Source organism: Rhodococcus sp. LB1 (assembly GCF_001583455.1).
In the GTDB taxonomy this organism is placed as follows: domain Bacteria; phylum Actinomycetota; class Actinomycetes; order Mycobacteriales; family Mycobacteriaceae; genus Rhodococcus_F; species Rhodococcus_F opacus.
In genome coordinates this window covers 33,765-91,435 of sequence record NZ_LTCZ01000396.1, presented here as the reverse complement: position 1 = coordinate 91,435, position 57,671 = coordinate 33,765, and the positions used below count along the sequence as shown (strand labels likewise).

The following is a 57,671-nucleotide window of genomic DNA, read 5'->3' as shown; positions in this document are numbered from 1 at the left end:
CAACCGCTCGAGCAGGACGGCGAGCGCGGCGTGCACGACCATGAACAGGGTCGAGTTCGTTTCCCTGGCGAGCGCGAGCAGCCCGCGGTGGGTCTGCGCGTCGATCGTGAACCGTGCCGACGCACCGCGCAGCGACTGCACGGGCGGCCGGGGCCGGTCGGTCGGCAACTCGAGCACCTCGGGGAGCCCGCCGAGCGACTGCTGCCAGTAGCCGAGCTGGCGGGCGACCAGCGATTCCGGGTCGGACTCGTCACCGAGCGACTCACGCTGCCACAGCGCGTAATCGGCGTACTGGACGGGCAGCGGTTCCCAGCTGGGAGCAGTGCCGGCCGCACGCGCCGCGTAGGCGGTCATGATGTCGGCGAACAGGGGCGCCAGCGACGCACCGTCGGCCGAGATGTGGTGCACGACCATCATCAGGATGTGGTCGGTGGGGTTCACCTCGAAGCAGGCGACCCGCACCGGGACCGTCTCGGTGACGTCGAATCCGGTGGCGCCGAGTTCACGCATCCGTGCGTACAGGTCCTGCTCGTCCGCGACCGGGGTCGGGGTCAGGTCGGACACCACGTCGGCTGCGGGCAGCACGACCTGGTGCGCGTCCTCGTCGCCGACCGGGAAGACCGTCCGCAGCGACTCGTGCCGCTGCACCACGTCCGCCCACGCCGAATTCAGCGCCGCCGTATCGATCGAGCCGGTCAACCGCACTGCCAGCGGCAGGTTGTACGCCGGGGAGGACGGGTCGAACTGGTTGACGAACCACATCCGCTGCTGCGCCAGCGACAGCGGGATACGGTCGGGGCGGGGACGGGCGACGAGTGCGGGACGGTGTTCGGCGGTTCCCGCGGTCGCCTCGAGCAACGCCGCGAGTTCTGCGACGGTCGGGTGCTCGAAGCACTCCCGGACCGACAGCTGCGCGCCGAGCGCGGCGGTCAGCCTGGCGGTGAGCCTCGTTGCGCTGATGGAGTTTCCGCCGAGGTCGAAGAACGAGTCGGCGGCACCGACGCGTTCGACGCCGAGCACCTCGCCGAATACCCCGGCGACGATCTCCTCGACCGGGGTGCGGGGTGCGACGTATTCGGCCTCGGACGTGACGAAGTCCGGTTCGGGAAGTGCACCCCGGTCCAACTTGCCGGTGGCGCCGAGCGGGAAACTGTCCAGGACGAGGATCCGGGCGGGCACCATGTACGCGGGCAGCGTCTCCGCTGCCGCGTCCAGCACCGACGCGGTGTCGATCGCCGCATCGGCCACCGGGATCACGTAGCCCACCAGGTTCTCGCCGGTGGTCTCGCTGCGGTGCACGACGACCACGGCCTGCGCCACCGACGGGTGCGCGAGAAGCGCGGACTCGACCTCGCCGAGCTCGAGCCGCTGTCCGCGGAGCTTGACCTGGAAGTCGCGGCGCCCGATGTACTCGACGATGCCGTCGGCGCGCTTGCGGACGATGTCGCCGGTGCGATACATCCGCTGCCCGGCCGTGCCGAACGGGTTCGCCACGAACCGGTCCGACGTCAGGTCGCTGCGGCCGACATAGCCGCGGGCCAGCTGGATGCCGGCGAGGTACAGCTCGCCGTGCACGCCCGCGGGGACGGGACGCAGCCGGGAATCGAGGACGTACAGCTGCGTGTTCCACACGGGCGCGCCGATCGGCACCGTCGTGCGGTCCGCTTCGGTGCACTCCCAGTAGGTGACGTCGACCGCGGCCTCCGTCGGGCCGTACAGGTTGTGGAGCGCTGCGGAGGAGAAGTCCCGGAACGCGGCCGCGGAGGCAGGCGGAAGGGCTTCACCACTGCAGAACACCTGACGCAGCGAACCGCACAGCGCGGCGTCCGCACCTGCGGTGAAGACCGCCAGCATGGACGGCACGAAGTGCATCGTGGTCACGCTGTGCCCGGCGATGACCTCGGAGAGGTACACCGGGTCGCGGTGCCCGTCCGGGATCGCGACGACGAGCTTGGCTCCGACCTCGAGCGGCCAGAACAGTTCCCACACCGACACGTCGAACGTGACCGGAGTCTTCTGCAGGACGACGTCCGTGGAATCCATCGGGTAGGTGTCCTGCATCCACAGCAACCGGTTGACGATGGCCCGGTGACTGACGGCGACGCCCTTCGGCTTACCGGTCGATCCGGACGTGTAGATCACGTAGGCGGTCGAATCCGGACGGACCGGTGCCCCGCGCTCGTCATCGGTGATCGGACCGTCGGGGTGACCGGAGAGGTCGACGGTGTCCACCTCGATCCGCGGCGCGTCCTTCTCTGCATCCCGATCGGCCGACGAGGTCAGCACGCAGACCGGGGAGGCGCTGTCGATCACGTACGCGGTGCGCGCCGCCGGATGATCCGGGTCGAGCGGCACGTAGGCGGCGCCCGTCTTCTCGATCGCGTAGATCGCGATCATCATCTCGAGGGAGCGGCGCAGCGCGACCGCGACCCGGGACTCCGGGCCGACACCCCGTGTGAGCAGTTCCCGTGCCAGGCGGTTGGTCCTGGCGTCGAACTCGGCATACGTCAGCGCGTCGTCGCCGAACACCAGGGCAACCGCGTCCGGCGTCCGCGCCACCTGCTCGTCGAACAGGTCGACGAGGGTGCGCTCCTCCGCCGCAGTCGCGGAGGTCGCCGACGTCGCGTCGGCGATCACGCCGGCGAGGACACCCGCGAACGTGTCGGCGAAGCCCTCGCCCGACGACCCGTCGAGCAGTCCGGGCAGGAGAGTGGACAGGGCCACCGTGACCGCGGCCTCCGGGCCCACACCCACACCGGCGAGCGTGCGCGCGAGTTCCGCGGACTTGTCCCGCAACTGTACATACGTGACATCGGTGCCGTTGTGCGACAGCGCGATTCCGTCCGGGTTGATCGACGCCGCACCGTCGAGGAGTTCGGGCAGCGACTTGGTGGCCGCCAGCTCCTCCGAGATCGAGTGCGACATCAGGGACTGCGCCCCCTCGTCCGGCACGGCCATACCGGCCTTCTCGTCCTCGGTCAGGATGTCGATGTCACCGACGACGGCGTCCGCGTCGGCCGTGACGGCCTCGAGCACGCGAACGAAGCGATCGGCGAAACCGCGGACCGTCGACTCGTCGAAGAGATCGGTGGCGTAGGAGAACCAGCCCCGCATGCCGGTCGCGACGGAGCCCTCGTCGAACCGTTCCTCGACTGCGACACCGAGATCGGTCTTGCTCGTGGTAAGTCCGCTCTCGAGGACCTCGACGGTCAGCCCGGCGAGCTCGAGCTTCGGCCGTTCGAGGTTCTGGAAGCTCAGCATCACCTGCGCGAGCGGCGCGTACGCGGCGGTGCGCGACGGACGGAGCACCTCGACGATCTGCTCGAACGGCACATCCGCGTTGCCGAATGCATTCAGATCGACCTCGCGTGCCTGCGTGAGCAGCGTGCTGAAGCGGGCGTTCGGGTCGACATCGGTGCGCAGCACGAGCGTGTTGACGAACATCCCGACGAGGTCGTCGAGCGCGCGGTCACCGCGGCCCGCGACGGGGGTGCTGACGGAGATGTCGCTGGTGTTGCTCAGTCGTCCCAGGAGCACGGCGAGTGCGGTGTGCACCACCATGAACAGCGACGCCTGGTGGGTCTGTGCGAGTTCGTTCAGCGACCGGTGCACGTCCTGCCCGATCTCGAACTCGATCAGGCCACCCTGCGGGTTGCGGACGGCCGGGCGCGGCCGGTCGGCCGGGAGGTCGAGGACCTCCGGTGCATCGCCGAGCGCGTGCGTCCAGTACGCGATCTGCTTGCCCGCGAGCGACTCCGAGTCGTCCTCGGAGCCGAGGAGATTCCGCTGCCACAGGGCGAAGTCCGGGTACTGCACGGGCAGCGGTGAGAAGCTGGGCTCCTCCCCCTGCACGCGAGCGCCATAGGCGCCGAACAGGTCCCGCGCGAGCGGGGCCATCGACGAACCGTCCGCCGAGATGTGGTGGACCACGACCACGAGGACGTGGTCGCGTTCCCCGAGCTCGAACAGGGCGGCGCGAACCGGCACGTCGGCGGTGACGTCGAAGCCTGCCGACGCCAGCGCGACGACCCGTTCCCGCAATTCCTGCTCGTCGGCCACGCGGACGACGTCGAGCTCGGACTTCGTGTCGGAAGCGGACAGGACGACCTGGTAGGGGCCGTCGACGGAATCCGGGTACACCGTGCGCAGCGATTCGTGCCGGGCAACGACGTCCGCGATCGCCGAGCGCAGCGCGTCGACGTCCAGTGCGCCGGTGAGCCGCAGCGCCAACGGGATGTTGTACTCGGCCGATTCGGGATCGAACCTGTTGGCGTACCACATCCGCTGCTGTGCCAGCGACAGCGGCAGCCGGTCCGGACGCGGTCCGGCGGTGACGGGCGGACGCGCGCCGCCGTCCACACCGAGCTCTTCCAGCCTGCGGGCCAGCTGCGCCACCGTGGGAGCCTCGAAAATCTCCCGCACCGGAGCGTCGACGCCGACGGCCTCGTTGATCCGCGCCATCACGCGGGTGGCGGCGAGCGAGTTTCCGCCGAGCGTGAAGAAGGAGTCGTCGGCACCGACCACGTCGACACCGAGCACCTCCGCGAACACCGCGGCGACCCGCTGTTCGAGAGCGGTTCCCGCGGCACGGAACTCACGGTCCTCCGCCAGGAACTCGGGCTCGGGCAGGGCGCGGCGGTCGAGCTTGCCCACCGGGGTGAGCGGGATGGCGTCGAGGGTCACGATCGTCGACGGCACCATGTGCGTGGGCACGAACTCGCCCACGAAGTCCAGCATCCCGGTGACGTCCACCTCGGCGCCCGGCACCGGGAGCACGTACGACACGAGGACCGAATCCCCGGACGGTCCGGGCAGCACGGACGTCGTGGCGAAGTCGACGGCGGGGTGCTTGGCGAGCACCGCGTCGATCTCGCCGAGTTCGATGCGGAATCCGCGGACCTTCACCTGCTGGTCCGAGCGGCCGACGTAGTCGACGGTCAGCGCGCCGTCCGCGTCCTTCGTCCAGCGCACGACGTCGCCGGTGCGGTACATCCGGTCGCCCGGCTCACCGTACGGGTTCGCGACGAAGCGTCCCGCGGTCAGCGGCGGGCGCCGGTGGTAGCCACGGGCGAGTCCGAGACCCGACAGATAGAGGTCACCTGCGATACCGACCGGAACGGGGCGGAGCCGATCGTCGAGGACCAGCGCGCTGGTGCCGCGGATCGGACCACCGATCGTGACCGGGCCGTCGGCGGCCATCGGGTCGCTGATGTTGGTCATGATCGTAGTCTCGGTGGGACCGTATCCGTTGAACAGCGAACGCCCGGGTGCCCAGCGGGCCGCGAGTTCCGCCGGGACGGCCTCGCCGCCGGCGACGACGAACTGGAAGTCGTCGAGCCCGGACGGATCCACGGACGCCAGCGCCGAAGGCGTGACGAAGCCGTGCGTGACGCGGTGCTCACGAAGGAACTGCGCGAACTCGGGTCCGCCGTACACGTCGGTGGGAGCGATCACCATGGTGGCGCCGGCGCCGACCGCGAGCAGCAGCTCGAGGACGGACGCGTCGAAACTCGGCGACGCGAAGTGCAGCGTCCGGGAGTCCGTCGTCACCTGGTATCGCTCACGCTGTTCGGCCGCGAAGTTGGCAAGACCCCGGTGGGTCACGACGACGCCCTTGGGCTGCCCGGTGGTGCCGGACGTGTAGATCACGTAGGCGCTGTTGGCCGGTGTCACCGCCGTGCGACGCTCCGCCTCCGTGACGGGGGCCGTGGAGTACCGCGCGGCGGCGTTCTCGAAGTCGTCGCTGTCGAGGACCAGCCAGTCGACGTCCGCCGGAAGCCGGCCGACCTCGGAGCTCACGGAAAGCCCGAGCGACACACCGGAATCGGTGACCATGTGAGTGATGCGCTCGTCCGGGTACCGGGGGTCGATCGGCACGTAGGCGCCGCCGCTCTTGGCGACGGCCCAGATGCCGACGATCGACGCGATCGAGCGGGTGATGCCGAGCCCGACGAACGTCTCCGCGCCGACTCCGCGCTCGATCAGGATGCGCGCCAGACGGTTCGAGCGCTCGTCCAGCTCGCGGTAGGTGATGCTCTCGCCGCCCGAGACGACCGCGTCACCGTCGGGATTCGCGGCGACGGCCGCGGACAGCAGTTCGACGAGAGTCGTGGGCGGGGTGCCCTCGATACCGCGGACCGGTGTCAGTTCCTGGGTCTCCTCGGCGTCGAGGATGGGGATGTCCCCTACCGCGACGTCCGTTCCGCCGCCTGCGACGGCGGCGAGGATCCGCACGAAACGGTTTGCGAAGCCCTGCACGGTCTCCGCGTCGAAGATCTCGGTGGCGAACCCGAGGACGCCGGTGATCCCGGTGGGCGCGCCCTCGTCCGACCACAGTTCGCGCAGGTCGACGGTGAGGTCGAACTTGCTGAACTCGACGTCCACGGCACCGGGTGTCGCCTCGAGTCCGGCGAACTCGAGGGACGGGATGCCGTTGACCTGATGGGTCAGCACGACCTGGAACAGCGGCGAGTACGCCGTCGACCGGGTCGGCTTCAGGGCGTCCACCAACTGCTCGAAGGGGACGTCCTGATTACTGAACGCGGCGAGGTCCTGGGTGCGGACCTGCTCGAGCAGTTCGGCGAAGGACGTGCCGGGCTCGACCTCGGTCCGCAGCACCAGTGTGTTGACGAACATGCCGACGAGGTTCTCGAGCGCCTGGTCACCGCGACCCGCCACAGCGGTTCCGATGGCGATGTCGGTGCTCGAACTGAGCCGGGCCAGAAGCACGGACAGCGACGCGTGCAGCACCATGAACAGCGACACGTTGTGTGCGCGCGCGACCTCACCGAGACGACGGTGGATGTCCTCGTCGACGGAGAAGCCGACGGAAGCACCTGCCATCGACCGCACCGTCGGGCGGGGCCGGTCGGTGGGGAGGGCCAGGACGTCGGGCACACCCGCGAGGGTCTTCGACCAGAAGTCGATCTGCGCCGCGGCCAGGGAATCGGGGTCGTCCTCGGAGCCGAGCACGTCCCGCTGCCACAGCGCGTAGTCCGCGTACTGGACGGGCAGCGCCGGCCACGCGGGCTGCGTCCCGTCCAGATGGGCCGCGTAGGCCGTCATGACGTCGCGGGCCAGCGGCAGCGTGGACGCGCCGTCGGACGCGATGTGGTGCATGACCAGCACCAGGACGTGGTCGGTCGCGCCGAGCCGGAACAGGCGGGCCCGAACCGGGATCGTGTCGGTGACGTCGAAGCCGGTGGAACCGAATTCGAACATCCGGTTCCGCAGGTCCTCCTCGCGGACGTCGACCGGCTCGAGACCGAGGTCGATGCCGGCGGCGGGCAGGATCACCTGGTGCGCGCCGGAATCGGAGTCCGGGAACACGGTCCGCAGCACCTCGTGCCGCGCGACGACGTCGGAGAGCGCCGCAGCCAGGGCGGCGACGTCCAACTCGCCGCGCAGTCGCACGGTGAGCGGAACGTTGTACGCCGGCGACGACGGATCGAAACGGTTGAGGAACCACATCCGCTGCTGCGCGAGCGACAGCGGCAACTCCCGGGGACGCTCGCCCGCGACCAGTGCGGGCCGGGTGGAGCCGTGATGGGCCCGGTCCTCGACGAGCTTCGCGAGGGTGGCGACGGTCGGAGCGTCGAACAGATCACGGATCCCGACCTCGGTGCCGGTCGCGGACGTGACGCGGGCAGCGACGCGGGTGGCGCTGAGCGAGTTGCCGCCCAGGTCGAAGAACGACTCGTCGACACTCACCCGCGTCGCGGAGATCACGTCACCGAAGATGCCGGCGACGACCTCCTCGAGCGGGGTGCGCGGTGCGACGAATTCGACCGTGCTCGTCGCGAAGACCGGCTGCGGGAGGGCTTTGCGGTCGACTTTGAGATTCGCGTTGAGCGGCATCTCGTCGAGCACCATCACCGTGTCCGGGATCATGTGCGACGGAAGGACGTGCCGCAGTCCGTCGAGCGTCGCATCGACGTCGAGTTCGGCGCCTGCGGTCGCGGTGACGTACGCGACGAGCCGGGGACCCTGCTCGCTGTCGTGGACGACCACCACCGACTTCTGCACCGCGTCGGTCGCGTTGAGTGCGGATTCGATCTCGCCGAGTTCGATCCGGAGACCGCGGATCTTCACCTGGAAGTCGCTGCGTCCCACGAACACGAGCCCGCCGTCGGCACGCTCGCGGACGAGGTCACCGGTCCGGTACATGCGGGCGCCGGGCCCCTCGAACGGATTCGCCACGAATCGTGACGCGGTGGTGCCGAACATGTTGCCGTACCCGCGGGCCAGGACCTGGCCGCCGATGTAGAGGTCACCGGTCACTCCCGGCGGCACGGGGCGCATCCGGCCGTCGAGCACGTGGTACCGGACACCGCGGAACGCGGCGCCGAACGGGACCGGCCACGACTCGGCATCCTCGGTGGACAGGTCCAGTTCGTACGAGGAACAGGTGACCGATGCCTCGGTCGGGCCGTAGTTGTTGAGCAGGCGCGAGTCCGTGCCGATCAGCGCCGTGCAGGCTGCCGGCCGCAGCATCTCGCCGCCGAGGAGGACGACCTTCAGATTGGGCAGGACGCCCTCGGTGTCCAGTTCGGTGAGGACTTCGAACGCACTGGGTGCGAGGTTCGTGATCTGGACTTCGTCCGTGCCGATCATGCGGAGAATCGGTCCCGGGTCGAAGCCGTCGTCGGCGAGGTGGAGCACACCGCCGTACGCGAGACCCACCCAGATGTTCTTCTGGGTCTGGTCGAACAGCGGGGAGTTCGCGATCAGCAGTCCGGTGCCGTCCTTCACCCGGAGGTCGCACTGGTACGACTGATAGTTGTTGGACAGGCCCAGCATCGGCACCATCGTGGGCTTGGGCCGGCCGGTCGAGCCCGATGTCGAGATGACGTGCCCGAGGCGCGTGCCTGCGTGCTCGTCCGACCACGGGTCGTGCGGGAAGTCGGTGTCGTCGAGCGATTCGAGGTGGCGCGCCGTCTCGGGGTCGTCGAGCACGATCGGGTCGTCGAGGGCCGCGTTCCCGGTGGGTGCCTCGGTGAGCCCGCTCCAGGACCGGGTGGCCACCACGGTTCGCGTGCCGCTGTCTTCGACGAGGCCCGTGATCCGCTCGATTCCCCACTTCTGGTCGAACGGGGAGTACGCCGCGCCGACCTTCCAGGTGGCGAGCATCCCGATCACCCATTCGACCGAACGGGGGGTGAGGAGTGCGACGACGTCGTCCGGACGGACACCACGGGACAGCAGTTCGCGTGCGAGTTGGTTGGCCCGGCGGTTCAGTTCACCGCGGGTGGTCTCGACACCTCCCGCCACGACGGCGCGGGCCTGCGGGTCGCGCTCGACCCACTCCTGCCAGCGCGTGACGAAGAGTTCGAGCGGCCATCCCGACGTTTCGGCGACCTCCAGCTCCGGCGTCGCAACGATTTCCGGTGCGGGCGCGGCGATCTCGATGTCGCCGACCAGGGTGTGCGCGTCTGCGATGACCTGGTCGAGGATCGTGCCGAAGCCGTCCTGCCCGTCCTCGGACGGCGGGGCCATCATGATCGTGGGAACCAGACCGGACAGCACCACGGAGACGATCGCGTCCGGACCCATCCCCCGCTCCGACAGCGGCGCGGACATCAAGCGCAGCCGCTCGTCGAACTCGCGGTACGTCACCTGCATGCCGTCGTGGGCGACCGCGACGGCGTCGGGAGCGACCTCGACCGCAGCAGCCAGAAGCTGCGGCAGCTCGCGAACTGTCATCGTGCGGGCAGGTCGCGCTTGGCTCAACTTTGCTCTCTCGTGTCGGGTGAGAATGTCGATGTCGCCCACAGCGACACCGGGATCGGTGACGACGGCCTCGAGGATCCGGACGAACCGTTCGGAGATCCGTTCCGCGGTGCTCCGCTCGAACAGGTCGGTGGCGAACGTGAACCGGCCGCCGAGGCCCGCCGGTTCACCCGACTCGTCGGCCTTCTCGGTGATCGTCAACGTGAGGTCGTACTTGGCGCCCTGCGCCATGTCCTCGATGACGCTCACGGTCAGCCCGGGCAGTTCGAGCGCGTCCATCCGGTTGTTCTGGAACGACAGCATCACCTGGAACAGCGGCGAGTACGCCGCCGAGCGCCGGATCCGCAGTGCCTCCACGATCTTCTCGAACGGCACGTCGGAATTGCCGAACGCGGCCAGGTCGCCTTCGCGGACCCGTTCGACGAGACCGGCGAACGAATCCCCCGGCCGCACCTGGGTGCGCAGGACCAGGGTGTTGACGAACATGCCCACCAGGTCGTCGAGCGCCTGATCGCTGCGTGCGGCGAGCGGGGTGCCGACGGTGATGTCGTCGCTGTTGCTCAGCCGCGACAGCAGCGTCGTCAACGCCGCGTGCGTCACCATGAACAGCGAAGCACCGTGTTCCTTGCCGACCGCCTCGAGACCGCGCCGCAACTCGGGGGTGATCGCGAAGTCGATCGAATCGCCCCGCATCGACTGCCTGGCCGGGCGTGCGTGGTCCAGCGGAAGGTCGATCAGCTCGGGTGCCCCGGCGAGGGTGTCGGCCCAGTGAGCGATCTGCTTGCCCGCGAGCGACTGGGTGTCGGCTGGGTCGCCGAGGACTTCGCGCTGCCACAGCGCGAAGTCCGGGTACTGCACCGGCAGCGGCTGCCACAGCGGAGCGGCACCGGCGGTGCGCGCGCTGTACGCGACCATGACGTCGCGCGCGAGCGGCGACATCGACGCACCGTCGGCGCAGATGTGGTGCACGACGAGGACGAGCAGGAACTCGCTCTCGCTCGTGGCGAACAACCGGATACGCAGCGGGGGCGCGACCGTGACGTCGAATCCCTCGGTGGCGAATTCGGTGAGGGCCGTGTGGAGTTCGGCCTCGGTCACCGGGACGGGCGTCAGGTCGACGGGAATCTGCTCGGTGTCGACGACCTGCTGGTACGGGCCGTCGCCGGAGTCGGGGAAGACGGTCCGCAGAGACTCGTGCCGCGCGAGCACATCCGACACGGCCGACGACATCGCGTCGAAATCGAGCGAACCGGACAGACGCACGGCGAGCGGGATGTTGTACGCCGAGGACGCCGTGTCGAACCGGTTCATCAGCCACATGCTCTGCTGAGCCATCGACAGCGGAACACGCTCGGGGCGCGGTCCCGCGACGAGGACCGGCCGGTCGGAGCCGGTGCCGGCCTGCTCGGCCACCTTGACCGCGAGCCGTTCCACGGTCGGCGCCTCGAACAACTCGCGCACACCCAGACGGGTGCCCGCGGCAGCGTTGAGCCGGGCGACCGCCTTCGTCGCCACGAGCGAGTTGCCGCCGAGGTCGAAGAACGACTCGGCGACACTGATCTTCGCGAGCCCGAGCACGTCGGCGAGCACACCGGCGACCAGTTCCTCGGTGGGCGTGCGCGGCTCGATCATCTCGCCCTGCAGGGCGTCGAAGTCGGGCTCGGGCAGAGCCCTCCGGTCGAGTTTGCCTGCGGTCGTGAGCGGGATCTCGTCGAGGACGACGACCGCGCTCGGCACCATGTGCGCCGGAAGTATGTCGCCGACGAAATGCGTCACCTCGGTCACGTCCACCGCGGCGCCCGCGGTCGGCAGCACATACGAGACGAGGGCGGTCGAACCCGACGGCATCGACGTGCCGAGGGTGGCCGCGAATTCGAGATCCGGGTGCTTGACCAGCGCCGCGTCGATCTCGCCGAGTTCGATCCGGAAACCACGGACCTTCACCTGGAAGTCGCTGCGGCCCACGTACTCCACGCCGTAACCGGCGCGGTGCCCGTGGTCGACGACGAACCGGACGATGTCGCCCGTGCGGTACATCCGGCTGCCGTTCTCGCCGAACGGGTTCGCGACGAAACGTTCGGCGGTGAGGCCGAGACGGTCGTGGTATCCACGGGCGAGACCGGGGCCTGCGACATACAACTCCCCCGCCACGCCGACGGGCACCGGGCGCAGCAGTTCGTCGAGAACGTAGACGGTGACACCGCAGACGGGACCGCCGATCTCGATCCGGCTCCCGGGCACCAGCAGGTTGCTGACGTTGCTCATGACGGTGGCCTCGGTGGGTCCGTAGCCGTTGAACATCCGGCGCCCCGGCGCCCAGCGTTCCACCAGTTCCGGCGGGCACGCCTCGCCGCCGACCACGACGACCTCGAGCCGGTCGAGTCCGGCCGGCTCCACCGATGCGAGTGCGGCGGGTGTGACGAAGGCGTGGGTGATTTCGTTGTCCGCGAGGAAGTTTCGGAGTTCCTCACCGCCGTACAGGTCGGCGGGGGCAACGACCATCGTTGCGCCGCAACCGAAGGCGAGCAGCAGCTCGAGGACGGACGCGTCGAAGCTCGGGGACGCGAAGTGCAGGGTCCGTGCCGACGGGCTCACCCCGTAATGGGTGCGCTGCTCGGCGGAGAAGTTGGCCAGCCCGGTGTGAGTGACGACGACACCCTTGGGCAGACCGGTGGTACCGGACGTGTAGATCATGTACGCCGGGTGGTCGAGCCGTACCGGCGCGGTCCGCTCGGAATCCGTCACCGGCTCCGCCGACTTCGGGGCGCACAGCGCGTCGCACTCGGACGAGTCCAGGGCGAGCCATTCGACGCCCGAGGGAAGGGTGTCCCGCTGAGCGGCCACGGTCAGGCCGAGGATCGCGCCGGAGTCGGCGACCATGTGTGCGATGCGCTCGGACGGGTAGCGGGGGTCGACGGGCACGAAGGTGCCGCCGGCCTTGGCCACTGCCCACGTTCCGATCACCGAGTGCATCGAGCGCGTCATCCCGAGCGCCACAGACGTTTCCGGCCCCACACCGCGATCGACGAGAACCCGGGCCAGTCGACTCGAGCGCGCGTCGAGTTCCGCGTAGGTGAGCGATTCGCCGTCCGCGACGAGAGCCGTGCGCTCGCCGTTCTCCGCCGCAGTCGCGGCGAGGATCTCCGGCAGCGACAGCGGTGCGGCGGCGTCGGTGCCGTGCGCCGCCAGCAGGGACGCGCGCTCGCCGGGAGCGAGGATGTCGATGTCCGCGACGACCGTGTCGACATCCCCGGACAGCGCACCGAGCACGCGGACGACCCGCTCCATGATCTCCTCGACCTCGGCGGCGTCGAAGATCTCGGGAAGGAACTTGGCTGTCAGGTGCAGCCGCGGGTCGGTCATCGCGACGATCGCCAGCGGGTAGTGCGTGGCGTCGTTGGACGTCACGTCGAGAACTCGGAGACCCTCGATGTCGCTGTTCTTCGTGAGCGCCTCACGATCGAGCGGGTAGGACTCGTAGACCATCAGGGTGTCGAACAGCGCGCCGAGGCCGAGTCCCTGCTGGATGTCGGTGAGCCCGACGTGATGGTGATCGAGCAGCTCGGTCTGCTCGTGCTGGATGCGGTCGAGCAGGGTGCGGACGGCGTCGCCGGCCCGGACGCGGACCCGCACCGGCAGAGTGTTGATGAAGAGCCCGAGCATGGACTCGATGCCGGGCACCTGCGGCGGACGGCCCGAGACGGTGGTGCCGAACACCACGTCGTCCCGCCCGGTCAGCCTGCCCAGCACGATTCCCCACGCGGCCTGCACGAGAGTGTTCATGGTGACGCCGAGTTCGCGCGAGCGCGCGGTCATGTCGGCGAGCAGGTCGTCCGGCAGATCGATCACGAGCTCACCGGGCGTGAGCGTCGGGGCGGTCTCCGCGTGCGCGGGTGCGAGGAGGGTGGGCTCCTCGACACCGTGCAGGGCCTTCGTCCATGCGGCCACGGGCACCTGCGGGTCCTGCGCGGACAGCCACTCGAGGTAGCTGCGGTACGGACGGGGCTGCGGCAGTGCCAGCGCGTCGCCGTCCACCGCGTACAGGGTCAGCAGATCCTGGATGAGGATCGGCAGCGACCAGCCGTCGAGGAGGATGTGGTGGTTGGTGACGGCGAACCGGTAGCGGTCCTCGCCCGTCTCGACCAGCAGAAATCGCACGAGAGGCGGTGCGGTCATGTCGAACCGATCGGTTCGGTTCGCGAGCATCAGCGCATCGAGTTCCGCCTCACGGTCGGCGTCGGACGCGGCCGAGAGGTCGACGTGCGTCCACGGCACGTCGACTCGGTCGACGACTACCTGCATGCCGGTGCCGTCGTCGCCCGCGACGAACGCGGTGCGCAGGTTGGGGTGCCTCGCGACGAGCGACTCCGCGGCACGGCGGAGACGGTCGGTGTCGACGGATCCGCCCAGGTCCATGACGAGCTGGGTGGTGTACACGTCGGTGGCGGTACCGGCCAGCGACGCGTGGAACAGCAAGCCCACCTGCAGCGGGGCCAGCGACCAGACGTCGGCGAGCGCGGGATAGTCGCTCTCGAGGGTGTCGATCCGGCTCTGACTCAGCGAAACGAGGTCGAGGTCCGACGGCGTCCGGCCACCGGCTCCGGGCCGCCTCGTGTGCTCGACGAGCCCTTCGAGCGCGCGCGTCCACAGGCCGGTGAGCTCGCCGACCTCGGACTCGGTGAGAACACCCTGGGGGAAGTCGACGGTGGCCGAAAGTCGCTGTTCTCCTTCGACATCCACGATCATCGCGTTGATGTCGAGGGCGAAGTGCACCGGCATCTCGCTGTTGCGGGTACCGGTCAGCTCCATCGTGTCGGTGTCCGGCACCCAGCCCGCCGCCCGGAACCCGTCGGGGATCTCGCCCACCGACACGCGGCCGAGGTAGTTGAAACTGATCTGCGGGCTCGGCAACGCCGCGAGAACCGCGCGGGTCTCGGCGTTGAGGAATCGCAGCATTCCGTAACCGATGCCGTGCTCGGGTACCCGTGCGAGTTGTTCCTTCACCGATTTGACGGCGTGACCTGCGGCCGCACCGCCGGCGATGGCATCGCGCACGTCGACGCCGGGCGCCGACAACCGGACCGGGAACATGCTGGTGAACCAGCCGACCGTGCGGGAGAGATCGGCGCCGGGCAGCACCGTCTCCTCGCGGCCGTGACCTTCGAGGTGCACGAGGGTCGAGGTCTCGGTGACGCCGCGTTCCGCGCGCCATGCAGCGACGGCCAGGGCGAGTGCGGTGAGGAGACCGTCGTTGACGCCGCCGTGGAAGGCGCGCGGCACGTCGGTCAGCAGACCGTCGGTGACGTCGGCCGAGACCTCGAGGCGGACCCGGCCGGTGGTCGAGACCGTGTCGCGGCCGTCGAGGGCCCGCGAACCGATCAGCGGGTCCGCACCGTCGAGGGTGGTGCGCCAGTAATCGAGTTCGGCCACGCGGCGGGCGCTCCGGGCGTTGTCGGCGAGGCCGTGCGCCCAGCGGCGGACCGAGGTGCCGACCGCCGGGAGCAGTGGGTCCGCCCCGGCGGCGATCTGCGCCCACGCGGACGCGAAGTCGGGCACCAGCACTCGCCAGGACACCCCGTCCACGGCGAGGTGGTGGATCACGACGAGCAGTCGTCCCGACTGCGGGGCGCTCTCACCCTCCCCGCTGTCGCCGTCCTCGCCGTCCCGCGGTGCGATATCTCCGGAGTCCTCAGCGGGCGCGAACCAGACGAAACGCACCACGCTGCCGGTCGCCGGGTCCAACGTGTCCACCGTGCGCTCGAGGGCGTGCGCGGCCAGCGCCTCGAACGAGTCGGTGCCGGGTCCCTCGCTGAACTCGACTCGATCCACGAGCCGGTCGACGTCGACGGAGCCGATCGGTGCGACCTCCAGCGACCATCCGGCCGGAGAGTCGGTGCGGCGCAGCGACGAACGCAGAGCGTCGTGGCGATCGACGACGGCCGCCAGCGTGCGCACCAGGCGGTCGCGCTCCACCTTCGGCGGCAGGGCCAGGAGGATGGACTGGGAGAAGCGGTGGAAGTCGCCGCCCAGCTCCGTCATCCAGTGCACGACCGGTGTCAGCGGCATCGTGCCGATACCGGCGCCCGGCAGTTCCTCGAGGACGTGCACGGTCGCCGATTCGGATGCCGACTTCGCGACCTCGGCGAGCGAGGCCACGGTCTTGCGCTCGAAGACGTCGCGGGCCGTGAACAGGACACCGGCTTCCTTCGCGCGGGACACCAGCTGGATCGAGACGATGCTGTCCCCACCGAGCGCGAAGAACGAGTCGCCGACACTGATCCGCGGCAGACCGAGAACCTCGGCGAACAGTCCTGCGATCGACTCCTCCATGGTGCTGCGAGGGGCCACGTACTCACTGGCCTCCGCCGCGAACGTGGGTTCGGGCAAGGCCTTCCGGTCGAGCTTGCCGCTCGCGCCGACCGGCATCTCGGCGATCACCACGACGGCGTCGGGAACCATGTACGAGGGCACCGCACGGCCGACGTGGACGGTCAGATCCTCGACGTCCAGCGCCGAATCGGGTTCGGGGACGACGTAACCGACGAGCCGCTGTCCCAGGGAACTGTCGTGGACGACCGCAACCGACTGCGCCACATGGGGATACGAGGACATCGCGGCCTCGATCTCGCCCAGTTCGATGCGCAGGCCGCGCACCTTCACCTGGAAGTCGGTGCGACCGAGGTACTCGATGCTGCCGTCGACGCGCCACTTGACGAGGTCGCCGGTGCGGTACAGACGAGTTGCCGCGGCGCCGAAGGGATTGGCCACGAAGCGTTCTGCCGTGAGCTCCGGCCGGCCCTCGTAGCCGCGCGCGACCTGGGCGCCCGCGAGATAGAGCTCTCCCGCGGATCCGATGGGAGCGGGCCGGAGGTGGCCGTCGAGCACGTACGCCTCGGTGTTCCACACCGGGGTGCCGATGGGAATCGTGTGGAGGGTCTCCCGATCCACCTCGCCTGCGGTGGCGTGCACGGTGAACTCGGTGGGGCCGTACAGGTTATGCAACCCGGCGTCGGACTTCTCGCGGAACGCTGCGGCGACGGCAGGCGGAAATGCCTCTCCCGCAACGAGAACGACGCGCAGGCTGACGAGTTGTTCGCGGTCCGCCTCGGCGACGAACACCGACAGCATCGACGGGACGAACGACGTCGCGGTGACGTTCTCGCGCGCGATCACGTCGGCGAGATAGGCGGGATCGCGATGCCCCTCGGGCGCGGCGATCACCAGACGCGACCCGGAGGCGAGTGCGGCGAACAATTCCCACACCGACACGTCGAACGTCGTCGGGGTCTTCTGCAGCACCACATCGTCCGCATCGAGCCCGTAGCGCGACGCGATCCACGTGACCTGGTTCAGGACCGAAGCGTGGCTCACCGCCACACCCTTCGGACGTCCGGTGGACCCGGACGTGTAGATGACGTAGGCCGGGTTGGCCGGCCGCAGGTCGGCGGTCCGTTCGTCGTCGCGGATCGGGTCCGCCGGGACGCCGCTCAGATCCAGGGCGTCGATCTCCACGACATCCTGACCGGCGGGGAAGGCGAGGCCGTCCCGCGCGACCGTGAGGATGCACAGCGGGCGGGCGCTTTCGAGCACGTACGCCGTGCGCTCGGCGGGGTGGTCGGGGTCGAGCGGCACGTACGCGCCGCCCGCCTTGACGACGGCGTACATCGCGACCATGGAGTCGAGCGAGCGGCGGATCGCGAGCGCGACCTTCGTCTCCGGACCCACTCCCCTGCCGATCAGCGTCCGGGCGAGACGGTTCACCCGCGCGTCGAACTCGGCGTACGTGAGCTCCTCGCCGTCGAAGACGAGTGCCGTCGCGTCGGGGGTGCGCCCGACCTGGGCGTCGAACAGGTCGACGACGGTTCCCGCCGGCGGCGACACGGCGTCGCCGTTCCACCCGGTCACGACCTGTCCGCGTTCCTCGTCGCTCATCGCGGCCAGGTCCGACACCGAAGCATCGTCGCCGGCGCCGAGGAAGCGCTCGAAGAAGTCGAAGAAGCGGCTGTGGTGACGGTCCAGCTCGTCCGCCGAGTACAGGTTGGGGTTGGCCTCGAAGTCGATGTGGATCTTGCTGCCCGCCACACCCTGGTAGATGTTCAGCGAAAGATCTTCGACCGGTCCGGTGGTGAGGACGTTCTGGTGTCCGGTGACCGTCCCCAGCTTGATCTCGCTGTGGAACATCATGATGTTGATCGAGGGACCGAAGAAGCCACGCTGCCCCTGGGGCGCTCCGGCGTCCCGGCGGATGTCCTCGTGCCGGTACCGCTGGCGGCGCAGGGCGCCGGTGAGCTCGATCTGGACGCTCTTGACCAGCTCGGGGACGGTCATCTCCGGGGTGATCTGGAGTCGGAGCGGAACGATGTTCGACACCATCCCGCCGGAGCGGCGCAACGTGGCGGTGGTGCGCGCCGAGACCGGGAGGCTGAGGACGACGTCCGTCCGGTCGGTCATGTGGGCCAGGTACGCGGCGAATGCGGCCACCACGATGGGTGCGGAACTGGCGTTGCTGCCGCCGAGAGCCTCGTCGAGAAGGGTGGCGGTGGACTCGGGCAGCGCCTCGGAGGAGAGCCGCGCGAACTTGCCCACCATGGCCGCACGACCGGCGAGGCTCGGGGCCTCGGGCAGGTGCGCGGTGCGTTCGGCCCAGTATTCGCGATCCTTCGCGAACCGCTCGGAGTTGCGGTACCGCTGCTCGTCCTCGACGATCCGGACCAGGTCCTCGGCGCGGCAGGCCGGCGGCTCGGTGCCTTCGACCAGCGCGGTGTAGATCTCGGCGATGCGTGCGATCAGCGCCATCGCGCCGAAACCGTCGAGCGCGATGTGATGGATGCGGCAGAACCAGAAGTAGTGATTCTCCCCGACGTGGAGCAGGTAGACCACGACGAGGCGGTCCTCGAGGAGGTCGACGGGGGCGCTGTAGTTGGCCCGCATCCACTTCTCGGCGGCGTCGACGGAATCGTCCTCGGCGCGGAGGTCGACGTAGGTGATGGCGTCGTCGAGGGACTTGTCGACGTACTGGTAGGGCATCCCCTCGATCTCGACGAGGCGGAGGAAGCCGGAGCCGAACTCCCGGCCGGTACGGACCGTGGCCTCGGTCAGCAGGTCGAGGTCGATGTCACCGCGAAGCTCGATGTACTGGGCGATGGTGAGGGGAACGTCGCCCATCGCGTGTTGCGCGAACCAGATGCCTCGCTGCGCAGCTGACAGCGGAAACGCCCCTTCCGGAGCACCGCTACTACCCGCTGCTTGTCCCGACCCCAAGGGTTACTCCGTTCTCGAACGCGTGGCGACTGCCGCCTGTGTCTTTGGTGATTCGTAGCTCTCGGTCCCACGGACTGCGTCGTGGGCCGGTCTTCCGATGAACGCCATCACATGAACAGGCCTTGCCGGTTCGAAGCATCTCGCGGAGCGGGGACGTGCCGGGCATGGGACGCCCTGCGCTGATCGAAGAGTTCCACCACACTCGGAGTCGATGTCAGACGATCGTCCGAAACCCGATTGCCTGCGACGCTGAACACTCCAAGGCCCTTACATCCCGAACTACTTACGGTGAGCGGGTTCATACGTGGCTCCGTTCTCTCATCGATCCAACAAGCGGCCACCCAATCGGTGCTCGTCATCCTCCGAGTCGAGAGCCGAGTCTACGGCGCTGGTGGAGGAGCGAAACATCGTCGCGATCATTGCTTCGGCCTCCCCTCGCTCGGTGGTGACGATTTCGGTTCGTACGGTTCTGCGGTAGCGCCGGGAATTACATCGGTGTCGGATCCGCTCCCGTTACCGGCGCCGGTGTGACGTACCCAACCCTCGATCCTTCCAGAACCAGGCCTGAATTCGATCTTCGACGCGCACATATTCAACAGGCCGAACCACATTCCAGGCGCTGCGTACAACCAGAACACGGATACCGTACCGAGAGTCGGAATTTCGCTAGGTGTACAACTGTCGTATCCAGTTTCATGTTCCGCCTCCCGACTGTTATCCCTGCACGGTGCAGCCGATCTGATGACCGACCGCGGCGTTGAACACTCACTGCCCCCCGTGACCGCAGTTTTTGCCAACCACCGTGTCTACCAAAGCCCCGCGCAGGTCTCAAAACGAAGAGCACCCGGAGTTGCGCACAGGGAATAACCGACCAGGTCCGTCACGGATCCGCATCGAACGAAAACTCGGACGTTCACGTGAGCACCCGGGCGCCGTCAGATCGCCCGCTGACCTGCCACGAGGACGCGAAAGCACGGCCCCGCCAAAGAGGTGCGAATCGACGGCACCCCGGCGGCATCCCAGCATCTGGAACACCCTCCTGCTGCGCGACACTGCCGATGTCCGATTAGTCGCGATTGCTGCGGTGCGACCGATCGCAGGCAGACGGGAGATTTCTCACATTCGCCGATGCGCGGACGTCAGATCGCGCGCCTCCACCAGCAAGTAACCAAAGTAAGACTAACCTAACCGTTGTCGCCCAACGACACTGACATCGACGGACACGCAGGCTCAGCGTCCGTGCCGCGCGAACCAGTCGAGCAGGTCGGGGTCGTCCACGGCGCTGCGGTCCACCGTGCGGCCCGCGTCCGCACCCTGGAATATGCGCTTGAGAGGCACCTCGAGTTTCTTGCCGGTCCGGGTGTGCGGGATGCCGGGAGCCTCGATGATGTCGTCGGGCACGTGCCGGGGAGAGGCCTGCTCACGAATCGCTCCGCGGATACGCTGCTTCAGCGCGTCGTCGAGTTCCGCCCCCTCCGACAGGACCACGAACAGTGGCATCCAGTATCCGCCGTCCGCCAGGTCGACACCGACGACAAGCGCCTCGGCAACCTCAGGGAGCTTCTCCACCACCTGATAGATGTCGGCGCTGCCCATCCGAATTCCGTTGCGGTTCAGGGTGGAATCGGACCTTCCATGCATCAGGACGGTCCCGCGATCGGTGATCGTGATCCAGTCGCCGTGCCGCCACACTCCGGGAAACACATCGAAATATGCTTCACGGTAACGCTTTCCGTCCGGATCGTTCCAGAACGACACCGGCATGGACGGCATCGGCGCCGTCACGACCAGTTCACCCACCTCGCCTCGCACCGGCCGACCCGACTCGTCGAACGCGTCGACGGCGACACCCAGACACGGGGCGGACAGCTCCCCCGGCCAGACCGGCACACTCCGCGCTCCTCCGACGAACGCCGACACCACGTCGGTCCCACCGGTGATCGACACGACGGGAACTCGGCGACCGACGTTCTCGGACAACCACAGTGACGACGCCGCAGGCAGCGTGGAGCCGGTCACCCCCACCGCGCGGAGCGCGCTCAGGTCGTGCTCTCGTACGGGGATCACCCCCGCCTTGTCGCACGCGAGAACATAGCCGGGACTGGTGCCGACCACGGTCACACCCAGACGTGACACCAAGGCCCACAACGAATCCGGCGTAGGAAAGGACGGACTTCCGTCGTAGCAGACGATGGTGGCCCCCACCAGCAGTCCCGCCGTCTGGAAGTTCCACATCATCCAACTGGGACTGGTGTACCAGAAGAGGGTGTCGTCGCGGCCGATGTCGAGTTGGAGCGCGAGCGACTTCACGTGTTCGAGGAGAACGCCGCCGTGACCGTGCACGATGCCCTTCGGCAGGCCCGTGGTTCCCGAGGAGAACACCACCCACAGCGGGTGGTCGAACGGGACGGCCACGGACTCGAGTGCGGCGTCCCGGCCGGCGGCCTCCGCCCAGGTGAGGGTGCCGTCGACGACGGCGTCCGGATCGAGATGCGGCACGACCACCGTGAGGGCCAGCGACGACAATCCGCCGCGCAGGTCGGCCGACGCCGCGAGCCGATCGTGTTCCTTGCCGCCGAACCGGTAGCCGTCCGCGGTGATCAGCGCTTTCGGTTCCAGTTGACCCAGGCGATCGAGCGCGGCCGGCGCGGAGTAGTCCTGTCCGCACGCGGCCCACACGGCGCCGAGCGACGCCGTGGCGAGGAACGCGACGACGGCCTCGGGAATGTTGGGGAGGTAGCCGACGACCCGGTCACCGACTCCGACTCCGTGCTCGCGGAGAGTCGCGGCGAGGCCCGCCACCGCGGACCGCAACTCGTCCCACCCGACGGAGATGCCGGTGGCTCCCTCACCCGCGTACAGGATCGCCGGTGTGCCGGGGCGGGCATTCCGGAAGACGTGGTCGACGTAGTTGAGGGTCGCCCCGGGGAACCAGACGGCACCCGGCATCGCGGCGTCCGCGAGGGCCGGTCCGTGGTCGGTGGCGGACCTGATCTCGAAGTAGTCCCACACGTCCTGCCAGAACGCCGCCGGATCGGCGACCGACCAGCGCCACAGCGCCCGGTAGTCGTCGACCCGGACGCCGTGACGCCGGGCGACGAACCGGGCGAAGTCGGTGACGACCGCGTCGCGCACGTCGGATTCGGTGGGCACCCATTGCGGATCGGCAGTCATGGGCACCATCTTCCCCGAGAGCGCGGCGGTCCCGCGCTCTTTCGCCGCCTACCGTGGGGACTCGGACGTGCTTTTCCCCTTCGACTCGACCTGGGAGCGGCGCAGGATCGCCTCGGCGTGACGCAGGACCGGCGCGTCCACCATCTTTCCCTCGAACGCGAAGACTCCTCGCTCGTCGGCGACGGCGGCGAGAACCCGCGTCGCCCAGTCGACGTCCTCGTCGGACGGCGCGTACGCCTCCCGGATCACCGCGACCTGGCTGGGATGGATGCCGACCTTGATGTCGAATCCGACGGCGACGGCGTCGACCGCCTCGGCGCGCAACCCGTCGAGGTCCTTGATGTCGAGATAGACGGAATCCAGGGCGAGCCGGTGATATGCCTTGGCGGCCAGCAGTGTCGATGACCGCACATGGGTGGCGACGTCCCGGTAGCTGCCGTCCTCGCGGCGACTGGAGTTACCGCCCATCGCCGCCACGAGATCTTCGGCGCCCCACATCACGCCGATCGTGCTCGCCGCCAGCGCGATCTCGCTCACCGCGAGCGCACCGAGCGGCGACTCGACGAGGGCGATCACCTCACGCGGCGCCAGCGACAGCACCTGATCGGCGGACTCGCACTTGGCCAGCATCAGCCTCGTGTAACGGGTGCCGTCGAGTGCCAGCAGATCGCGCTCGTGGTCCTCGGTCCCGACCGGATTGACCCGCACCACCGTGCGATCCGGATCCAGCGGGGTGTCGATCAGGGCGACCCGAGCCGCTTCCTTGTCCGCAGGCGCCACCCCGTCCTCGAGGTCGAGGATCACGACGTCGGCTGCCGCAGCCGCCTTCGCATACCGTTCGGGCCGGTCCGCCGGGCAGAACAGCCAGGCCGGCCCGGGCAGTTCCCAGCTCATGACGGCTTCTTCTGAACGAGGGTCTTGCGGACCGCGATCGCCACCACGTCGCCGTTCTGATTCCGGCCGGTGTGCTCGAGCGTGACGATGCCCTCGCCGGGCCTGCTCTTCGACTCGCGCTTGTCCGCGATCTTCGTCTCCGCGTACAGCGTGTCGCCGTGAAACAGCGGCTTCGGGAAACTGATCTCCGAGAACCCCAGGTTGGCGACGATGGTCCCCTGCGTCAGTTGCGCCACCGACAACCCGACCAGCGTCGAGAGGGTGAACATCGAGTTGACGAGGCGCTCACCGAACTGGGTGTTCTCGCTGTACGCGGCGTCCAGGTGCAGTGCCTGGGTGTTCATCGTCTGCGTCGTGAAGAGGACGTTGTCGGCCTCGGTGACGGTCCGGCCGGGACGGTGCTCGTACACCGCTCCCAGCTCGAACTCCTCGAACCACAGGCCCCGCTGAACGATTCGCTTCGGTTCGGTCGTGGCGGTCACAGGCCTGCCTCGCGCGCGATCAGCATCAGCTGCACCTCGGTGGTGCCCTCGCCGATCTCCAGGATCTTGCTGTCGCGGTAGTGCCGGGCCACGGTGTACTCGTTCATGAATCCGTAGCCGCCGTGGATCTGGGTGGCGTCGCGGGCGTTGTCCATCGCGGCCTCGGAGGCGACGAGCTTGGCGATGGCGGCCTGCTTCTTGAACGGCTTGCCGGACAACATCCGGGCGGCGGCGTCGTAGTACGCCGTGCGCGCGGTGTGGGCGCGCGCCTCCATGCGGGCGATCTTGAACGCGATGGCCTGGTTGTGTCCGATGGGCCGTCCGAACGCCTCCCGTTCCTTGGCGTACTTGACCGACTCGTCGACGCATCCCTGGGCGGCGCCGACGCTGAGCGCGGCGATGGCGATGCGTCCCTCGTCGAGGATCCGCAGGAAGTTCGCGTACCCGCGGCCGCGCTCGCCGAGCAGATTCTCCTCGGGAACGCGCACGTCCGAGAACGTGAGCGGGTGGGTGTCGGAGGCGTTCCAGCCGACCTTGTTGTACGCCGGCTCGGCAGTGAAGCCCGGCGTCGACGTCGGCACGAGGATGGTGGAAATCTCCTTCTTGCCGTCCTTCGTACCGGTCACCGCGGTGACGGTGACGAGCTTGGTGATGTCGGTGCCGGAGTTGGTGATGAACTGCTTGTTGCCGTTGATGATCCATTCACCGCTGTCGAACTTCGCGGTGGTCTTCGTCCCGCCGGCATCGCTTCCGGCGCCCGGCTCGGTGAGCCCGAACGCGGCCAGGCTCTTGCCGCTCGTCAGCTGCGGCAGCCACTCCTGCTTCTGCTCCTCGTTGCCGAACCGGTAGATCGGCATCGCACCCAGCGACACGCCGGCTTCCAGGGTGATCGCGACACTCTGGTCGACCTTGCCCAGTTCTTCGAGTGCCAGGCAGAGGGCGAAGTAGTCGCCGCCCATTCCGCCGTACTCCTCGGGGAACGGCAGGCCGAACAGGCCCATGTCGGCCATCCCCGACACCACCTCGTACGGGAACGTGTGGTTGGCGTCGTGTTCCGCCGCGACCGGTGCCACCACGTTCTTGGCAAAATCGGCGACGGTCTTCGCCAACTGCTGGTACTCGTCGGGAAGCTGGCCGGTGGCAAGGAATTCGGTCATGACGCGTCTTCTTTCGTGTCGGTGGTGTCGGTGTGCGGGGTGACTCGTGCGAGCAGCTGGTCGACCATCACCTGGTCACCGGGTGCGACGAGGATGTCGACGACGCCGTCGACGGGGGCGGTGAGCGAGTGCTCCATCTTCATCGCCTCGACCACGACGAGCGTTTGGCCTGCGGTGACGTGGGCGCCTGCCTCGGCGCCGACGGCGATGACGGATCCGGGCATGGGGCTGGTGATCTCGGCCTCGCCGGCGTGGACGTCGCCAGTGCGGACACTGAGTTCACGGACCTCACGCAGCATCGTCGTGCCGTCGGAACCGGCGAGCCAGATGTGCCCGTCGGTCTGGGCGACCCGGTAGGTTTCGCGCCTGCCGTCGATCACCACGGAGAGGGTGGTTCCGTCGAGCGCCGCCGTCAGGGACAGAGTGTCGCCGTCCTCGACCTGCGCGGTGGCCTCGGCCGGACTGCCCGTGATCCGGACGTGGTCGGTGCGGGTGGCAGAGGACAACCGGATGCTGGTGGGCGCGGGAACCCCGACCCGCCAGCCGCTCGGGACGTCCCAGGGATCGGCCTGTGCCCGCTCGGGCCAGCGCTGCAACCAGCGGAAAGCAGCAGCGGCGATCAGGGCGGCATCGGTGGCCTCCGCCGCGACGAAGTCCTCGAGCCGTCGGTCGAGCAGACCGGTGTCGAGATTGCCGGCCACCACGTCGGGATCGGCGAGCAGGAAGCGCGCGAACTCGATGTTGGTGACCACTCCCAGCACACCGGTGCCGGCCAGCGCCCGGTCCAGCTTCCGCAGCGCGCCGGCGCGGTCGTCGGCGTGGGCGATGACCTTCGCCAGCATCGGGTCGTAATCGCTGCCGACCACCGTGCCGGGCTGCAGCCCGGAGTCGACACGGACACCGGGGCCGGCGGGTTCGACCACGTCGGCCACGAGTCCACCGGTGGGGAGGAAGCCGCGACTCGGGTCCTCGGCGTAGACGCGGGCTTCGATGGCGTGGCCGGTGAGGGTGATGTCGTCCTGGGTGAAGCCGAGAGGCTCACCGGCGGCCACTCGCACCTGCCACTCGACGAGGTCCAGGCCCGTCACGAGTTCGGTGACCGGGTGCTCGACCTGCAGCCGGGTGTTCATCTCCATGAAGAAGAACTCGTCGGGCTTGTCGGCGGAGACGATGAACTCGACCGTTCCCGCTCCCGAGTAGTCGACGCTGCGCGCCGTGTTGCAGGCGGCCTCGCCGATCCGGGCGCGTGTTGCCTCGTCCAGCAGCGGCGACGGCGCTTCCTCGATGACCTTCTGATGGCGACGCTGCAGACTGCATTCGCGCTCGCCGAGGTGGACGACGTTCCCGTGTCCGTCCGCGAGGATCTGCACCTCGATGTGCCGGGGCCGCAGCACGAATCGCTCGAGGAAGAGTGTGTCGTCGCCGAACGCCGACGCCGCCTCCCGCCGCGCGCTGCGCAGTGCCTCGGCGAGTGCGCCCGGCTCCTCCACCAGCCGCATGCCCTTGCCGCCGCCGCCTGCCGACGGCTTGACGAGGACGGGGTATCCGATGTCGCCTGCGGCCGCGATCAGTTCGTCGTCGGACAGGCCGGGGCGGGCGATGCCGGGGACGACAGGGACGTCGAACTTCGCCACCGCGTTCTTGGCGGTGATCTTGTCGCCCATCACCTCGATGGCGTGAGCGGACGGACCGAGGAACGCGATCCCCGCGTCCGCGCAGGCCCCGGCGAACTTGGAGTTCTCCGAGAGGAACCCGTAACCGGGATGGATCGCCTGCGCGCCGGTGGCGCGGGCCGCCGCGATCACCTTCTCGATGACGAGGTAACTCTCCCGCGCCGCGGCGGGACCGAGCAGCACCGCGGTGTCGGCCTCGCGAACGTGCCGGGCGTCGCGGTCCGCCTCGCTGAACACGGCGACGGAGCGGATTCCCATGGCCCGCAGTGTGCGGATCACGCGCACCGCGATCTCGCCGCGGTTGGCTACCAGGACGGTATCTATCCGAGTCATTTCAGTCATTCCACTCACATCCGGAAAACGCCGTAGGAGACCGGCTCGACCGGCGCGTTCGCACACACCGAGAGCGCCAGTCCGAGAACAGTTCTGGTATCGGCGGGGTCGATGATGCCGTCGTCCCACAGCCTGGCCGTCGAGTAGTACGGATTGCCCTGCGCCTCGTACTGCTCGCGGATCGGCGCCTTGAACGCTTCTTCGTCCTCTGCCGACCACGGGTTGCCCGCGCTGTCGAGTTGCTCGCTGCGCACCGTCGAGAGCACCGACGCCGCCTGCTCTCCGCCCATCACGGAGATCCGGGCGTTCGGCCACATCCACAGGAACCGCGGCGAGTACGCCCGCCCGCACATCGAGTAGTTGCCCGCACCGTAGGAGCCGCCGATCACGACGGTCAGCTTGGGAACCCGGGCGCACGCCACCGCGGTCACCATCTTGGCGCCGTGCTTGGCGATGCCGCCGGCCTCGTAGTCGCGGCCGACCATGAAACCGGCGATGTTCTGCAGGAACAGAAGCGGAATCTTGCGCTTGTCGCACAGTTCGATGAAATGCGCGCCCTTCATCGCGGACTCGGCGAACAGCACGCCGTTGTTGGCGACGATGCCGACCGGGTGGCCCTCGACGTGCGCGAAACCGGTGACCAGGGTCTTGCCGTACTCCGCCTTGAACTCCTGGAACTCGCCGCCGTCCACGATCCGGTCGATGACCTCGTGGACGTCGTACGGGGTGCGCGGGTCGGTGGGGACCACGTCGTAGAGCTCGGTCTGCGGCGCCGACGCGGGGACGGCGCTGATCACGTCCCACGGCCGCTCGGCGCGCGGGCCGAGGGTCGCGACGATGTTCCGCACGATCCGCAGCGCGTCCTGGTCGTCCTCCGCGAGGTGGTCGGTGACGCCGGAGACCTTCGAGTGCAGGTCGCCGCCGCCGAGTTCCTCCGCTGTCACGACCTCACCGGTGGCAGCCTTCACCAGCGGCGGACCGCCCAGGAAGATGGTGCCCTGGTTGCGGACGATGACGGCCTCGTCGCTCATCGCGGGCACGTAGGCGCCGCCGGCGGTGCACGAGCCGAGGACCGCCGCGATCTGCGGGATGCCCTGCGCGCTCATCGTCGCCTGGTTGTAGAAGATGCGGCCGAAGTGCTCGCGGTCCGGGAACACCTCGTCCTGCCTCGGCAGGAACGCGCCGCCGGAGTCGACGAGGTAGATGCACGGCAGCTGGTTCTGCAGCGCGATCTCCTGCGCCCGCAGGTGCTTCTTCACCGTCATCGGGTAGTAGGTGCCGCCCTTGACGGTCGCGTCGTTGGCGACGATCACGCATTCCCGGCCGGACACCCGGCCGATGCCGGCGATCACGCCCGCTCCGGGGCACTCGTCGTCGTACAGGCCGTTCGCCGCGAGCGGGGAGATCTCGAGGAACGGGCTGCCGGGGTCGAGCAGGGTGTCCACTCGATCGCGGGGCAGGAGCTTGCCTCGGCTGACGTGCCGCTCGCGCGACTTCTCGCTGCCGCCGAGCGCGGCCACAGCCAGCCTCGACTTCAGCTCGTCCACCAATTTCGTGTGCTCTGCCCGGTAGCCCTCCCGTGCAGTGGTTCCGCTCAGTGCCATCCTGCCGCCCTCTCGTCTTGACGCCCGTGCCGAGTGAGTTAATACTCGATAACTGAATCTAAGATAACTGTGATTAACTGAGTTGTCCAGACCACATCCGAGAAAGAGCAAGGCGATGACCACAGACGTCGACGGCGCCGAAGCGCCGATCACGCGCCGGGAGCAGATGAAGGCGGATCGTCGCCGCCAACTGCTCGAGGCCGCCGCCCGCCTCATCGCCGAACGGGGCTTCCTCGGCGTCCGCCTCGAGGACCTCGGTTCCGCCGCGGGAATCAGCGGCCCGGCCGTGTACCGGCACTTCCCCAACAAGGACGCCGTGCTCGTCGAACTGCTCGTCGGAATCAGCACGCGACTGCTCGAAGGCGGGTCGCTCGTCGTCGCGGAGGCCGCCTCCCCGGAAGCGGCCCTGGAGGGTCTGATCGACTTCCACCTGGACTTCGCGCTCGGCGAACCCGACCTCATTCGCATCCAGGACCGGGACCTGGAGAGCCTGCCCGCCGAGGCCCGCCGGGAGGTCCGGCAGACGCAGCGGCGCTACGTGGAGATCTGGGTGAAGGTGCTGCTGCAGGTGGACACGTCACTGGACGAGACGGACGCCCGCACCAAGGCGCACGCCACGTTCGGGCTCATCAACTCGACCCCGCACAGCGCCGATCCCACCACCCCCTCGCGCACCCGGAAAGTGCTGCGCGACATGACGCTTCTCTGCCTGCGCCCGTGAGTAGTTGTCAACCACGGGCGGTTAACAAGTACTCACGGGCGGCGAAGCCGCAGAAGGGCCCCGCCCTGACCGGACGGGGCCCTTCTCTTGACGGTGCGATGTGGCGTCTACACCCTGTTCTTGCTCGTCATCGAGGTGTATCCGAGGGTCAGCACGGCCGCCACGGCGATGCTGATGATCCACCGGATCCAGTCGATCCCGCCGGTGTCCCCCTTGTCGAGGAGCCCCTCCCACACCCAGTACCCGATCAGCGCGCCGATGATGCCGAGGACGACGGTGATGACCCACCCCATCGCCTGCTTTCCCGGAATCACGAGACGCGCCAGAACGCCGATGACCGCACCGAAGATGATGGTGCCGATGATGTTGCCGACCATGGCCCTTGTCCTCTCAACACGCAATTCATGGTGCGAGCGGAAGGTCACCGCTCTTTTCGAACATAACCACCTGGACACCCGTTCGACAGGGCTTCGGCAAATCGTTGCCAAAAGGTTCATGCGGCGTACCGCTGTGAACCCCGCCGGTTCAGCGAATGCCCTGCCGTCGCAGGGCTACGGACACCGCTGCGGCCCGGGTGTCGACGCCGAGCTTCGCGTAGATGTGGGCGAGGTGGGTCTTGACCGTCGCCTCGCTGATGAAGAGGGCTTTGCCGAGCTCCTTGTTCGTCATGCCCATGGCCAGCAGAGTCAGCAGTTCGGCCTCCCGCGGCGTGAGAGCCTCCTCGGGGCGCTGCATCTGCTGCAGTAGTCGCGACGCGACGGGCGGCGACAGCACACTCTGGCCGGCGGCCGCGCCGCGCACGGCCGCGAAGATCTCCTGGGGTGTCGAATCCTTCAGGAGGTATCCGATGGCACCGGCATCGATGGCGCGCACCACGTCGGCATCCGTGTCGTACGTCGTGAACACCAGCACCGGCAGGTTCCGATCGACCTGCCGGATGCGGCGAATGGCCTCCACCCCGTCGATACCGGCGCCGAGGGCGAGATCCATCGTCACGAGCTGCGGCCGGAATGTGGTCACGGCGTCGACGGCCGCCTCCCCCGTGCCCGCCTCGGCGATCACCTCGATGTCCGGCTGCGAGTCGAGAAGCGCTCGCAGCCCGGCCCGAACGACCACGTGGTCGTCGACCAGCAGGACGGTCACGGTCGTCATGCCGCGGTCCCTCTCGCGCACGGTATCTGAGCGGCCACCACGGTGCCCTCGCCCGGTGCGCTCTCGACGGTGAACGTGCCGCCCAGTTGCTCGACGCGACTGCGCATCGCGCGTAGTCCGTATCCGCCGCGCGCCGAGGGAGATCCGGTGGGCGCGGGTTCGAAACCGGTGCCGTCGTCGAAGATGTCGAGTGCGACGGCATCCGGAAGATACGTCAACGTGACACCCACGGTCTCGGCGTGCGCGTGCCGGGCAATATTGGACACGGCGCTCTGGGTGATCCGCAGCAGCGCGTGCGTCACCTCCGCCGGAATCGCGATCGGACTACCCACGATCCGGAGCTCCGCCCGCGGATGGTGGGTACGCGCGGCAGCGAGCAGTGCCGCGTCGATCGGCTGGGATTCCAGGTTGGGCGCCGCGAGATGGTGCACGAGACTGCGCGTTTCCGCCAGGTTCTCGCGCAATGTTCCGGTCGCCACGCGGACGTCCTCGCGTGCTCGCGCCTCCGTCCGCGGATCTGCCTGCGCCCAGATCTGCTCGGCCGCCTCGAGCCGAAGCAGGCTGCTGGTCAGTCCCTGTGTCACGGTGTCGTGGATCTCGCGGGCCAGTCGTTCGCGTTCGGCGAGCATTCCCGCCTCCCGCTCGGTCTCCGCGAGCCGGGACCGGGTCTCCGCCACCTGGCGGAGCAGTCGCACCCGTTCCCGGCCGTCCCGCTCGATCTGGCTGTACGCCATGACGATCAGCGCTCCGGTGCACAGCGGTCCGACCAGCACCGCCCACTCGCTGCGGCCGGAGAAGGTGAAGAACGCCAGCGACGTGAGCACGGCGAGAACCCCGACGACCGGGTACGCGATCCGACTCGGGTAGGCCCTCGTGCACAGAAAGAACATGGGAAACGCGCACCAGGCGAAACTCGGCGCGAGCCAGACGAGCACTGCCCACGTCGTCAGGACCGGCCACACCCACGGTTCCCATACGCCTTCCCGCCGTGCGACCACGGCGGTGACCGTGTACAACGCGGCGAGCGCGGCAATCAACGCGACCACCACGACGAACTGCCCGCTCACTCCGTGGTAGGTCAGATACCGCGCCGTCGACGTCGCGAGGAGGACGTAGAACGACACATGGATGGCGGTAGCGAGCGGGCCGCGCAGACCCGCGCCGTCCGACCTGTCCACTCCGTCCACAGGTGTCGTCACGTCGATTGATCCTACGGATCTGCCGTGGGTCGCGGATCAACCGTTCGGATGATCTGCCGGGGCCGGACGGATGAGTTCGGGAGCGCCGTCGGCCCGATGCGGTCACCGGCACCGCCGGGCCAGGCTGGTCACGTCAGCTCGTCACTTCCCGAAAGGCCTTCCGATGCGCACCTTCCGCCGCCTGCCCCGCATTCTGGCGATCACCGTCCCGCTCGCCGCGATCGTCGCCACCTCGGCGTGCGGCACGTCCGCGTCCGACGAGGCGAGTCCGGCGTCCACTCCGGTCGCGACGGCCGCTGCACCGGCTCCGATCGACGGTGCGGACGGCGTGGTGAGCCAGAACCGTCTCGGTATCGGCACTGCGCAGGTCGCCGCGCAGGCGGCGCTCGCGAAGTGCCAGGCCGACGGGCTCGGCTTCGTCACCGTGTCGGTGGTCGATCGCGCCGGCAACGTGCAGGCCATGCTGCGCGGGGACAACGCGGCTCAGCACACCGTGGAGGCGGCCCGTCAGAAGGCGTACACCGCTGCCGCGTTCGGCGCGAACACCAGCGATCTGAGCGAACGGGCCAAGGGCGACGGCGCGACGGTTGCCGACCTTCCCGGCACGTTGTTCCTCGCCGGCGGCGTGAGCGTGAAGTCGGCCGGCGGGTCGATCGCGGGTATCGGCGTCGGCGGCGCTCCCGACGGAATACGGGATCAGGCGTGCGCGGCCGCCGGGCTCGACGCGATCGCCGGGGCGCTGGGTTGAAGAGCCGCCCCCGTGTCGACGCCCGAACTGGAACGCGCGCTGTTCGACGCCGTCGCCCGTGACGACGTCGCCACCGCGCGGGCACTGATCGACGCCGGAGCAGATGTCAACGCGAAAAACGCGCGCGAGGACTCGGCGTTCCTGTATGCCGGCGCGGAGGGACTGAACGAGATTCTCGCGCTCACCCTCGAGCGGGGAGCCGACGTCACCAGCACCAATCGGTTCGGCGGAACCGCGCTGATCCCGGCGGCCGAGCACGGCCACGTCGACACCGTGCGGATGCTGATCGAGGCGGGTGTGCCGGTAGACCACGTCAACGGGCCGGGCTGGACTGCCCTGCTCGAGGCCGTGGTCTACGGCGACGGCTCCGACCGCTATCAGGACGTCGTCCGCCTGCTGCTCGACGCGGGCGCCGATCCGTCCATCGCGGACGCGGACGGACGGACGGCCCTGCAGAATGCCGAGCGACGCGGGCAGGACGCCGTCGCGACGTTGCTGCGAGCCAGGTGACGAGGCGGGTCAGGTGCGCCCGATCAGGTCGAGGGACTGCTCGCGCATCTCGACCTTGCGCACCTTGCCCGTCACGGTCATCGGGAACTCGTCCACGACGTGCACGTACTTCGGGATCTTGTAGTGGGCGAGCTTGCCGGTGCAGAATTCGCGCACCTTGGCCGCGTCCAGGGGTTCGGCACCGTCCTTCATCCGCACCCATACCATCAGTTCCTCGCCGTACTTCGCGTCCGGCACCCCGATGACCTGGGCGTCGAGGATGTCCGGATGCGTGTACAGGAACTCCTCGATCTCGCGGGGATAGACGTTCTCGCCGCCGCGGATGACCATGTCCTTGATCCGCCCGGTGATCGCGACGTAGCCGTCGGAATCCATCACACCGATGTCACCGGTGTGCATCCACCGTCCGGCGTCGATCGCTTCGGCGGTCTTCTCCGGGTTGTTCCAGTACCCGAGCATCACCGAGTATCCCCGGGTGCAGAGTTCGCCCGGCGTGCCCCGCGGAACGGTCAGTCCCGTTGCCGGATCGACGATCTTGACCTCGAGATGCGGACCGACGCGGCCGACCGTCGACACGCGCTGATCGATCGTGTCGTCCGACCGGGTCTGCAGCGACACCGGGGACGTCTCGGTCATGCCGTAACAGATGGAGACCTCGGCCATCCCCATCTGTTCGATGACCTGCTTCATCACCTCCACCGGGCAGGGTGATCCGGCCATGATTCCGGTCCGCAGGCTCGACAGGTCGAACGATGCGAAGTCCGGTTCGGCGAGTTCGGCGATGAACATCGTCGGCACCCCGTACAGAGATGTGCACTTCTCCGCTTCGACGGCCTGCAGCGTGGCTTTCGGGTCGAAGGAGGGTCCGGGGATGACCATGGTCGCGCCGTGACTCGTGCACGCCAGGTTGCCCATCACCATGCCGAAGCAGTGGTAGAACGGCACCGGGATGCAGACGCGGTCGTTCTCCGTGTAGTGGCACAGCTCGCCGACGAAGTATCCGTTGTTCAGGATGTTGTGGTGGCTGAGCGTCGCACCCTTGGGGAATCCGGTTGTCCCCGAGGTGTATTGGATATTGATCGGGTCGTCCGAGGACAGGGCCGCCTGCGCGGCGGGCAGCAGGGAGGGGTCGGCGGCGTGCACAGCCTTTCCGTCCGACGCCAGCTTGCTCCACTCGGCACTGCCGAGGAGCACCACCATCTCGAGGTCGGGGCACTGCGGCCGAACCTCCTCGATCATGCCCGCGTAGTCGGAGGACTTGAACTCGGGCGCCGACACCAGCAGACGGATACCGGCCTGATCGAGCACGTACTTCAACTCGTGCGCCCGGTAGGCGGGGTTGATGTTGACGAGCACGGCGCCGATCTTGGCCGTCGCGAACTGGATCAGCGTCCACTCCGGGCAGTTCGGCGCCCAGATCCCGACCCGGTCGCCCTTCCCGATACCCCGCTTCAGCAACCCCACCGCCACGGCGTCGACGTCCCGCCTCAGCTCCGCGTATGTCCACCGCCGCCCCGAGGGCCGGTCGACCAGGGCGTCACGATCGGCGTGGGCTGCCACCGTCCGGTCGAAGTTGTCTCCGATCGTGTCGCCGAGCATCGGGGCGTCCCACACGCCGTTGGTGTAACTGGGAAGCGGGGTTGTCATCACTCTTCCTCTCCAGGAGCCCGTTCGGGCACCTACGGGACGGGCAGACCCGAAGGCCCTTCCGCGGTCGAACTTACTCTTGGTTGATGTGATCCAGGGCATACTGCACGGCGAGGGGCGCCGGTATCTGTGCGAAGTCCGGACACCCCTCGCCGGCCCTGTCAGAGCGCGTCGTCTTTCGTTTCCACCAGGGCCTTCGTGCACAGCAGGCTGACCACGCCGAGGACGGCGAGCAGCACGCCGATCGCGGCGCTGCCGTACGCGGACGCCAGGGGTGCGGCGATCAGCGGCGGCACGGCGCCGCCGAGCACTCCGGCGAGGTTGTAGCCGAGGCCGGCGCCGGTGTAGCGGTAGCGCGTCTGGAACATTTCCGGAAGCAGCGCCCCGCAGGGGCCGTAGGCAATTCCGAAGATGGCGAGCGTGACCATCACGCCGATCGTGAACGCGACGGGTGAACCGGTGTCGAGCAGCGGGAACAGCGCGAGCGCCCACACGACGGCCAGTCCGCAGGAGATCATGATGACCCGTCGACGCCCGATCCGGTCCGAGTACAGAGCGGAGACGACGATCGTGAATCCGAAGACCACGGCCGAGGCGATCCCGACCGTCAGCACGAACGAGCGGCTGAACCCGAGAGTCTTCGTGCCGTAGCTGGTGAGAAACGCTGTGCCCATGTAGAAGAACGCGAACAGTGTCGCGAGCGCGCCGGCCGAGAGGAGGATCTCCTTGGTCTGGTACCGCCAGGCGTCCATCAGCGGGAGGGTCCGCGGGGTCGCGTCGGCACGGTCGGCCTGCTGGGCCGCACGGAACACCGGTGTCTCCTCGATCGCCAGTCGCATGTAGAGGCCGATGCCGACCAGGACGGCACTGAACAGGAAGGGAATCCGCCACCCGTATTCGAGGAAGACCTCGTTGGTGTCGCCGAGCAGGGTGCCGGTGACGAGGAACGTGGCACTGGAGAGGATGAAGGCCACCGCGGGGCCGAGCTGCGGGAACATCGCGTACAGACCGCGCTTGCCCGGGGGTGCGTATTCCGCCGTCAGCAGCGTGGCGCCCGCCCACTCGCCGCCGACCGCGAATCCCTGACCGAAACGCAGCAGCACCAGCAGGATCGGGGCCGCGACCCCGATCGTCTCGGCGCCGGGCAGCAGGCCGATCAGGAACGTCGAGACACCCATCAGGATGAGCGTGGAGATCAGCGTCTTCTTACGTCCGATCCGGTCACCGTAGTGGCCGAACAGCATGGCACCCACGGGCCTGGCGACGAACGCGACGGCGAAGGTCGCGAAGGAGGCGACGGTGCCGGCGGTGGAGCCGAGGGCGGGAAAGAACACCGTGGGGAACACCAGGGCTGCGGCGGTGCCGTAGATGAAGAAGTCGTAGAACTCGATGGTCGTGCCGATGCCGCTGGCGATGGCCACCTTGCGGACGCTGGTACCGCCCTGGCGCACCGGTGTGGGGGCGTGGGGGGCGCCCGCACCCGAGTTGGAGACTGTGGTCACTCGATTCCTCCGTGGTCCGTGGGGAACACCCTGGTGGGCGTATCCCGGATGAGAGGAAAAGTAGTGATCCGGCTCACTGCGTCACCACCCCCGAATAGGGGGGTGGTGACGCGTGTCACGTCACTCGGCGGTGCCGGACGCGCCGAGCAGCTCCTTACGGAGTTCGGCCCACACGGTGGCGTACGAGTCGATCACGGGTTCCGAGATCCACTTCGTCTCCCCCGCAGCGACTTTCGCGAGGGCGTCGGCGAACAGGTCCTGGTAGCGGGACAACCGGGGCACGAACGCCGACAGGTCGTCGAACACGACCGACGCACGGCGGTCCAGGTCGGCCAGCTGATCGGCGTCGGCCGAATCGATCAGTCCGACGAACTCCTCGTGGAACGGCACGAAGCTCTCGTACACCTCCGCGATGGAGTCCTCGTCGATGGACACCCGCTCGGCGTCGAGCTGATCCTCTAGCTCCGAGCGTCCGGCCTCGGTGAGCCCGATCCGGCCGTCCGACACTTCCTGCGCCTTGCCCTGGGTCAGCAGCGCGTCGTAGGCGGCCTGCGCGGACGCGGCGCTCACACCGAGATGCTCGGCCAGAACAGTCGCGCTGACCTGCTCTTTCAACCGGACCGCCTGCAGCAGGGCCAACTCGTCCACATTGCCAGCGAAGGCCATAGATCTCTCCTCGTCACACCCCGTCCAGGGCGGTTCTCCGCAGGTCCGGCCGGACCTGCCGCCCTTTAGATAACACGACTACAGTTCGAGGATCTCCGAGGGGGCGGCGAGCGCATCCGCGCGGGACGTGTCCTTCAACTCCACCCCGGACCGGCCCAGTTTCCTGGCGCCGGACACGAGACCCGCCACGACGCGGGCCGCGAGTTCGTAGCCGAGCCCCTCGGGTGGGTGGATGTTGGACACGCAGTTCCGGTCCGCGTCGGTGCGTCCGGGACGCGGGAGGTGCGTGAGGTAGACGCCGACACTGTCGGCCACCGACAGTCCGGGCCGCTCCCCGATCAGCAGGACCAGCGTCTGCACGCCCAGTGCCTGCGCGATGTGGTCTCCGAGCGCCACCCGGGCCTGGGTCGCGATCACCGGCGGCGCCAGCGAGTACGTCCCGCCGAACTCGTCGACCAGAGCGGACAGCAGGGACACCCCGTGATCGGTGAGCGCCCGGGGCGACAACCCGTCGGCGAGAACGAACCCCACCTCGGCCGTTCCCCCGGGAACCGCGGACAGGTCGGCCGGCGTGCGGCCCAGGTCGGGCCGCCGCAGATATTCGCTGCGGTCCGACGCCTGACTCGTGACGACCACCGGCCTGCCCAGGCCCACGGCCTCGACCTGCTCGGCCAGCGCCTCCGCGTCGAGCGGCTGGTGGACGGCGTCACGTGCGGCGGCGTGCGCCGACCGGAACTCGAGGACGCGCTGCGTGGGCAGGGCGTCACCTGTGCGGCCGAGTCCGATACGCGCCTGCGTCGTGGCCCGCAGTTCCGCCCAGAAGTCGTGCACCACAGGATCGCTCATCGTGCCACCGTCAGCGCCCGCAGCGGCGACGCCGCGGCGTCGACCGGCAGGACCCGTCCCGCGTCGTCGACCATGCCGAGACGGCGCATCCAGTCCTCGAATTCCGGTGCCGGTCTGAGTCCGAGCACCTGACGTACGTACAACGCGTCGTGGAACGACAGACTCTGGTACCCGAGCATGACGTCGTCCGCGCCGGGTACCGCGATGACGAAGGCCGCGCCTGCGACACCGAGCAGGGTGAGCAGCGTGTCCATGTCGTCCTGGTCGGCTTCGGCGTGATTGGTGTAGCAGACGTCGACACCCATCGGCAGGCCCAGGAGCTTTCCGCAGAAGTGATCCTCGAGCCCGGCCCTGATGATCTGCTTGCCGTCGTACAGGTACTCCGGACCGATGAAACCGACCACCGTGTTGATCAGCAGTGGTTCGAGATCACGGGCCACCGCGTACGCCCTGGTCTCGAGGGTCTGCTGGTCGACAGGCCTGCCACCCGTGCCGAGGTGGGCGCCCGCACTGAGCGCCGAACCCTGACCCGTTTCGAGATACATGACGTTGTCGCCGACGGTGCCGCGTTTCAGGGAACGGCCGGCCGCGTTGGCCTCACGGAGCAGCGAGATGTTCACGCCGAAACTGGAATTGGCCCCCTGAGTTCCGGCGATGGACTGGAACACGAGGTCGACGGGGACGCCTTCCTCGATCAGGCCCATCGTGGTGGTCACGTGCGACAGCACGCACGACTGCGCCGGAATGTCGAAGCGCTGACGGATGTCGTCGAGCAGGTGGAGCAATTCCGCGGTGGCGTGCGGCGAATCGGTGGCCGGGTTGATTCCGATCACGGCGTCACCGCAGCCGAGCAGCAGGCCGTCGAGCGTGGCGGCCGCGATTCCGCGCGGGTCGTCGGTGGGATGGTTGGGCTGCAGCCGGGTTCCCAGGTGTCCCGGTACGCCGAGCGTCGTCCGGAACCCCGCGGTGACGGTGACGGCCCGCGCGACCGCGATGAGGTCCTGGTTGCGCATGATCTTGCTGACCGCCGCGACCATCTCCGGGGTGAGCCCCGGGGCGACGCGGCGGAACGTCTCGGCCGCACCGTCCCGCGCCGCGACGTCCAGCAGCCAGTCGCGCAGGCCGCCGACGGTGAGATGGGAGATCTCGCCGAACGCGACCCGGTCGTGCGAGTCGATGATGAGCCTCGTGACCTCGTCGTCCTCGTAGGGAACGACGAGTTCGTTCAGAAACGTGCCGAGCGGGACGTCGGCCAGCGCCCACTGCGCGGCGGCGCGTTCGGCGTCGGAGGACGCCGCGCACCCGGCCAGCTCGTCGCCGCTGCGGAGCGGTGTCGCCTTGGCCATCAGGTCGACGAGACCGTCGAACGTGTACCCGGTTCCCGCGACTCCGTGACTGTAGGTGGTCATTCGAGTTCTTCTTCCGCCTGTGCAAGAACAGCAAACTCCTCGTCGGGGGAATTGGCAACGAGATGGTGGCGGCTGTACAGGCCGAAGTACGCCATGAAGGCCGCGAACGCGATCAGCGTCCAGAGTGCGGCGACCGGATCGACGAGGAAGGTGGCGATCACCGCGGCGGCCGCGATGACGAGTGCGAACGACGTGGTGACGATGCCGCCCGGGGTGCGGTACGGGCGCTTCATCTCCGGCTCACGCCTGCGGAGGACGATGTGGCTGACCATCATCAGCACGTAGCTGACGGCCGCACCGAACACCGCCATGTTCAGCAGCATCGCGCCTTCACCGGTGAGCGACAGCACGAACCCGATGACACCCGGCACGATGAGGGCGAGCGTGGGCGCCTTCCGCGAATTGGTGATCGACAGACTCGTCGGGAGGTAGCCGGCGCGGGACAGCGCGAACGTCTGCCGCGAGTAGGCGTACATGATCGAGAAGAAGCTGGCGACGAGGCCGGCCAGTCCGATGTAGTTGACGACCTTCGCCGCGGTTCCGTCACCGAGCGCCTCGACCAGCGGATTGCCGGACGTCGACAGGGCCTCGGCACCCAGCGCTCCGGTGGCGAGGAACAGGACAGTTGCCCCCGTGACGATGAGGATGAGCATGCTGATGATGATTCCGCGCGGCACGTTCTTCTCCGGCTCGCGGGCTTCCTCCGCGGCCAGCGGCACGCCTTCGACGGCGAGGAAGAACCAGATGGCGAACGGGACGGCCGCCCAGATTCCGAATGCGCCGAAGGGCAGGAAACTCGACGCGCCCACCGCATCGGTCGCGGTGATGTCGGTGAGGTTGCCCGCGTCGAACAGACCGATCGCGGATACCGCGAAGATCACGAGACCGACCAGTGCGATCGCCGTGATGACGAACATGGCCTTGAGTGCCTCGCCGGCGCCGGTCAGATGGATTCCGATGAAGATGGCGTAGACCGCCAGGTACACCCACCACCCGTCGGTGATACCGAACAGGTTCAGTGACTCGACGTAGCTGCCGATGAAGGTCGCGATGGCGGCGGGCGCGATCGCGTATTCGATGAGAATGGCCGTGCCGGTGGCGAATCCGCCCCACGGCCCGAGTGCGCGCCGCGCGAACGTGTAACCGCCGCCGGCGGCGGGCAGGGCGGACGACATCTCGGCCATGCCCAGCACCATGGCCAGGTACATGCCGGCGATGACGACACCGGCGATCAGCAGGCCGCCGAATCCGCCCTCGGCCAGTCCGTTGTTCCATCCGGCGTAGTCGCCGGAGATCACGTAGCTGACACCGAGGCCGGCGAGCAGCACCCAGCCCGCCGAACCCTTACGGAGCGTGCGTTTTTCCAGATAGCTGCTGTCTTCCGAGTGGAAATCGGCAGCATCGTGATGTTGACCGGTTCCGGAATTCTTGGATGGTTCTACGAGTGACATTCCGTCCCCTACGTCGATCCGAATGGTGCCTCGCCCGCACCGCTCGGGGAGCGGAATCGAACGGCCGAGGCCAATGGTGAACGAGTTGTGTACACGTCGTGTCAGCAGAACGTGACCGCGACGTAAAAACCTGGGTCGTAGCGCGCTTCGGGTGCTATGGGACCGGGCGGCGGGCGGGCACGGGACATGCGTCGACGGCTTCGGCGACCACCTGCGGTTCGAGGGACGGCGCGGGCCTCCAGCCCTGCTCCCACTGCTGGCCCACGATGACCTCCTCCGCGGCGAGGCTGGCGTTCTCCTCCGGGGTGAAGGCACGTGCACGACTGAGAAAGCGCATGCCTTCGGGACTTTCCAGGCTGAAACCCGATCCGCGACCGGGCACCACGTCGAGCACCAGCTGAGTGTGCTTCCACGCTTCGAACTGCGAACCGGAGATCCACACGGGCACGGCATCGGCACCCTCGGCCCGGGTGGACGGAGTCTCCCCGACACCGAGACGCAGGTCGAGGACGCCGAGCAGCACGTCGCGGTCGCCGACGATGAATTCACCGTCGGGGTAACACATCGGCGCGGAGCCGTCGCAGCACCCGCCGGACTGATGCATCATCAGCGCCCCGTGGGTACCGCCGAGGCGGCGGAGAAGCTCCACCGCCCCGACGGTTGCCTTCAGGCGCTGAGGCGCCCGGGCTGCGTCCATCAGAAGAAGCCCTGAGCCTTCTGGGCGTAGCTGACCAGCAGGTTCTTCGTCTGTTGGTAGTGCTCGAGCATCATCAGGTGGTTCTCGCGGCCGATGCCGGACTGCTTGTAGCCACCGAACGCGGCGTGCGCGGGGTACTGGTGGTACGTGTTGGTCCACACGCGGCCGGCCTGGATGTCACGTCCGGCCCGGTAGGCGACGCCACCGTCCCGCGACCACACGCCGGCGCCGAGGCCGTACAGCGTGTCGTTGGCGATCTCGATGGCCTGGTCGTAGTCCTTGAACGACGTGACGGAGACGACCGGACCGAAGATCTCCTCCTGGAAGATCCGCATCTTGTTCTGACCGGTGAAGATCGTCGGCTGCACGTAGTAGCCGCCGGACAGATCGCCGCCGAGTTCGGCGCGCTCACCGCCGGTGACGACCTTGGCGCCTTCGCCCTTGCCGATCTCGATGTACGACAGGATCTTTTCGAGCTGATCGTTCGAGGCCTGCGCGCCGATCATCGTGTCGGTGTCGAGCGGGTCGCCCTGGCGGACGGCCTTGGTGCGGATGGCCGCCATCGCGAGGAACTCGTCGAAGATGTCCTCCTGGATCAGCGAACGCGACGGGCAGGTGCACACCTCGCCCTGGTTGAGGGCGAACATCGTGAAGCCCTCGAGCGCCTTGTCCTGGTAGTCGTCATTGGAGGACAGAACGTCGGAGAAGAAGATGTTGGGGCTCTTGCCACCGAGTTCGAGGGTGACCGGGATCAGGTTCTGCGACGCGTACTGCATGATGAGCCGACCCGTGGTGGTCTCACCGGTGAACGCGATCTTCCGGATCCGCGGGCTCGAGGCGAGCGGCTTGCCCGCCTCCACACCGAAGCCGTTGACGATGTTCACCACACCGGCGGGCAGCAGGTCGCCGATGACGGAGATCAGATGCAGGATCGACGCCGGGGTCTGCTCGGCCGGCTTGAGAACGACCGCGTTGCCCGCGGCGAGTGCGGGAGCGAGCTTCCACACGGCCATGAGGATCGGGAAGTTCCAGGGGATGATCTGGCCGACGACGCCGAGCGGCTCGTGGAAGTGGTAGGCGACGGTGTCGGAGTCGATCTCCGACAGTGCACCTTCCTGCGCCCGGATCGCGCCGGCGAAGTAGCGGAAGTGGTCGATGGCCAACGGAATGTCGGCGTTCAGGGTCTCGCGGATCGGCTTGCCGTTGTCCCAGGACTCGGCGAGCGCGATGGACTCGAGGTTCTCCTCGATGCGGTCCGCGATCTTGTTCAGGATGATGGCGCGCTCGGCCACCGACGTCTTACCCCAGGCCGGAGCCGCAGCGTGTGCGGCGTCGAGCGCAAGTTCGATGTCCTCCGACGTCGAACGCGCGACCTCACAGAACGGCTGCCCGGTGACGGGTGTCGGATTCTCGAAGTACTGGCCCTTGACGGGCGCAACCCACTGGCCGCCGATCCAGTTGTCGTAACGCGATTGGAAGGACATGACGGCGTCCGGCGAACCCGGGCGGGCATACACGGTCATCGATAACTCCCTGGTGTCGTGAAACTCGGGTGGAACTGGGTGTGACTCACAACACTAGGGACCGTACCGTTGCAACTACGTTGCGTACTGCTGATCGAACAGATCGATCCTGGACTTGACCTGGGAATACAGGGGCGAACGAGGGTCGAGACCTGCCAGATACGCCTCCCATGCGGCGACGTCCTCGCGGCCGTGGACGGACGTGGTCCATTTGGCGAGCAACCGTTGATCACCCTCGCGCAGCAGCGCCGCCTGGACGCGTGCCCGCAACTCGTCGCGAAGATCCTCGACCCCGGGCGCCTCAGACCCGGGAAGGACCGGGCCCGAGTAGACGTCGAGGGCGGCGGCGAGCTCGCCGCGATCCAGGGCTCCGCGGACCTGCCGGACGTCCGACGTCAATTCGGCGAGCAGCCGATAGGGCCGTGAACCGAGGTTTGTGGGACCGAAAACCTTACGCAAGCGCGACATCTCGGCACGAATCGTGACGGCGTCGAGTTCGTTCTCGTCGAGCAGCACCGCGAGGCGGTCGGAACTCAGGCCTTCGGGGTGCTCCGCCAGGAGCAGGAGAATCTCCGCGTGCCGCTGCGACAGCGGGATGCGTTCGGGCCCACGAACCAGAGTCGGCCGTCCCGATCCCAGGACCTCCAACCGCAGTACCGTCTCGACGAGCGGGTGCGGTGAACGCAGCTGGTGCAGTCGCAACTCCGCCTCGGCGGCCGCGACGGTCGCCCTGATCAGCGAGAGCACCTCGGGCACCGCCACCCGCGGACCACCGGTGATGTCGATCGCCCCGACGATCAGCCCGGTCGCGGGGTCGTGGACGGGCGCCGCCGAACAACTCCAGTCGTGCACCGAGCGGCTGAAATGCTCGGCACCGAAGATCTGTACGCAATGGTCGAGCGCCAGCGCGGTACCCGGGGCGTTGGTGCCGACGGTGTCCTCACTCCAGTCGGCACCCTCGACGAAGTTCATCTCCAGTGCGCGGTCCTTGGCGGACGAATCGCCCTCGACCCACAGCAGCTGACCCTTCTCGTCCGTGATGGCCACGAGCAGTCCGGTGTCGGCGGCGTCCTCGACGAGAAGCTTGCGGACCACCGGGCGGATGATCGACATCGGGTGCGACGCCCGGTACGTGGCGAGATCCGCGGCCGCCAGATCGACCGCGCGGGCCGACCCGTCCGGGTTCACTCCCTTGCTGGTGCTGCGCATCCACGAGTCGAGGATGACGGAACGGACGGAATTTCCCTCACCGTCCGGGGCACGACCGGAGGGTGCGTGACGCTCGACGAACAACTGATGCGCCGACGACACCCTGCGTGCCAGCATCGCGACGTCGTCTCCCGGGCGCACGGCGACCCACGGATTGCCCCCTGTGGGCGGTTGACTTTGCATCGAACTCCTCCACGGCGTCTCTGCCTACTGTAACCCGCATCACACGGGCCCGTGTCGCCCCCTCGGTCACTCCCCCAGGAAGGTACTGACGCGCTCGGCGACCATCACCGCCGTGGCGTGCGGCCCACGGCTCGGGACCACCGGGAACACCGAGGTGTCGGCGATGGTCAGCCCTTCCATTCCGCGGACGTTGCACCACTCGTCCACCACCGCCCCCTCGTCGTCGCGTCCGCCCATCCGGCAACTGCCGCACAGGTGCAGCGACGTCCCCAGATGCGCGAGCACCGCGCGATCGGACACCTCCTCGGACAGCGGCACGACCAGCGGACCGAGCTCCGGCGATCGGAGCAGTTCCAGTCCGATGGCCTGCCCCTCGCGCAGCGCCCGGCGGTCGGCGGCCGATTGCGCGTAGCGGTATTCGATTCGGGGACGGTCCCGGCGGTGCCGCGACGTGAGCCGGATGTCGCCCCGGCTGTCCGTCACCATGAGCCCGATCCCGAGGACCGGGTCGGGCTGCCCGGATCCGGGGACGAGCACGTCGAACGGCGCCGTGTACGGACGGATCTCGAGGTCGCCGACATTCAGCACCGTTTCGACCACCGGACTCGTGTCACTGCGGCGGAGCGTGTCCCGAATACGGTACGGCAGAGCCACTTCGGGGTGATCACTGAAATCGCTACCGACACCGGGCGCGTCGAGTACGACGGGAATGTCGTTGTTCGTCAGGTGTTCTGCCGGTCCTATTCCCGAAAGCATCAGCAGCACCGGGGTTTCGACGGGACCTGCCGCCAGCACGACCCGGCCGGTGCGGACCGTGTGCCGCACGCCGTCCGACTCCACCTCCACCCCGACGGTCTCGTTACCGGAGAACAGGATTCGGACGACGTCGGAATTCGCTTCGACCGTCAGATTGGGCCGTTCCCACGCCGGCAGCAGGTACGCCACTGCCGTGCTGACTCGGCGGCCGCCGTCGACATTCAGGGGCACCGGACCGATCCCGCCGACGCCTGCGCCGTTCTTGTCCGGTTCCTCGGGATGTCCTGCGCCGAGCGCCGCGGCGCGGAATGCCGCGCTGATCTCGCTCAGCCGTTCCGCGGGCTGCCTGCGAACGGGCATCAGCCCGGTCGTGCCGTGCCGGGAGTCGTCGAAGTCGGCGTCACGCTCGAGTGCCCGGAAGGCCGGCAGCACGTTCTCGTACGACCACGACGCGGGCCAGTGCCGGAAATCCGCTTCCGTCCCACGGACGAAGTAGGCGCCGTTGACGGCGCCCGAACCGCCGAGGACGTGCCCGCGCACCATGGCCGAGGGAACGCTCGGCGCCAACTCCACGCCGTACGTCTCGGCGAACGCGCTGCCCGGACCGACCGGCAGCGTCCGGTAGTCGAGCACGGGACAGTCGGACACCGACCGGTAACCGGGTCCGGACTCGAGGAGGAGAACCGATCGTCCGGGATTCTCGCTGAGCCGAGCGGCCACCACACATCCGCTCGAACCGCCACCCACGACCACGACGTCGGCGGCGCGAATCGGATCGGCCACTACGACTTCAACCGGGGCTTCAATGCGTCGAGGTCGCGGGCGGTGATCGCGCCCTTCCAGAGCCCGGCGCCGTACGCGACGTCGTCGATCCGCTTGAACACCGTGTGCCGCACGGGTCCCAGCCCTCCGGGCTCCCGGTGGGTCACCCAGTCGGCGACGCCCTCGGCGACGGCGATCGCGAGCGCGATGCGGCGAATCCGTTTCGAGAGCAGCACCGCCAGCAGTGTGATCGGCCAGTAGTGGCGACACATCGCGGACGCCAACTGCCAGGCACCGCCGGCGAAGCCCTGGGCCGCGAGTATCGCGGCGATGCGGGTCGGCTGGTCGAGGCCGGTGAACATGCGGCGCAGGCGCAGCAACATCATCGCGAGTGTGGCGACGGCGCCGAGCAGGCCCAGCCGGGTGCAGGTGGCGGCGGCGAGGCACGCGAAGAACGTCCACGGCGACATCGACAGCGGTGGAACCATGCCCGAATGCCTCGCCGCCAGCGGCGCCGCACCGGTGCCGTAGAACAGCTTGCGGTCGAACCACTTTCCGAACGTCACACGGTGATCGTGCGCGACGTGGGCCACCGGCTCGTACCGCAGTCGCCAGCCCGACTCCTGGAGTCGCCAGCACAGGTCGACGTCCTCCGCCACGTGCATTGACTCGTCGAAGCCGCCGAACTCGTCGAGCACCTCGCGACGGGCGATCATCGCAGCGCTCGGGACGTACGACACCGGGCCGCCGGATTGGACCGCGGACTCCTTGCGTCCGAGGTCGAGGGAGGAGCGGGCGTGCTCGTACCGCGCGAGTGTGCTCGCCTCGGGTTCGAGCGCCACGATCCTCGGGGCGACGAGTGCGACGGCGGGATCGCTGAAGTGGCCGAGCATGACCTCGATCCAGCCGGTGCGCGGCAGGACATCTGAGTCGAGGAACGCCACGAACGGAGTTGCGGCGTAACGCAGACCGGTGTTCCGCGCCGCGGCAGGCCCCTTGGCCGTCTCGTGGCGCAGGACGGTGACGCGGCCACCGCACCCGTTCTGCAGCACGGGGGCGACGATCGGGACGTCGGAGCCGTCGTCGACGATGACCACCTCGAGTCCGCGGAGCGAGGCCAGCACCCGATGCAGCCCGGACGCGTTGTTCTTCACCGGAATGACAACGGTGACATCCCGGGGGGACGGAGTACTCATGGGACGCGGGTTGGCGACCCCCGAATCGAGGAGGCGGCGTGCGACGACCGCGGACTGCGGATCGACGACCTCGAGGTAGCCGTCTCCGATCATGGCCGCCGCGGTGGGCGCCAGCTTCAGCATCCGAGTCGGCGAACCGCCGATGAGCACTCGACCTCCGGAATATGCGCGTACCTTGGGGTCGATTCGGATCCCGAATCCATCGGGAAGTCGAGCTTGGCGCATCAGTCGATCGTATGCGGATCGGAGAGCGCTGGCAGGGCATGCCGGAAATTAGTCGCGTCGGCATGCCGGAAATCCGCCCTCGGCAACTCGAGGACGCCCGTGCGGGTCATCGGAGCCTCCCATCGGCGCCCGGTTCCCACCGGAGCCTTCCATCGGGGCCCGGTTCCCACCGGGCCAGTGCCTTGGTGACTGTGTGGACGAGTACGCCGAAGATCTGCGCCCCCTCCGCGGCCGTAGCGCCCGTCGGGTCACCGAGCACGCCGTTGGCCGACACGGCGACCATACCGCCTTCGCGCAGTCTTGGCATCAACCTCGCAACAGGTTCCGTATTACCGGCTTCAGCCCTGGACAACCTCACCCGACCGGGTGAAAGGTGTAGCAACAAGGACGTTTCCGTACGCCCGGCATGAGCGTCCGCCCCGGGTACTGCACACGGCACCCAGGCCACATCGCGAGCCTCGTACCGTAGCAAGGCGACAGCCTTGACGAGCGCGGGCCCGTTTCCACCGTGTCCGTTGACGAACAGCACGCGGTCGGCCCACCGGCACGCGGACCTGCCGTACTCGACCAGGACGGTCTCGAGCGCCTCCGCGCCGAGCGAGACGGTCCCGGGAAACCCCTCGTGCTCGCCGCTGGCGCCGTAGGCGATCGGGGGTGCCACCAGTACGTGCGGCAGCGCGCGGGACACGGCATCGGCGATGGCGGTGTCGGTGTCGAGCGGCAGATGCGGACCGTGCTGCTCGAGGGAGCCGACCGGGACGACGACCGTCGACACACGGGACACGAGTTCGGGCCACACCGCGTCGTCGAGGTGTCCGGAATGGGGCATCCTCCGATGCTAGGCGACGCGGAACCGGCTGCTGCTCGCACTACAGCGCGAGCGCCACCCGCTCCCCCTCGATGACGGCGGAATGCGCGCGGCGCGGAGCCAGGGAATCGCCGATGCGATGGACCTCGATACCGCTGTCGGCCAGCTCTTTCCAGAGACCGTCCTCCGGCCGCTGATGCGCCGAGGACACCACCCAGTCGACGGTGAGCTGCCGCGGCTCACCCGTCGGGTGGTGCAGGAGCGTGACCGCGAGCCGCCCGCCGTCGACGACGTCGCACCCGGTCGGCACCACGTCCGTCACCTGCGTGATGCCCTTGCCGTGCGCCCGCCGGTTCCATCCCTCGAGGTCCAGCGTGATGCCCAGGTCCTGGCCGACGATCATCCCTGGTGTGCAGATCGTGACGGCACACCCGGCGTCGGCGACGAACTCTGCGACGGACGTGCCCTGATGGAATCCCAGTTCGTCGACCACCAGCACCGTCCCGGACGGACGCGCGCGACCTTCCAGCACGTCCCGCACGTCCACCACCCGGCCCGACGCACCCGCCCAACGCGGACGTCGCGGACGTGCGCCGGTCGCGAGCACCACCACGTCGGGTCGTCCCTGCACCACCGTCTCAGCGGTCGCGTCGGTGCCGGTCCGCACGTCCACACCGCGCCGAACGCATTCCGATTCCAGATCGACGACGAGCTCGAGGAACTCGCGGCGACCCGGGACGGCGGCGGCCGTCCGGACCTGGCCGCCGAGAACAGTCGCGCGTTCGAACAGCGTGACGTCGTGACCACGCTGCGCCGCGGTCGCCGCGGCCTTCAACCCGGCCGGTCCCCCGCCGACCACGAAGACCCGCCTGCCGCGAACGGTCGGTTCGGGCAGCGGGACCGCTTCCCTGCCCGCGCGCGGGTTGACGACGCACCCGAGCCACCGGCCCAGCCCCATGCGTCCGATGCATTCCTGATTGCACGCCAGGCACGTTCGGAGGTTTCCCTCTTCGCCGGCCAGGGCCTTCGCCGCAAAGTCCGGGTCCGCGATCTGGCCGCGCACTATCCCGATCAGGTCGCAGTGCCCCTCGTGCAGAGCCTGGTCGGCCTGGTGCGGATCCGAGAATCGACCGACACCGACCACGGGAAGACCGACCCGTTGCCGGATGGCGTTCGGGACGAACAACGCATACCCGCGAGGGACGGCCATGGACGCCTCGATCATATGGAGCGTCTCGGTGGCCATCCCGATGGACGTGTTGATGTAGTCGACCCGGCCGTCCGCCTCCATCAGAGCGGCCACCTCCACCGCCTCGTCGAGGCGGACTCCACCGTCGAACAGATCCTCCCCCGCGAGCCTCACCCCGAGTGCGCGGTCCGGACCGATCGCGGCACGCACTGCCTCGACGACCTCGAGGAGGAACCGGGCACGGTTCTCCAGCGACCCTCCATAACGGTCCGTGCGCTGGTTCGTGGCGGGGGCGAGGAAACTGCGCACCAGCGACGAGTGGGAGCACTGCAGTTCGATCCCGTCGAATCCGCCTCGGACACAGTGCTCGGCCACGCGCGCGTACCCGTCGACGAGGGTCCGGATCTCCCGCTGATCGACCGCCTTGGGAACCTCACGGAACAGTGAATCGGGGACAGCGCTCGGCGCCCACAGCGGCCGCCGCGAGTACATGCTCGATCCCTGGCCGCCGTTGTGGTTGACCTGAGCCAGGATCGGGACACCGTGCTCGTGGACCGCGTCGGTGATCCGCCGGTACCCCGGGACGACCTCCGGCCGGTAGCCGGCGATCACCTTCTCGTACGGCCAGTCCCCCGGATGGGTGGCGTGCTCCTCGGAGATGATCAGGCCCGCACCGCCCTTCGCGCGCGCCGCATAGTAGGCGGCGTGCTGCGCGGTGGGCAGGCCGTCGACGGCGTACCCCGTGAGGTGCGCGGAGAAGACCACCCGATTGCGCAGGGTCAGCGGCCCCAGGCGCAATCGGGTGAACAGGTGGCGGTACGCGGAGGTGCTCACACCTTGGTGTTGCCCATGTCGACGGCGACCTGACTGCCCGTGACCCTCCGCGAACCGTCACCGGCCAGCCACAGCACCGCGTCGGTGATGTCGTCGGTGTCGGCCATCGGGTGGTCGGTGAGGATGGTGCCGAAGCTCGACAGATAGTGCGGGTGCTTCTCGAGTATCACGAGGCTGCCCGGATCGGTGCCCATCGGAGTCTTCACCCCGTACGGATGAACGGAGTTGACTCGGATGTCGTATTCGCCCAGTTCCTTCGCCGCGGTCTGGGTGAGTCCGACGAGCCCGAACTTGGAGGCGGCGTAATTCGCCTGCCCGGGAAGTGGCTTGATACCCGCAACGGAGCTGATCACGATGATCGAACCCCCGCGACCTCCCTCGATCAGCGCCGGGACCGCAGCCTTCAGCGTCTTCCACGCGCCGGTGAGGTTCACGTCGATCAGCGTCTCCCACTGCTCGTCGGGCATCTCCCAGAAGCGGTTCCAATTGCAGATCCCGGCGTTTGCGATCACGATGTCGAGTCGGCCGAACTGTTCGACTCCCCGGTCGACGACAGCCTTCAGTTGCGCACTGTCCCGCACGTCCGCCTGCTCGGCGAGGATCTTGCCGCCCTCGGATTCCACGAGCCGCACCGTCTCGGCCAGGTCGTCCGGCGTCGCCGGCTCGTAACTGTTGTACTCCGACACCGGCCCGCAGATGTCCACGGCGATGATCGCCGCACCTTCCCGCGCCAGCCGCACCGCGTGCGTCCGCCCCTGCCCACGGGCAGCCCCGGTGATGAACGCGACCTTGTCGTCGAACTGTCCCATGAAATGTCCTATCTCTCGTTGACGAGGGTGAACGGATGGTGGTCGAACTCGTTCTGTCCGTGTGCGGTCCAGGTCAGCGCCTCGGCGCGACCCTCACGGACAGCCTCGAGCAGTGTGCGGGGAGCCACGCAGTCGCCGACCCGCACCGCATCCGTGTGCGACGAGCCGAGGGTGTCCTCGGGGAGGCGATGCGAGCAGTCGATCAGCAGGGCGCACGGCACCACCGACTCTTCGGCGGTGTACCGGTTGCGTAAGCGCACACCTTCGTCGCCGATCGACACGATGCGGCTGTCGAGGTGGCGCGTCACCCCGGCTCGTTGCAGACGGGTGTTGGCGTCGGCGAGATCCCCGGTCATGCCGAGTCGCGAGCCGGCCACGGAATCCTGGGTCACGATGCTCACGGCCCGCCCCCGCGCCGCGAGCCATTCGGCGATTGCCACGCCGACCGGTCCGCCGACCGGGTCGAAGACGACGTGGGGCCCTTCCGCCGGCGCGCCGCCGTCCAGCAGGTCCGCGGCGCCGACACACCGGACGCTCCCCTCGACCGGGAACGGCAACGGGCGCGGCCTGCTGCCGGTCGCGAGGATCACCCTCGCGCCCTCGCGTTCCGCGGCGTCGAGTTCGGCGTCCGAGACAGCGGTACCGAGACGGAATTCGACTCCGAGCCTCCGGCATTCGTCCTCGAGCCAGTCGGCCAGCGCCGTGAGGTGCGGCGCACCCGGGGCGGCCCGCACCATCCCGCCGAACCGAGCCGACGCGTCCGCCAGCGTGACCCGGTGACCGCGCAGGGCAAGCACTCGCGCCGCCTCGAGACCTGCCGGACCGCCGCCGACCACGAGCACCGCGCCGGTGGCCACATCAGCGGTGTCCTCGGCGGCATCGACCGTCTCGTATCCGGCCGTCGGATTACCGACGCAGGTGACGACCGGATTGCGGGGGTCGAGCACCTGGCACGTCTGATTGCACAGGACGCACGGCCGCGGCACCGCACCGCGCCGGATCTTGACGACGAGGTCGGGGTCGGCGATCTGGGCACGCGTCATCTCGACGACGTCGGCGACACCCTCGTCGAGCGCCCGCCGGGCATCGGCAGGATCGACGACGCTGCCCTGAAGAACGACCGGGACCATGCCCGCGACGGCCGCGCGGATGTCCCGGCAGAGTTCGGTGTTGAACGCGGGTGGCTGGTGGAAGTCGGGGCGGTAGGCGTTCGGCGTCATCGGCCCGCCCCGGACCACCACGAGCAGGTCGAGTGCCTCGGCAAGTTCCCGTGCGTGTCCCGCGGCGATCGACGGCGTGATCCCCGCCCAGGACGTCGCCTCGTCGCAGCTCAGGCGCAGGGACAGGACCCGGCCGGGGCCCAACTCGTCGCGGACGGCGGCGAGGACCTCCCGGGTGAGGCGCAGCGGGTCGGCGCCGTACCCGTCTTCGCGCATGTTGGTGAGGTTCGAATGGAACTGTCGCAGCAGCCCTCTCGGTCCGGCGTCGAGCTCGACACCGTCCACGTCCGCGGACACGGCCGCGGCCGCCGCCGCACGGAAGCCCTCGACGAGAACGTCGATCTCCGCCTGCTCCATCTGCATCGGCATCTCACGGGAGATCACGTCGGCAATTCCTGACGGTCCCCACAGCACCGCCTGCGAATACGCACTCGACCCCTGCAGTCCGGTATGCCCCAGCCCGGCCAGCACCAGCGTGCCGTGCGGACGGCACGCCGCGACGACGTCCCGCCAGCCGCCGACGCAGTCGGACACCAGCGGCGCCCGCTCGTACGGCCAGTCGGAGGCATGGACCGACGCAACCTCGGTGACGACGATCCCCGCGCCACCACGCGCCCGACGTTCGTAGTACGCGACGTGCCGCGGTGAAAGCGTTCTTCCCACACCGAGATTGGTGGGGTGCGGACCCAGAAGCACCCTGGACCGGGCGTGGCGTCCGGCCAGGGTGATCGGGTCTGTCAGTCGCGCAGACATCTACGCCGTTCGTCGGTCAGGATTCGGCGCCGAGCACACGGGCGAATCCGGGCGGGATCACGACGTCGGACGGCGTGAGGTCGTGGATGGACGAATGACCCAGCCCGAGCAGCGCCGAGTCGATACCGCCGCGGAGGACGTCGAGGACGTTCTCGACGCCGGCCTGACCGTTCGCCGAGAGGCCCCACAGGTACGCGCGGCCGATCATGACCGCCTTCGCGCCGAGCGCGACGGCCTTCACGACGTCGCTGCCACGGCGGATACCGCCGTCGAGAAGCACCTCGACCTGGTCGCCGACGGCCTCCGCGATGGCGGGCAGCGCCCGAATCGGCGCCGGGGTGCCGTCGAGGTTGTTGCCGCCGTGATTCGACACGGAGATCGCGGTGACCCCGGCGTCGACGGCGCGCTTCGCGTCGTCGACACGCATGACACCTTTGAGCATGAACGGTCCGCCCCACTGCTCGCGCAGCCACGCGATGTCGTCCCACGTCGGCAACGGCGTCTGCATCCACTCGCCGTAGGCACCGAAGAACGTGGGCGGTTCCTGACCGGGCTGCGCCAGGTTCGGGGTGGTCAGATCCGGGATCTTGCGGGTCTTCGCGAACTCGTACAACCACTTCGGACGGCTGATGCCCTCGGGGGCGAACTGGAGCATCGCCTTGAGGTCCATCTTCTCGGGGATGGCCGGGCTGCCCCAGTCGCGTCCGTACGAGAACGACCAGTCGGTGGTGATGATCAGTCCGGTCGCCCCGGCGGCACGGGCGCGTTCCATCCGCTGGATCAACACGTCCCGGGTACCGACCCAGTACATCTGGAAGAACGTCTGAGGATTGGCCGCCGTGACCTCCTCGATCGACTTGCTCGCGAACGAGCTCAGACCGATCGCCGTTCCGCGTGCCGCCGCCGCACGGGCGACCGCGACCTCACCGTCGGGATGCACCGCCTGCACACCGGTCGGGGAGATCACGACGGGCAGCGAAATCGGCTGTCCCATCACGGTCGTGGACAGCTCACGCTTGTCGGACAGACCGACGACGTGGGGGGCGAACCCCAGCTCGGCGAACGCCGCGATGTTGTCGTCGACAGTCACGCCCCGCTCGGAACCGGCGATCAGCGCCGCGTACACCGACTTCGGCAGGCGCTTCTTCGCGCGACGCTGAGCCTCCGCCACCGTCTCGAAGAACGGATTCTTACCCATGGCAATACCTCTCGTACCTGGCAGACGACTTACGTCTGGTCCATGCCCGCAAGCGGGTTCTCGTCACAAATCTTGGCCGGCGGACGCACCATCAGCGTCAACGGAACCGGCGCCCGCGGAGTCCGGCGCTGGCCGGTGCGGGAGTGGTCGACACTGGATTTCGGGATCTCCCCCGCGGCAGCCAACGCCAGTTCGCCGTTGCCGATCACACATTCGGGGTCCGGGCCGTCCATCGGCAGCCCGGTGAAGAACTTCGCGGCCATGCATCCACCGCGGCAGGAGTCGTAGTGGTTGCACTTGCTGCACGCGCCGCCGGTCTGCGGGGACCGCAGCTCCTGGAACAGCTCCGACGTCTGCCACACCTGCTGGAAACCGCCGTCCGCCACGATGTTTCCCGCGAGGAACTGCTCGTGGATCGCGAACGGGCAGGCGTAGACGTCGCCGATCGGGTCGATCAGGCACACCACCCGTCCGGCGCCGCACAGGTTCAGACCGGGCAACGCATCGCCGTAGGCGGATAGGTGGAAGAAGGAGTCGCCGGTGAGTACGCCCTCGCCGTTGGCGACCAGCCAGTTGTACAGCTCGCGCTGCTGCGCCTGCGTGGGGTGCAGTTCGTCCCACACGTCCGCGCCGCGCCCCGACGGTCGCAGCCGGGTGATGCGGAGGGTGGCGCCGTACTTGTCGGCCAGGGCTTTGAAATCGTCGAGCTGAGACACGTTGTGCCGGGTGACCACCACCGAGATCTTGGCGTCCTTGAAACCCGCCTCGGACAGATTCTCGAGTGCCCGCACCGCCATCGCGAACGAACCCGGACCACGAACGGCGTCGTTGACCTCGGCCGTCGCGCCGTCGAGGGAGATCTGCACGTCGACGTAGTCGCTGGCCGCGAGCCGGGCGGCGACCTTCTTGTCGATCTTCACCCCGTTCGTGGAGAACTTCACCCCCACCTGGTGAGCGGTCGCGTAGTCGACCAGCTCCCAGAAGTCCGAGCGAACCGTCGGCTCACCGCCGCCGATGTTCACGTAGAAGACCTGCATACGCTGCAGTTCGTCGATGATCGACTTGCACTGCTCGGTGCTCAACTCCCGCGGGTCACGCCGGCCGGAGGAGGACAGACAGTGCACACACGACAGGTTGCACGCGTAGGTCAACTCCCAGGTGAGGCAGATCGGGGCGTCGAGACCGAGTTCGAACTGGTCGACGAGGCGGCCGACCGGAGCGGAAGGCCTTTCGAGCATGGAGGTCATGGGCTGTGTCCTCTGGTACGGGTGGAGAGAGCTGGTCAGGCGGGGACGATCATGTGCGACTCGGCCAACGTGCCGAGCGCGCGCGCATACTGCGCGGCAGTGTCGTCCCCGATACCCTGCGCCCGCAATGCGGACCGGGCGTCGGCGTGTGAGGGAAGCGCTTCGACCACCGCGACGATCGTGCGGTTCTTCAGGAACGACAGCTTGCGCGTCCCGAAGTGGTAGAGCAGCGCCCCGAAAGGTTCGGGACGCAGCGCCACCTGCGGATGAAGCTTCCAGCCCACATCGAGATCGATACCGGCGTTGCCGGCCACTGAAGCAGAAGCTGGAGCGGACATGATCAGTACACGCCGCACATGCCGTCGATCGAGACCTCTTCCACCAGGGATTCCTCGACCAAGTCGTTTTCCAGCACGTTGTTGTCGCGATCCGACATGATTTCCTCCTACTGTTCGGTGATACGGCGCGAGCCGGAGGGATGTTCCCCGTCATACGAGACCGTCCCTGTGACTCGCCTCACCACTGTAATGGCATCGAGTGCAGAATGACAGATCAGGAGGGGACGAAAATTGAGAAGTCGTCGAAAACCATCCAGTCGGATAGGGCGACGCCCGTCCACGACGCAGGATCGGATCAGTACCGTCGGGATCGAACTGTTCACGGAACAGGGGTTCGACGCCACCAGCGTCGACGAAGTCGCCGAAGCGTCCGGCATCGCCCGGCGCACCCTCTTCCGCTACTTCCCGTCCAAGAACGCGATCCCATGGGGAGACTTCGACGCTCACCTCGCCGAAATGCGCGCCCAACTCGCAGCGCAACCCGACGACATCCCGATCGTCGACGGACTCACCGCAGCACTCCTCCAGTTCAACGCGTTCCCCGCGAGCGAGGAAATCAACCACCGCAAGCGCATGGGGCTGATCCTGCGAGTCCCGGCCCTGCAGGCGTATTCGGTGGTCATGTACGAAGGGTGGCGCAACGTCATCGCCGAGTACGTCGCGAGCCGGCTCGGAACCTCACCGACCGACCATGTTCCGCGGACAGTCGGTTATCTTCTACTCGGCGTTGCGATGTCGGCGTACGAGCAGTGGCTCGACGACGATTCGCTCGAACTCAACGAACTACTCGCCAGCGGAATGCAATCGCTCTACGATGGGCTGAGTTCCCTCGGCGAGCCCGACTCCCGAACCTGACCCACTCCCGCCATCACCTCTCGGCAAGGTTGCCTCGAATGACTTCCACTCTCGACACACCCGCTTTCGACTCTCTCGCACCGTGCGAATCCGGGCTGTGGTCACACGGTCACGTCACGGTCGAGCGGGTCGCGGCCGGGCCGCTCACACTTACCCGTGACGGCGACCAGCTGCGGGTGGCGCACGCCCTGACACCCGAAGATCTGAGCGAACGACTCGTCGCCTCGGTTACCGCGTCCATCGAGGACGCCGACTTCGGTCAGGACGAATTCGAATCGACCATGGTCGGACTGGTCCGCTCCACCGTCGACGGTGCGCTCGAAGCGTGGACCGTCTACTACCGCAACTCCCTGAACGAACTGCTGGACGGCACCGCCGACTTCGCACCGATCCACGAGAAGGCGGAACAACTGGTCCGTGGCTCCGTCCTCGACCTCGGGTCTTGCTTCGGATTCCTTCCGCTCCGACTCGCCCGCGCCGGTCGGTCCGTCACGGCAACCGACATCCTGCCCGGCACCATGACCCTCCTCGACGCCGTGGCACCGGAACTCGGACTCGATCTGCGCACCCTCGTGTGCGACGCCGCGCACGTACCGGTTCCCGACAACAGCGCCGACACCGTCACCGCCATCCACCTCCTCGAACACGTGGACGAAAACATCGGGGCTGCAGTGATATCCGAGGCCCTCCGCGTTGCCCGCGACCGGGTTGTCGTCGCCGTCCCCTACGAGGACGAGGCAACGGCCTGCCACGGACACATCCGCACCTTCGACACCCCGTCGCTCACGAAGCTCGGTGAATCGACGGGACGCCCGTTCGAGGTGTTCGAACACCACGGCGGCTGGCTCGTCATCGACGGCTTACCACCTCACGACGCCCGCAGGTGCGCCGGAACCGGGAGCGGCGGGGCCGCCGACCGGTAGTGGTGCCCGGTCGGGGTGCGGACGTCGATGAGGTGGGTGCGGCCGGGGTTGTGCACGGGTCGGGCCGTCCAGCCCGGTGCTTCTTTCGCGTAATTGCAGGCCTCACAGAGCCCGGACCCGTTTTCCGCCGTCGTGGCACCGGATTCTCGGCGTGAACGTATGTGGTCGTGATGCCGGATCGGGGCATCACACCAGGGCGTTCGGCACGTCCGGTCGCGGAGGTCGATCAGCTGTCGCAGACTCTTCGGGAACGTGCGGGACTGCGATTCCATCGCGGTCAGCGCCCCCGACTGCGGGCAGGAATACACCCGCCGCAGCGACGTCTCGGTGTCATTGTCGACGGCGTCGGCCACCAGCTGCCGGGCGATCCCCGCCGGCACCGGTCCGAACCCCTGCAACTGCGCGGCCTCGTGCCCGCCGGCCAGCAGGGTCTCGTCCGAGAGCACCAGATTCACCGCCACCGGGACACCCGACGCCACCGATGCNNCGCCCCAGCGTGGCCCGCAGGCACACGGCCTGCTCGACCGGCATCAACACACTCAGATACGCCATCGAATCCGGCGCCGGCCGTGTCGTCACCCGCCGCTCGGACACCGCCTTGCGATGCCGGGCCACGACCGCTGCGGCGTCGAGTTCGACCGCCAACGCCTTCGCCCGTGCGATCAGACCCCGGTCCCCGACCCCGTCGAGAGTGGCCGGGTCCGAACACAACCGGCGATCCACGCTGCCCCGATCCGCCGCCGACAGGCAGGCTGTTTCGCGCACCAACAGGGTGGCTCGCCATTCGT

The 57,671-nt window shown here is 68.4% G+C and carries 34 protein-coding genes and 1 pseudogene (1 of these 35 only partly in view); 5 read left to right on the top strand and 30 right to left on the bottom strand.

All coding sequences use genetic code 11. From position 1 onward, the window contains the following. The 7 genes from AZG88_RS38105 to AZG88_RS38075 all read right to left on the bottom strand — a co-directional run. Window positions 1-18,894: the 5' portion of a non-ribosomal peptide synthase/polyketide synthase gene (locus AZG88_RS38105; protein ID WP_061700639.1), read on the bottom strand. 14,832 nt of this gene lie to the left of the window's left edge; the window shows 18,894 of its 33,726 coding nt (coding positions 1-18,894); its start codon is at window positions 18,892-18,894; its stop codon lies off the left edge, out of view. Between the two features lie 1,326 nt (window positions 18,895-20,220). Continuing rightward, complete coding sequence (locus tag AZG88_RS38100) at window positions 20,221-22,164, bottom strand: acetoacetate--CoA ligase (protein WP_061700638.1); 1,944 nt, start codon at window positions 22,162-22,164, stop codon at window positions 20,221-20,223. A gap of 48 nt (window positions 22,165-22,212) precedes the next feature. Continuing rightward, window positions 22,213-23,058: an HpcH/HpaI aldolase/citrate lyase family protein gene (locus tag AZG88_RS38095; protein ID WP_061700637.1), complete on the bottom strand. Its 846-nt coding sequence runs from the start codon at window positions 23,056-23,058 to the stop codon at window positions 22,213-22,215. Then, window positions 23,055-23,540, bottom strand: coding sequence for a MaoC family dehydratase (locus tag AZG88_RS38090; RefSeq protein WP_005239560.1), 486 nt, complete (start codon window positions 23,538-23,540; stop codon window positions 23,055-23,057). Before AZG88_RS38090 ends, AZG88_RS38095 begins: the two co-directional genes overlap by 4 nt. Further along, a complete protein-coding gene (locus tag AZG88_RS38085; RefSeq protein ID WP_005253824.1) occupies window positions 23,537-24,697 on the bottom strand; it encodes an acyl-CoA dehydrogenase family protein in 1,161 nt (386 codons plus the stop codon). The genes AZG88_RS38090 and AZG88_RS38085 overlap by 4 nt, the downstream gene beginning before the upstream one ends. Then, complete coding sequence (locus AZG88_RS38080) at window positions 24,694-26,703, bottom strand: acetyl/propionyl/methylcrotonyl-CoA carboxylase subunit alpha (RefSeq protein WP_061700636.1); 2,010 nt, start codon at window positions 26,701-26,703, stop codon at window positions 24,694-24,696. The genes AZG88_RS38085 and AZG88_RS38080 overlap by 4 nt, the downstream gene beginning before the upstream one ends. A gap of 14 nt (window positions 26,704-26,717) precedes the next feature. Beyond that, window positions 26,718-28,307: a carboxyl transferase domain-containing protein gene (locus tag AZG88_RS38075; RefSeq protein WP_061700635.1), complete on the bottom strand. Its 1,590-nt coding sequence runs from the start codon at window positions 28,305-28,307 to the stop codon at window positions 26,718-26,720. A 115-nt stretch (window positions 28,308-28,422) separates the two neighbouring features. On the opposite strand from AZG88_RS38075, the gene AZG88_RS38070 reads away from it, so the two are divergent. Further along, window positions 28,423-29,028 (top strand): SACE_7040 family transcriptional regulator, encoded by a 606-nt coding sequence (locus AZG88_RS38070; RefSeq protein WP_005253821.1) that lies wholly within the window; start codon window positions 28,423-28,425, stop codon window positions 29,026-29,028. 107 nt (window positions 29,029-29,135) lie between these two features. Here the strand turns inward: AZG88_RS38070 and AZG88_RS38065 are convergent, their stop codons facing one another. From AZG88_RS38065 to AZG88_RS38055, 3 genes are all read right to left on the bottom strand, one after another. Further along, on the bottom strand, window positions 29,136-29,405 hold the full coding sequence (locus tag AZG88_RS38065) for a GlsB/YeaQ/YmgE family stress response membrane protein (RefSeq protein ID WP_005239513.1): 270 nt from the start codon (window positions 29,403-29,405) through the stop codon (window positions 29,136-29,138). Window positions 29,406-29,553: 148 nt separating this feature from the next. Beyond that, a complete protein-coding gene (locus AZG88_RS38060; RefSeq protein WP_061700654.1) occupies window positions 29,554-30,180 on the bottom strand; it encodes a response regulator in 627 nt (208 codons plus the stop codon). After that, window positions 30,177-31,379 (bottom strand): sensor histidine kinase, encoded by a 1,203-nt coding sequence (locus AZG88_RS38055; RefSeq protein WP_061041816.1) that lies wholly within the window; start codon window positions 31,377-31,379, stop codon window positions 30,177-30,179. The genes AZG88_RS38060 and AZG88_RS38055 overlap by 4 nt, the downstream gene beginning before the upstream one ends. A 163-nt stretch (window positions 31,380-31,542) precedes the next feature. Between AZG88_RS38055 and AZG88_RS38050 the strand changes: the two genes are divergently transcribed. Together AZG88_RS38050 and AZG88_RS38045 are read left to right on the top strand one after the other, a co-directional pair. Then, window positions 31,543-32,127 carry a GlcG/HbpS family heme-binding protein gene (locus AZG88_RS38050; protein WP_061700634.1) on the top strand — a complete coding sequence of 195 codons (585 nt, stop codon included), beginning with the start codon at window positions 31,543-31,545 and terminating at the stop codon, window positions 32,125-32,127. A gap of 12 nt (window positions 32,128-32,139) precedes the next feature. Further along, a complete protein-coding gene (locus AZG88_RS38045; protein WP_061700633.1) occupies window positions 32,140-32,637 on the top strand; it encodes an ankyrin repeat domain-containing protein in 498 nt (165 codons plus the stop codon). 9 nt (window positions 32,638-32,646) lie between these two features. Here the strand turns inward: AZG88_RS38045 and AZG88_RS38040 are convergent, their stop codons facing one another. From AZG88_RS38040 to mftA, 19 genes are all read right to left on the bottom strand, one after another. Then, complete coding sequence (locus tag AZG88_RS38040; RefSeq protein ID WP_061700632.1) at window positions 32,647-34,284, bottom strand: AMP-binding protein; 1,638 nt, start codon at window positions 34,282-34,284, stop codon at window positions 32,647-32,649. Between the two features lie 161 nt (window positions 34,285-34,445). Beyond that, window positions 34,446-35,786, bottom strand: a complete 1,341-nt coding sequence (locus AZG88_RS38035) for an MFS transporter (protein ID WP_061700631.1) — start codon at window positions 35,784-35,786, stop codon at window positions 34,446-34,448. A gap of 120 nt (window positions 35,787-35,906) precedes the next feature. Further along, complete coding sequence (locus tag AZG88_RS38030; RefSeq protein WP_061700630.1) at window positions 35,907-36,452, bottom strand: hypothetical protein; 546 nt, start codon at window positions 36,450-36,452, stop codon at window positions 35,907-35,909. A gap of 78 nt (window positions 36,453-36,530) precedes the next feature. After that, window positions 36,531-37,298 carry an ethanolamine ammonia-lyase subunit EutC gene (gene eutC / locus AZG88_RS38025; RefSeq protein WP_061700629.1) on the bottom strand — a complete coding sequence of 256 codons (768 nt, stop codon included), beginning with the start codon at window positions 37,296-37,298 and terminating at the stop codon, window positions 36,531-36,533. Then, the gene (locus AZG88_RS38020; RefSeq protein ID WP_061700628.1) at window positions 37,295-38,707 is read right to left on the bottom strand and encodes an ethanolamine ammonia-lyase subunit EutB; all 1,413 of its coding nucleotides are present in this window, start codon (window positions 38,705-38,707) and stop codon (window positions 37,295-37,297) included. Before AZG88_RS38020 ends, eutC begins: the two co-directional genes overlap by 4 nt. After that, on the bottom strand, window positions 38,704-40,158 hold the full coding sequence (gene eat, locus AZG88_RS38015) for an ethanolamine permease (protein ID WP_061700627.1): 1,455 nt from the start codon (window positions 40,156-40,158) through the stop codon (window positions 38,704-38,706). The genes AZG88_RS38020 and eat overlap by 4 nt, the downstream gene beginning before the upstream one ends. 154 nt (window positions 40,159-40,312) lie before the next feature. Next, the gene (locus AZG88_RS38010) at window positions 40,313-40,855 is read right to left on the bottom strand and encodes a DUF779 domain-containing protein (RefSeq protein ID WP_061041809.1); all 543 of its coding nucleotides are present in this window, start codon (window positions 40,853-40,855) and stop codon (window positions 40,313-40,315) included. Continuing rightward, the gene (gene adh, locus AZG88_RS38005; protein ID WP_005239499.1) at window positions 40,855-42,378 is read right to left on the bottom strand and encodes an aldehyde dehydrogenase; all 1,524 of its coding nucleotides are present in this window, start codon (window positions 42,376-42,378) and stop codon (window positions 40,855-40,857) included. Before adh ends, AZG88_RS38010 begins: the two co-directional genes overlap by 1 nt. Window positions 42,379-42,453: 75 nt before the next feature. Next, window positions 42,454-43,770, bottom strand: a complete 1,317-nt coding sequence (locus AZG88_RS38000; RefSeq protein ID WP_061700626.1) for a helix-turn-helix domain-containing protein — start codon at window positions 43,768-43,770, stop codon at window positions 42,454-42,456. A 66-nt stretch (window positions 43,771-43,836) separates the two neighbouring features. Continuing rightward, window positions 43,837-45,309 carry a mycofactocin dehydrogenase MftG gene (mftG, locus tag AZG88_RS37995; protein WP_005239495.1) on the bottom strand — a complete coding sequence of 491 codons (1,473 nt, stop codon included), beginning with the start codon at window positions 45,307-45,309 and terminating at the stop codon, window positions 43,837-43,839. Further along, complete coding sequence (mftF, locus tag AZG88_RS37990) at window positions 45,309-46,709, bottom strand: mycofactocin biosynthesis glycosyltransferase MftF (RefSeq protein ID WP_025432222.1); 1,401 nt, start codon at window positions 46,707-46,709, stop codon at window positions 45,309-45,311. Before mftF ends, mftG begins: the two co-directional genes overlap by 1 nt. A gap of 106 nt (window positions 46,710-46,815) precedes the next feature. Then, complete coding sequence (gene mftE / locus AZG88_RS37985) at window positions 46,816-47,538, bottom strand: mycofactocin biosynthesis peptidyl-dipeptidase MftE (protein ID WP_025432221.1); 723 nt, start codon at window positions 47,536-47,538, stop codon at window positions 46,816-46,818. Between the two features lie 40 nt (window positions 47,539-47,578). Then, window positions 47,579-49,540: a mycofactocin system FadH/OYE family oxidoreductase 2 gene (locus tag AZG88_RS37980; RefSeq protein ID WP_005239484.1), complete on the bottom strand. Its 1,962-nt coding sequence runs from the start codon at window positions 49,538-49,540 to the stop codon at window positions 47,579-47,581. Beyond that, complete coding sequence (locus tag AZG88_RS37975; RefSeq protein WP_061700625.1) at window positions 49,537-50,349, bottom strand: mycofactocin-coupled SDR family oxidoreductase; 813 nt, start codon at window positions 50,347-50,349, stop codon at window positions 49,537-49,539. The genes AZG88_RS37980 and AZG88_RS37975 overlap by 4 nt, the downstream gene beginning before the upstream one ends. Window positions 50,350-50,357: 8 nt before the next feature. Continuing rightward, entirely contained in the window at window positions 50,358-52,322 is a 1,965-nt protein-coding gene (locus AZG88_RS37970) for a mycofactocin system FadH/OYE family oxidoreductase 1 (RefSeq protein WP_061700624.1), read from the bottom strand. A gap of 16 nt (window positions 52,323-52,338) precedes the next feature. Beyond that, the gene (gene mftD / locus AZG88_RS37965) at window positions 52,339-53,520 is read right to left on the bottom strand and encodes a pre-mycofactocin synthase MftD (RefSeq protein WP_061041805.1); all 1,182 of its coding nucleotides are present in this window, start codon (window positions 53,518-53,520) and stop codon (window positions 52,339-52,341) included. A 29-nt stretch (window positions 53,521-53,549) separates the two neighbouring features. Next, a complete protein-coding gene (gene mftC / locus AZG88_RS37960; protein ID WP_007295767.1) occupies window positions 53,550-54,767 on the bottom strand; it encodes a mycofactocin radical SAM maturase in 1,218 nt (405 codons plus the stop codon). A gap of 35 nt (window positions 54,768-54,802) precedes the next feature. After that, window positions 54,803-55,105: a mycofactocin biosynthesis chaperone MftB gene (gene mftB, locus AZG88_RS37955; RefSeq protein WP_080578158.1), complete on the bottom strand. Its 303-nt coding sequence runs from the start codon at window positions 55,103-55,105 to the stop codon at window positions 54,803-54,805. Window positions 55,106-55,107: 2 nt separating this feature from the next. Next, on the bottom strand, window positions 55,108-55,203 hold the full coding sequence (gene mftA / locus AZG88_RS49310) for a mycofactocin precursor MftA (protein ID WP_005573048.1): 96 nt from the start codon (window positions 55,201-55,203) through the stop codon (window positions 55,108-55,110). Between the two features lie 133 nt (window positions 55,204-55,336). On the opposite strand from mftA, the gene mftR reads away from it, so the two are divergent. Further along, complete coding sequence (gene mftR, locus AZG88_RS37950; protein WP_005253797.1) at window positions 55,337-55,960, top strand: mycofactocin system transcriptional regulator; 624 nt, start codon at window positions 55,337-55,339, stop codon at window positions 55,958-55,960. Window positions 55,961-55,998: 38 nt separating this feature from the next. Further along, window positions 55,999-56,883 carry a mycofactocin oligosaccharide methyltransferase MftM gene (gene mftM, locus AZG88_RS37945; RefSeq protein ID WP_061700623.1) on the top strand — a complete coding sequence of 295 codons (885 nt, stop codon included), beginning with the start codon at window positions 55,999-56,001 and terminating at the stop codon, window positions 56,881-56,883. Here mftM and AZG88_RS37940 read toward each other — a convergent pair. Further along, window positions 56,829-57,671: pseudogene (locus tag AZG88_RS37940) on the bottom strand (HNH endonuclease); the annotation flags it as partial. The gene mftM and the pseudogene AZG88_RS37940 overlap by 55 nt on opposite strands.

Excerpts from the sequence above, each read along its gene's own strand:
- AZG88_RS38100 (WP_061700638.1), bottom strand. The coding sequence starts at position 22,164 with ATGACTGCCGATCCGCAATGGGTGCCCACCGAATCCGACGTGCGCGAC.
- AZG88_RS38095 (WP_061700637.1), bottom strand. The coding sequence starts at position 23,058 with ATGAGCTGGGAACTGCCCGGGCCGGCCTGGCTGTTCTGCCCGGCGGAC.
- AZG88_RS38085 (WP_005253824.1), bottom strand. The coding sequence starts at position 24,697 with ATGACCGAATTCCTTGCCACCGGCCAGCTTCCCGACGAGTACCAGCAG.
- AZG88_RS38080 (WP_061700636.1), bottom strand. The coding sequence starts at position 26,703 with ATGACTCGGATAGATACCGTCCTGGTAGCCAACCGCGGCGAGATCGCG.
- AZG88_RS38075 (WP_061700635.1), bottom strand. The coding sequence starts at position 28,307 with ATGGCACTGAGCGGAACCACTGCACGGGAGGGCTACCGGGCAGAGCAC.
- AZG88_RS38070 (WP_005253821.1), top strand. The coding sequence starts at position 28,423 with ATGACCACAGACGTCGACGGCGCCGAAGCGCCGATCACGCGCCGGGAG.
- AZG88_RS38065 (WP_005239513.1), bottom strand. The coding sequence starts at position 29,405 with ATGGTCGGCAACATCATCGGCACCATCATCTTCGGTGCGGTCATCGGC.
- AZG88_RS38060 (WP_061700654.1), bottom strand. The coding sequence starts at position 30,180 with ATGACGACCGTGACCGTCCTGCTGGTCGACGACCACGTGGTCGTTCGG.
- AZG88_RS38050 (WP_061700634.1), top strand. The coding sequence starts at position 31,543 with ATGCGCACCTTCCGCCGCCTGCCCCGCATTCTGGCGATCACCGTCCCG.
- AZG88_RS38040 (WP_061700632.1), bottom strand. The coding sequence starts at position 34,284 with ATGACAACCCCGCTTCCCAGTTACACCAACGGCGTGTGGGACGCCCCG.
- AZG88_RS38030 (WP_061700630.1), bottom strand. The coding sequence starts at position 36,452 with ATGGCCTTCGCTGGCAATGTGGACGAGTTGGCCCTGCTGCAGGCGGTC.
- eutC (WP_061700629.1), bottom strand. The coding sequence starts at position 37,298 with ATGAGCGATCCTGTGGTGCACGACTTCTGGGCGGAACTGCGGGCCACG.
- AZG88_RS38020 (WP_061700628.1), bottom strand. The coding sequence starts at position 38,707 with ATGACCACCTACAGTCACGGAGTCGCGGGAACCGGGTACACGTTCGAC.
- eat (WP_061700627.1), bottom strand. The coding sequence starts at position 40,158 with ATGTCACTCGTAGAACCATCCAAGAATTCCGGAACCGGTCAACATCAC.
- AZG88_RS38010 (WP_061041809.1), bottom strand. The coding sequence starts at position 40,855 with ATGGACGCAGCCCGGGCGCCTCAGCGCCTGAAGGCAACCGTCGGGGCG.
- adh (WP_005239499.1), bottom strand. The coding sequence starts at position 42,378 with ATGACCGTGTATGCCCGCCCGGGTTCGCCGGACGCCGTCATGTCCTTC.
- AZG88_RS38000 (WP_061700626.1), bottom strand. The coding sequence starts at position 43,770 with ATGCAAAGTCAACCGCCCACAGGGGGCAATCCGTGGGTCGCCGTGCGC.
- mftF (WP_025432222.1), bottom strand. The coding sequence starts at position 46,709 with ATGCGCCAAGCTCGACTTCCCGATGGATTCGGGATCCGAATCGACCCC.
- mftE (WP_025432221.1), bottom strand. The coding sequence starts at position 47,538 with ATGCCCCATTCCGGACACCTCGACGACGCGGTGTGGCCCGAACTCGTG.
- AZG88_RS37975 (WP_061700625.1), bottom strand. The coding sequence starts at position 50,349 with ATGGGACAGTTCGACGACAAGGTCGCGTTCATCACCGGGGCTGCCCGT.
- AZG88_RS37970 (WP_061700624.1), bottom strand. The coding sequence starts at position 52,322 with ATGTCTGCGCGACTGACAGACCCGATCACCCTGGCCGGACGCCACGCC.
- mftD (WP_061041805.1), bottom strand. The coding sequence starts at position 53,520 with ATGGGTAAGAATCCGTTCTTCGAGACGGTGGCGGAGGCTCAGCGTCGC.
- mftC (WP_007295767.1), bottom strand. The coding sequence starts at position 54,767 with ATGACCTCCATGCTCGAAAGGCCTTCCGCTCCGGTCGGCCGCCTCGTC.
- mftB (WP_080578158.1), bottom strand. The coding sequence starts at position 55,105 with ATGTCCGCTCCAGCTTCTGCTTCAGTGGCCGGCAACGCCGGTATCGAT.
- mftA (WP_005573048.1), bottom strand. The coding sequence starts at position 55,203 with ATGTCGGATCGCGACAACAACGTGCTGGAAAACGACTTGGTCGAGGAA.
- mftM (WP_061700623.1), top strand. The coding sequence starts at position 55,999 with ATGACTTCCACTCTCGACACACCCGCTTTCGACTCTCTCGCACCGTGC.